This window comes from Xanthomonas hortorum pv. pelargonii (assembly GCF_024499015.1).
Taxonomy (GTDB): domain Bacteria; phylum Pseudomonadota; class Gammaproteobacteria; order Xanthomonadales; family Xanthomonadaceae; genus Xanthomonas; species Xanthomonas hortorum_B.
In genome coordinates this window covers 3450097-3507767 of record NZ_CP098604.1, presented here as the reverse complement: position 1 = coordinate 3507767, position 57671 = coordinate 3450097, and the positions used below count along the sequence as shown (strand labels likewise).

The window sequence follows — 57671 nt, the reverse complement described above, 5'->3', positions numbered from 1 at the left end:
ACTACATGTATTCCGACCACACCCAGACCGAGGCGTTTCGCGGCGGTTTCCATGGCGTGTACGGGCTGCTGTTCACCGATGGCGGTGCGCCCTCCAGCGCGCAACTGGACACCAGCTTTGTCGACGCCAGCCTGGGCCTGAGCGGTTATCTCGCCGATGCCGGGCGCGGCGCGGTGAGCGGCCGCGTCAGCGGCGTGTTGTCCGGCCAGCCCGCCGTGGTCGGCCTGCGCAGCGACCAGGCGCAGTACTGGGCCACGGCCAATGGCAGCGGCGACTACCAGCTTGCCGGCGTGCGCCCGGGACGCTATCGCATGACGCTCTACCAGAACGAACTGGAAGTGGCCCAACGCGATGTCGAAGTGTTTGCCAATGCGACGGCGCAAGCCGCGCTACAGGCAGTGGCATTGGCGGGCACGCCGAAGTGGCAGATCGGCGTTGCCGATGGCACGCCCGCCGGTTTCCGGTATGCAGACCTGTTACCGCGCGCGCATCCCTCCGACAAACGCATGAGCTGGGCACCGGTCACCTACACCGTTGGCTCCAGCAGTGTTAACAGCTTTCCGGCGGTGCAGTGGCGCAGCATCAACACGCCGAACCGCATCGACTTCACCCTGGCGGCCAATGAAGTGCGTGGCTATCGCCTGCGTATCTTCGTGCCACTGAGCCAGGTCAGCGCGCGTCCGCAGATCAGCGTCAATGCGCGCTGGAATGGACCGCTACCGGCCACACCCAACCAACCCAAGACGCGCGGCATCACCCGTGGCACCACGCGCGGCAACAACACGTTGTACGAGGTGGATATTCCGGCCTCGGCGCTGCAGGCCGGCAGCAACCGCATCGAGATCGGCGTCGCCTCCGGATCGCCGGACGATGGCTTCCTCAGCCCGGCGTTCGTGTTCGACAGCATCCAGCTGGTGGCGATGTAAGGCACCTGCCCCTGCCACCCACCGCGCACAGACACGTGCGGTGGGTGGCACAGCTCAGGAACGACGAGACACGACCTCTGAGCAGCGCATCGAATGCGCCTGGCCGCTGGTTGCAATCGGCCCATGCGATCCCTGCGCCAGAGTCCGTGGGAGCATGCCGCGCCCAACGGCTGGCTACGCGTCGGTCTGTTGATCGCCGCGCTTATTTGGCGGTGATCGCCCCACTCAGCGACACCGAACCCATCCCGCCCGTGACTTCGAAGCCGCCCTCCACCACCTGCAGATACAACGCGTTGCTGTAACGGCCATCGCCGCCACGCAACTCCTGCAGCTTGGTCAAGAACGCCTTGACGTCCGCATTGAGATTGCCCTTTGCCGGCAATGCATTGCTGTTGCCTGCGGTGCCGTGCGGGATGAAGGTGTACACGTAATAGCCTGCAGCGGAGTTATTGCCTTCCCACAGGTCATAGGTGACGCCGCCGGAGGTGATGGCATTGGCGGTAGTCAGCGTACCCAGCGGATAGGAATTGTTGGCGCCCCAGATCATCACTTCCAGCTGCGGGTCGCCCTTGCTGGCATCCTTGCGGAAGAACAGATCGTAGGCAAAGTCACCGGTCTGCCCACTGCCGCTGGTGGTGAACGCCACTGCGCCGCTCAGGCTGCCGATCTTGGACACCTGATGCGGAAAGTAGCTGTCGGTGGCCAGGTTCATCGTGTAGTGCCAACCGCGGCAAATGGCCGGATAGCCATACAACGTTCCGCTGGGCAGGTTGTAGGTCACGGTCATGCTCGGCGTGCTGCCCGAGCCGAATGTCGCCTTGATGTTGTTGTTCTTGTCGTTGAAATTATTGTTGTAGGCGTATTGCGTGCCATAGACCTTGGTCTCGCCGGTAGCGGCGCTGGCGCTGGATGCGACCAGCACCAAGGCCAACGCCACAGCGCGCGGCAACCGGTTGGAACCAGCAGACGTCAGCGAACGGAAACTGTCGTGCAACTGCATGGGGTGGACTCCGATGATGGATGGATAAACGTTCGTCCACCAGCGTGCAGCGCAACGCGCCGAGCGGTGAACGAACGACCATTATGCATCCGGCGCCATCGACACAGTTGCGCCACTGGCAACGGACACCCTCGCGCTGACGGGGCGAGGACGTGGCCATCCCTGCAGACCGATCACCGTGGCCCCATCCGATGCGCGACGCATGCATGCGTCGCGCACAAGACCACGTTATTGCAGCTTACTGTGCGTCGAGTGTGGCGCTGACCTTGGCCCAGCCATTGCCACGCACCACTTCAAAACCCGCTTCAACCGCATGCAGATACATGCTGTTGTTGTAGCGCCCATCCTTGGACCGGTTGGTCTGCAGCCAGGTGAGGAAGGGCTTGGCATCCACGTTGAGGCTGCCGCTGGTCTTGAGCGTGGGCTGGCCGGCAGTGCCGGTCGGGATGAAGGTGTAGACGTAGTAGCCGGCACCGGAGTTGAAGCCTTCCCACAGGTCGAAGGTGCGTCCACCGGCAGTGATCACATTACTCGCGGTCAGCGTGCCGATCGGCCAGGAGTTATGGTCGCCCCAGATCATCACTTCCAGCTGCGGGTTGCCCTTGGCGGTATCCCAACGGAAGAAGATGTCGTAGGCAAAATCGCCAGCCAGATTGGTGCCGCCCGCGCTGTAGGTGAACTTGAGCGGGATCTTGCTCAGCGAGGAAATCTGCTTCGGGAACAAGGTGTCGCTGGTCGGATTCCAGTCGTAATGCCAGCCGCGCACGATCGCCGGATAGCCGTAGAGGTTGTAGTCGGCGAAGTTGAAGGTCACGGTCAACTCCGGCGTGCTGCCGGTGCCAAAGGTGCCCTGGATGATGTTGTTGGGATCGTTGAAATTGTTCACCCACGCATAGTGGTTGCCGAAGATCTTGTAGGGCCCGGCCAGTGCCGCCGGCGCGAGCGCCACCAGACCGATTGCCAATGCTGCTTTCCACCAGCGCGATGCACGCCGCCGCGTGGTCGGCGCCTGCGCACCGGTGTAAGTGAGGGTGCTGGATTGGCTGTTGTGCATTTGACTCTCCGTGTGGGTTCCGCGCGGCAACGCCAGTACGGCGTTGTCCAAAGCCGCCTTGCAGCGGTGGCGTCGGACCCTAGCAGCGCCGTTGTGAGCGGAGCTATAGCAATTCCGGCAGCCATCGCTCGCCATGCACCATAACGGGTGCTATCTGGCACGCGAAGCGTGCGCGGGCCCTCAGTTTGTGTTCGTTATCGGCTGCCAGCAGGATGTATCAGTCAGGAGGCACACAACGCCACACCCAGGAATGGTGCAGAGCCGCATCACGCGTAGGCAGCGATTGCGCCACGCAAGCGATCGCTTGTGCATGCCTTGCGCGATGCATCTGTGGCTGCTGCCTGTCGTCACTGGCCGCTGCATCACGCCGATGAACGCGTCACCTTGCACCAGGACAGCGACGCGCCAGGCGATAGCCCTACGCGCCAAGGCCGTTTTGCGATAGCGTTCGCACTACAGACGACGCAACAGCCGAAGGGGGCGACGATGCGCATCGGAATCGTGGTGGACAGTGCCTGCGATCTGCCGCAGGACTTCATCCAACGCAACAACGTCATCGTGCTGCCGATCAGCGTACGCATTGGCGAGGCAGTGCTGGCCGATCACCGTGATGAAGAGGCCACGCTGAGCTTCCTGCACGCGCATGTGGCCGAGCGCGGTCACGAGGCGGAGACCACACCGTTTTCGGTCAACCAGATCCGCGATCTGTTCCTGCAGCGGCTGGTCATCGACTACGACCACGTGTTCTGCCTGACCATCTCCAAGCTGCGCAGCCAGATCTTCGATAACGCCATGCAGGCCAGCTTCGCGATCCTCAACGACTACAAGCCGATCCGCCAGGCGGCAGGTCATACCTCGCCGTTCGCACTGCGCGTGATCGATACGCTCAACCTGTTCGCCGGCCAGGGCATCACCGCGGTGGAGGCGGTGCGCCTGCGCGAACAGGGCCAGGGCGTGGCGGCGATTCGCGCCCGGCTCGAGCAGCTGGCCGAACACACTTACGGCTACATGATTCCGCGCGATCTCTATTACCTGCGCGCGCGTGCCCGCACCAAGGGCGATCGCAGCGTAGGCTTAATCAGCCGCACTGGGCAGCGCGCTGGATATCAAGCCGGTGCTGCGCGCGTATCGCGGCGTCACCGAACCGGTGGCCAAGTTGAAGGACTTCGAGCCATCCGCAGAGAAGCTGTTCGGCTTCACCGTGCGCAAGCTCCGCGAGGGCTTGATGACACCCACCGTATGCGTAGGCTACGGCGGCGAGCTGACCGAGTTGCACGCCCTGCCCGGCTACGCCGCCTTGCAGGCCGCCTGCCAGACCCACGGTGTGGAATTGTTCGAAAGCGTGATGAGCCTGACCGGCATGGTCAACGTAGGCAAGGGCGCACTGGCAGTGGCATTTGCGGCCGAGCCGCATACGTTTTCGGCCTGAAGCAGGCTCGGTCGATGGCTTTGCAGCCAAGCGGCAGCGCTATCGCTTTGCCACTGATTCGTCTACATCGTGCAATCAGCTCACAGCCACAGAGATGATGTTGAATCGTCGCGACGTTTAGATGCGGTCAAAAGCTCGGTGGGTCGAGTGCGCGGTGCCCTCGCCGCTCGCGGGACACGCCGTGAATCCATCCCTGGAGGCTCGGTGGCGGCATCCATGCCGCCACACGGTCCCGCAATCGGCGAGGACACCGCACCGGTGAATTTACAGGTTGCTTTGCTGAAAACCCTGCACACCGACCATCTCGACTGGTCCTTGTCCGCCCACCGTCGCGGGACCTTACGCGGCATGGATGCCGCGTAAGAGCCTACACGGACGTACTTGCGGCGTGTCCCGCGATGGTGGGCGGGCAAGGGCCCTGCGATCAAGCAGCAGATCAGTCGCTTTACACCTGATCTATCCGCACCATCCAACCACTCCAACGCAAACCATATTTCGAGTTGTAGCATCTTTCAAATACAGCCGGACTTTTAGATCAAAAGCTTAGCTGGTCGAGTGCGCGGTGCCCCCACCGCACCAGAGAGTTCGCTGGTTGCTTTGTTGAAAGCCATGCACACCGACCATCTTGACTGGTCCTTGTCCGCCCACCGTCGCGGGACCTTACGCGGCATGGATGCCGCGTAAGAGCCTACACGGACGTACTTGCGGCGTGTCCCGCGACGGTGGGCGGGCAAGGGCCCCACAGCCAAGCTACAGATCAGTCGCTTTACACTTGATCTATCCGCACCATCCAACCACTCCAGAACAACCGAGAGTTGGCGTCATAGCGTCGTATAGACGCAATCGAATGCTGAGGTCAAAAGCTTGGTTCCAAGTCGAAGTGGATCGCAGGGAGCTACATGCCTGCACACCTGTCGACGGAATACTCACCGCCGCTGCACTAACGTGCGAATGTCATCCACCAGAGTCTTCGCACATGCCCGTCAGCTATTCGATCAGCCTGCCCGACCCCAAGCTCGCCCGCGGCGGCGATGCGAGCGTGAGCTTCAGCGCCCATGGTGCCGAGGCCTTTGCCGAACAGCTGCAGGCCGCCCTGCGCGACCCGGCCTGGTTCGATCGCTGGCGCCAGCTGCAGGCCGACCCGGACGCGGTGGATCCCAGCCTCGGCGTGACCGATCCCTCGGCCACGGTCACCGGCAAGCAGGGCGACCTGCGGATCGATCTGGTCGCCACCACCAGCATCCCCGGCGACCTGCTCAAACAGCGCATGCAGGCGCTGGCCGGACATCACTGGGAACTGCGCGACGTGCGTTGAAGCTCGCTGCCGCCGCGCGTGAGGCGCGGCGGCAACTTCACTCAGGTCAGCACGTTGTCCGCCACCCGCCGCGGCCAACGCCACTTCAGATTTACCGCCAGCGTCCCGATCACGATCAATGCCAGGCCCAGCGATTGCACCAGCACCAGCGCGTGGCCGTAGAGCAGATAGTCCAGCAACAGCGTGACCAGCGGATAGACGAACGCCAGTACCGCAATCGTGGCCACGTGCAGATGGCGATAGGACGAATAGAACAGCACATACACGATACCGCTGTGGATCACGCCCAAGCCCACCAGCCACAGCCAATGCAGGCCTGGATGCAGCGCGGCGCCACTGGAAAACCCTGCCAGCAATAAGGTGCCGACCCAGCACTGCACGGTCACCACCGCCAGCGGCCGCTCGCGACTGATGCGGCGCGACATCAGCAACGACGCCCCGCACAGCAATGCCGCCAGCAAGGTGAGCGCGATCCCGATCAGATAACCGCGATCGGCCGCCTGCCAGAGCCGCGCCGGATCGGCCGAACAGGCCACACCGACGAAGGCTAGCAACGTCCAGCCCAGATCGACACGCCGCGTGCGCTCACCCTGCAGCAATGCGGCAAGGATCAACATCACGAACGGAAACACGTGGTAGACCATCGTCGCCACACCGATCGACGAGCGCGCCATGCCGGCGAACAACGCCACCCAGTTCAGCACCAGCAACACACCGCTGATGACCGCATCGCGCAACAGCGCACGCTCGCGCCATAGTCCGCGCAGCTGCCCACCGATCAAACCGCACACTGTCAGAAACAGCGCACCGAACAGGCAGCGGTAGAACACGGCAGTCACCGGATCCTGCCCGCTTTCGTGCACGAATACGCCCACCGACCCGATCAACACTTCGGCCACCAGCAATTGCCAGATTGCACGTCGCGCAGCGCCCGCCGAGGTCGCTTGAGCAGACAAGGACACGCTCATAGCGCAATCGTTCCCTGCAGATACTGCACAGCGCTGCCGCGCACGTACACATGCTGCGGCTCGACCCGGCAATCGAGTTCACCGCCGCGTGCCGATGCCTGCAGCGCACGCAGCTGCGTCTTGCCAAGCGTTTGTGCCCACAGCGGCGCCAACGCGGCATGGATCGACCCGGTCACCGGATCCTCGCTACCGCCATTGGCCGGCCAGAAGTAGCGCGAGACAAAGTCATGCCCAGTCCCTGGCGCGGTGACCGCTACATCGCGAGGCGCCAGCGCCAACATCCGGCTCAGATCGGGCGTCACCTCACGCACCTGCCCTTCATCGGCGTAGACGGCGATGTAGGCCTGCGCGTTTGCATAGACAGCCTGTGGCGCGATCGACAACGCCTCCAACAAGGCTTGCGGCATTACCGGCACCAGCGACGGCATCTGGTTGGGGAAGCGCAGCTCGAAGGTACGCTCGGCCACCCTGGCGACCTCGATCTCACCGACGGCAGGCGCGCGCAATCGCAACGGGAATGCAGCGCCTTGATGCATGGCAATCACCAACGCGCTGGCCAAGGTCGCATGCCCGCAGAAGCCGACTTCCTTGATCGGAGAAAACCAGCGGATGTCGAATACTCCGCTCTCGTCGCGCACGAAAAATGCGGTCTCCGACAAATTGTGTTCGCTGGCAATCGCCTGCATCAGCGACTCCGGCAGCCATTCCTGCAACGGCACGACAGCCGCAGGATTGCCCTTGAAACGCACCGTAGTGAACGAATCGACGATAAACACAGGAAGCAGCACGGCCAACCTCACAGAAGAGAACACACACCTGGCGCACTCACCGGGCACAGCCAGTCTGCAGCGCAGTACACGACCATGACAGATTCAGATAAGCTGCAAATTGACCAATACAGATAAAGGGCGCCCGCACATGCTCCTCTACGAATCGCTGGCCACCCAGCTGCGGCAGCAGATCGAAGGCGGCACCCTGCGTGCCGGCGAGCGCCTGCCCTCGATCCGGCAGTTGGCAGCCAATCACGGCATCAGCACGGCAACGGCAGTGCAGGCCTGCCTGCAACTCGAACGCGAAGGCCGCGTGCAGGCGCGGCCGCGCTCCGGCTACTTCGTGCGCACCACCGCCTCTGCCTTGCCTGTCGCAGCACCGGCAACGCGGCGGCGCAAACCCGGCATGGTCGACAACCCGGCCTTGCAGCGCGTGCTCGACACCCTGGCGCGCACAGACCTGGTGCCGTTGCACACCGCCACTCCCGCGCCAGCGTTGTTGCCGGCTGCGCAACTGGCGGCAGCACTCTCGCGTCAGTTGCGGCGCCAACGCACCGCCGCACTGGACTACGCACCGCCACAAGGCCACGCCGTCCTGCGCCGGCAGATCGCACAGCGCTACGCACATTGCGCAACCACCGTAGCTGCAGAAGAAGTGGTGATCACCGCCGGTGCGATGGAAGCGATCAGCCTGGCACTGCGCACGCTCACCGCACCGGGCGATGTGGTGCTGGTGGAAACGCCCACCTACCACGGCATCCTGCAGGCGGTGGCTGCGTTACGACTCAAGGTGCTGGAAGTCCCCAACCGCGCCGGCCACGGCATCGATGTCGCGCGCCTGGACGCACTGCTGCAACGCACGCCGGTACGCGCGGCGGTGCTGGTGCCCAACTTCAACAATCCCAACGGCAGCCTCACGCCCGACAAAGCCAAACGCGCGCTGCTCGACAGCTGCGCACGCCACGGCACCGTGGTGATCGAAGACGATATCTACGGCGAGCTGGATTGGTCGGGCCAGCGCCCACGCCCGCTACGCCACTTCGACACGCATGCCAACGTGATCACCTGCGGCTCGTTCTCCAAGGTACTGTCGCCCGGCCTGCGCGTGGGCTGGTTGGTCGGCGGCGACTGGACCGACGCTTTGGTGCGCGCCAAATATTTTTCCACCGTCGGCAGCGCCAGCCTGCCGCAATTGGCATTGGCCGATTATCTCGCGCAACACGATCTGGAACGGCATCTGCGCAAACTGCGCCGTACCCTGGCCGACAACGGGCAGCGGTTGCGCGATGCGATCGTGCGGCATTGGCCGGAAGGCACGCGGGTGGGCGACCCGGCCGGCGGACTCTCGCTGTGGCTGCAATTGCCCGATGGCGGCAGCGGCCAGGCATTGTTCGAAGCCGCATTGGCCGAAGGTATCGGCACCTCGCCGGGCCATCTGTACTCCAGCCGTGGCGACTACGCAGATCATCTACGCCTGACCTGCGGCCAGCCGTGGAGCGACACGCTGGAACGCGCGATGCGACGATTGGGCAGGCTTGCGGCGCAGGTGGCGCGGTAGCTTCGTTGTTAGCATCAACTTTCGAATTGGCGTTGGCGTCAGCTGTTGCTTTGGCGTCAGCTGTTGCTGTTGCTGTTGCTGTTGCTGTTGAACAACAACAACGATATCGCCAGCATCTACTTGACGCGAACTTTCAGATACGCAATGGCGAGCCCCTCTCCCCACGGGAGAGGGGTTGGGGTGAGGGTACGGTGCGAAGCCCTGGTGTCGTTCCAACTGCACGAGGCTTCGCCCGTACCCTCATCCGCCCCTTCGGGGCACCTTCTCCCGAGGGGAGAAGGGAAATCAGCTCGGCGCTTTATTCATGCCACCGGTCCAGGCAACACGGCAACGCAAGCAATGCAACGCACGCAACTGCGCGAGGTCTACTGCCACGCACACGCCACAAACTTAACAAACGCAACAAACGATCGGCTATTTCCACAATCGAGCAATCAAGCAATCACGAACGCAACGCCGCAGCATGATGCGCAATATGCTCGCCGATAAAACTCGAGATGAAGTAATAGCTATGGTCGTAACCAGGCTGCAGCCGCACCGTAACCGGATAACCAGCGGTCTTTGCGGCTTCCTCGAATAACGCAGTTTTCAACTGGTTTTCGAGAAATTCATCCGCGTCGCCCTGATCGATCAATAGCGGCAAACGCTCCTGCGTTTGTGCGATCAACGCAGTCGCGTCATAGGCTTTCCACGTATCACGATCCGGTCCCAGATACTGGCCGAATGCTTTCTCGCCCCACGGCACCTGGCTCGGTGCCACGATCGGCGAAAACGCCGACACGCTGCGATAGCGGCCCGGGTTCTTCAACGCGATGGTCAAGGCGCCGTGCCCGCCCATCGAGTGGCCGCTGATCGCACGCGCACCGGTAGTGGCGAAGGTCGCTTCGATCAACGCCGGCAATTCGTTCACCACATAGTCGTACATGCGATAGTGCGCCGCCCACGGCTGCTCGGTGGCATCGACGTAGAAACCGGCGCCCTTGCCGATGTCGTAGCCGTCCGCGTCGGCCACCTCGTCGCCACGCGGGCTGGTGTCGGGTGCGACAAGAATGACGCCATGCTCGGCCGCGTAACGCTGCGCGCCGGCCTTGCTGATGAAATTCTGTTCGGTGCAGGTCAGGCCGCTGAGCCAGTACAGCACCGGCAGCGGGCCATCGGCGGCCTGCGGTGGCAGATACACGCCCACCTGCATGCTGCAGTTCAAGCTCTGCGACTGGTGCCGGTAGACATCTTGCCAACCGCCGAAGCAGGCACGGTGTTCGATACGTTCCATGAGATTCCTTCGATAAAAACCTGCGGCCGGCATGGATGCCGGCCGCGGGGTTGGGCGATCAGTGCAGCAGGCCCTTATGGCGTGCCACATTGGCCGCCAATGCATCCATCAATCCCGGCGACAGGCAGTCGTACGGGGTCAAGCCGAGCTCGTTGAGGCGCGCGCGTACGCCGTCCATGTTATCCGGCGGCGTGCCGGTTTCGATGATGGAGGACACGAACGCCGCAAAGCCCGGCGGCGACCAGCCCGACTGCTGCGACAACTCGGTATGGATGAAGTCCAGACCATAAAACGCATGGTCCTTGTTCTCGATGCGGCCAATCATATGCACGCCGCAACCGGTACAGGCGTGGCGCTGGATCGCCGCGCTTTCGTCGACGATCTTGAGCTTCTCCGCATGCGCGGTGACCTTGACCTTGTCGCGCGAGACCACGGCAATCACCGAAAAGGTCGCACCTTCCGGCTTCCAGCATTTACTGCAGCCGCAGGCATGGTTATGCGCTGTCTGCGCACCCACTTCCACGGTCACCTTGTCGCTGGCGCAATGGCATTCAAGGGTTCCCCCCTGAAAGCTTTCTGCACCTCCACGCGCAACACCACTGTCTACCGAAGGATGAATCGAGACGCTGGTCATCATGCCCCTCCCGGAGTATCGGGTACCACGTGCGCGGAAGCGGCCGCGCGCCGATCCTGGCCGTACGGTCAGAAGTGAATCACGGTGCGGATCGACTTGCCTTCGTGCATCAGATGGAAGGCTTCGTTGATCTCTTCCAGCGGCATGGTGTGGGTAATGAACGGGTCGAGATCGATCTCGCCCTTCATCGATTGCTCCACCATGCCCGGCAATTGGGTGCGTCCCTTGACGCCGCCGAAGGCCGAGCCGCGCCACACGCGGCCGGTCACCAACTGGAACGGACGGGTGCTGATTTCCTGGCCTGCGCCAGCCACGCCGATGATGACGCTCTCGCCCCAGCCCTTGTGGCAACACTCCAGCGCCGACCGCATCACGTTGACGTTGCCGATGCACTCGAAACTGAAGTCGACGCCGCCATCGGTCAACTCGACGATGACCTCCTGGATCGGCTTGTCGTAGTCCTTGGGGTTGATGCAATCGGTGGCACCCATGCTGCGTGCCAGATCGAACTTGCCCGGGTTGGTATCGATGGCCAGGATGCGCCCGGCCTTGGCCTGCACCGCGCCCTGGATCACCGCAAGACCAATGCCGCCCAGGCCGAACACTGCCACGCTCTCACCCGGCTTGACCTTGGCAGTGTTGTGCACGGCACCAATACCGGTGGTGACGCCGCAACCGAGCAGGCAGACCTTTTCCAGCGGCGCTTCCGGGTTGACCACGGCCAGCGAAATCTCCGGCACCACGGTGTACTCGCTGAAGGTGCTGCAGCCCATGTAGTGATAGATCGGCTCGCCGTTGTACGAGAAGCGCGTGGTGCCGTCGGGCATCAAGCCCTTGCCCTGCGTGGCACGCACTGCCTGGCACAGATTGGTCTTGCCGGACAGGCAGAATTTGCACTTGCGGCATTCGGCGGTGTACAGCGGGATCACGTGATCGCCGACCTTGACGCTGGTGACGCCCTCGCCGATCTCTTCGACGATGCCGCCACCTTCGTGGCCCAGCACCGACGGGAAGATGCCTTCCGGGTCGTCGCCAGACAGCGTGAACGCATCGGTGTGGCAGACGCCGGTGTGGGTGATGCGGACCAGCACTTCGCCGGCCTTCGGCGGTGCGACGTCGATCTCGACGATTTCCAGCGGCTTGCCGGGTCCGAATGCAACTGCTGCACGGGATTTCATTGGATGACGCTCCTGACGATGAGATTCAAGGACGGGTGCGGCATGCGCCGACCCGGTGGGAGTTCATTTGAGGTAGGACCGGACCAGGCCAAGCAATTCCTGCACCCGCTCGGCGCGTTGCGCATCGGACGTTGCGGCGTGCCCGAAATCTTCCCGGATATGCGCTTCAAGCACCTGCGACATCAGCCCATTCACGGCCCCCCGGATCGCGGCGATCTGCTGCAAGACAGGCGCGCAGTCTGCGCCTGCCTGCAGCGCCCGCTCAAGTGCATCGCACTGTCCACGCAAGCGGCGCACGCGTGCTAGCGCCCGCTTTTTCTCTTGCGGCGAATGCGGCATAGCGGCCCCGATCCAAATACTGGGGGGCAGTATATGGATTCGGACGAAAAAAGCCATGGGCGTCGGGGGCGTTGTGTCGAAGATGCCGGCTGGCAACGTGATGTTCGATCAACGCAGATGCGCGCGAGAATGCCGCCAGCAGGGACTGTGGCGCGGCATGTGCACAGGCACGCACAGATCAAAAATTTGTGCCCTGCGCAGGAAATACGCGACCGCAATCAGCAAGGTGACCGCAGTGCAGCATGACGGCGGCTGATGTGTGCACGTGCAGCATCTAACGCTAACCCTCGTCCCCCTCCAGGCGCATGCTTTCCGACACCGGCAACTCGATGGTGCAGCGCACGCCATCCGGGCCCAGCACATAGGTGGTTTCGGCCTGCAGTTGATACGGCAGCGCGCGCTCGATCAGCTCGCGGCCGTACCCGGAGCCTTGTGGCGCTTCGCCGGGTGTTGGCATGGTCACGCCGGTTTCGCTCCATTCGATCCGCAGCCGCGTACCGTTACTGGTGCGCAGCAGGCGCCAACGCACCTGCAGCTGGCCGCCGGGTTGGGCGAGCGCGCCGTACTTGTTGGCATTGGTCGCCAGCTCATGCAGCGCCAGCGCAAACGTCTGCACGGTGCTGGAGCGCAGACGCACGCCGCTGGGGCCATCCAGCACCACCTGCTCACCCTGGCCTTGCGCATCGATCGCGCCCATCGCCGAGAGTTCGACATGGATCAACTCATCGAACAGGATGCGATCGCCGTCGTTCAAGCGCGAGAGCAATCCCTGCACGCGCGCCAGCGCGTCCAGCCGGTCGTTGTAGATCAGCGCCAGCTCGGCGATGGTCTTGCTGCTGCGCTGGGTGCGATTGAAGACCACACGCACGACGCCCATCAGGTTGCGCGTGCGGTGCTGCAGTTCGGCCAGCAACACCTGCTGGCGATCTTCCCACTCCCGGCGCCGGGTGACGTCCTGGCCGATCTTGAGATACCCCAGCGGCTCGATACCGCCATCGCGCAGCGGCCGGGTCGCCCCTTCGATGAAGACGCGGCGGCCGTCCTTGCATTGATGCCAGCGGACATTGGGGGCAACGCCGGTGTGGTGCGCCTGTTCGATCTCGCGCTGCGGCATCCCGGCCAGGCGATCTTCTGCAACGAAGGTCATGGCGATGTGTTGCCCCACCGCTTCTTCGGCGGTCCAGCCGAACACCGCTTCGGCACCAGGGGGCCATGTCTGGATGTAGCCGCTGGTGTCGGTGGTAAAGATCGCGTAGTCCAGCGCGTTTTCGAGAATCACTCGGTAACGCTCTTCGCTTTCGATCAGCGCGCCCTGTGCGCGTGCGCGCTCCAATGCCGCCCAGGTGCGCTCTGCGGTTTCTTCAACCAGCCGGATCTCGGCGGCCGTCCAATCGCGCGCAGTGCGCTGATTGACCACGAAGCTGGCAACCAGCTGGCCGCTCTTGATCAGCGGCGCCACGATCAGCGCACCGATGGCATTGCCCAGATAGGCCGCGCGCTGGTCATCGGGCAATGCCGCATCGATGGCAGTGTCGCGCACCACCCATGTCTGCGCGTCGGTCAGCCAGGGCATCGGCCAATCGCTCAGTGCGAAGCGCCGCGCATGACTGGTTTCGCCGGGTTGATGCCAATCGCGTTCGACCACGTACTGCTGCGTTTTGCGATCCACTTCAACGTAGTACGCGCGGCCGGCATGCAAGTGCTCGCCCAGCACGCACGCGGCTTTGCCCTGGATCGCGGCCGGGTCGCTCAGCGGCCGCAGCGCATCGGACAGCTTCAACAAGAAGGCATTGCGATCCTGCACCTCGCGCAACGCCGCTTCGGCCAGCTTGCGGTCGGTGATGTCGAGCACGAATTCGAAACCGGTTCCATCCGGTAGCCGCTTGGCGGCAAACAACGCCCAGCGATGCGAGCCGTCCTTGCGCAGATATTCGCGCTCATAGGGCGTGGTGCTGCCCTTGGCCTTCAGCTCTTGAAAGGCCTGCGCGGTCAACTCGCGCGCGGTCGCCGGGGTCAGGTTCTGCCAGTTGAGCGTACCGGCTTCAACATCTGCACGGCTGTAGCCGCTCATCTTCAAGAACGCATCGTTGGCATCGGTCAGGCGGCCATCCATATCGAAATATGTCGCGCCCACGGTTTCGATCGTCAGTGCGGTGCGGAAGCGCTCTTCACTGGCACGCAGCTGCTCCTGCGCACGTTTCTTGTCGGAGATATCGCGAAAATACACCGACATGCCGCCATCGCTGGTGGGATACAGACTGATGTCGACCCAATGCCCCAGCACCGGCGAGGCGACATCCAGGCGAACCATCTGCCGCGTTTGTGCGGCCTGCAAATGCGCGGTGTGCGTTGCAGAGCCGATCAACGCGGCGAACTCGTCCCAGATCACCTTGCCCAGCAATTGCGCACGCGAGCGCGCCCACAACGCCTCGGCCTTGCGATTGATATAGGTAAAGCGCCACTGCGCATCGACGCCATAGAACGCATCGGAAATGCTTTCCAGAATGTCGCGGTTACGCTCGGCTAGCATGCCCAGTTCCGCCTGCACCCGGCGCTGTCCGGTCACGTCCTGCACCACGGTCAATCCACCGGTCACCCTGCTGCCATCGCGCAATGCGACCGCAGTGACACGCAACCAACATTCGGCGGTTCCATCGAGGTGGCGGAAATCGATCGGCGCTGTGGTGTCTTCGCCGCGCAACGCGCGCGCACCGGGAAACTGCTGCGGTGGCACCGGGTTGCCTTGCTGGTCGATACCCTGCCACTCGTCTGCGCGCACGCTATCGCGCGAGGGAATGCGATCGGTCAACTGATCGCTCAGCTGCGGATTCTTGTAGGTGAAACGGCCTTGCGTATCGAACAGACCGACGCCGATCGGAATCTGATCGAGCACCAGCGCCAGCCGCGCCTCGCTATCGCGCAGGCGTTGTTCGGCCTGCTTGCGCGCGGTGATGTCGGCGGCGGTGCCGAACCATTCGGTGATATTTCGCTCCGCATCCAGTGCCGGCACGCCCTTGGTGGCGATCCAGGCCAGGCTGCCGTCCGCACGTCGTACCCGATGCTCGAAAATGATCGGTGTCTTTGCATGGATGCCGGCATCGATCTTTTGCCGCACCATTGCCCGATCGTCATCGGGAATGTAATCCATCAACCAGGCGCGATTGGGATTGACCGTATCGGCCACAAAGCCTTTACCGGTCAATGTGCGCATCTCGCCCCAATCCGGGCTCATCCGGTAATGCACTTCGGAACTTACCAGCGACAACGCGGCCAGCCGCGACTCGCTGGTCCGCAATGCCGCCTGAGCACGATTGCGTTCGACATAGTCGGCGGCTGTCCATGCAAGCAGTTCGAGCAACCTGAGTTCATGCTCTGCCGGCCGATACGGCATTGTGAATTGCGTACTGAGCAAACCGAGCAACACGCCGGCACGATTGAACAGGGGCGTGAACTGCGCAGCACGGATCCCACTGCACAGCGCGGCCTCGTAATCCGGCGTGCCCTTGAGTGGGGTGAACGTTTCGATGTCTTCGATCACCAGCTGCCGGCGCTCGCGGCGCACGGTATCGCAGGTCGCCTGAAAACCGTCCTTCAAGAACTGCTGCACGAACGGGCTGTGCTCGTCATGGCCGCGATAGACGCGCAGCTCCATGTCGTTGCTGTGCTCGTCGACCAGTTGCACGCAACCGCACTCGGTGCGCGCGAAGGTGCAGGCAAGCGCGGTGATGTCCTGCAGCGCTACACGCATGTCGACCTGCGCTGCAAGGCTGACCTGTAGCGCGTGCAGTTTGCGCATGCCGGCCAGCTCTTCCTGCATGCTTGCAGCGCTTTCGACACGTTCCACGTTGTCGATCTGCTCGCCAGGCGCACGTTTCATCGTGACTGGTTTCTCCCTGCGCGCATTATCCTATCTCTCGCCAAGGGTGAAGCGACACAATGCGTAATCGCGAGCGAAGAGGCTGTAGTAGCGTGCTCGACATCTGCCGTGCTGGTGCACGCGCAAGCCTGCGTCTTTGGATGCGCAGCCGACGCGACCGCAAGCTGGTGGTCACTGGCTTGCAGCGTTATCTGGCGAAACACCTGCAGTCTGCTGTACGGCAACGTCCGCTAGCGGCAAGCTACCTGCAGTACCTGCGCGCATCTGTCTCAGCCGTGACGCGGCGGCGGCTTGAATCCCTCCGCCTCCAGGCATTGCAGCAACGATGACGGTAGCGGTCCAGGCGGCGGCGCATCCGGCACCGGCAACGCGATGTCTTGCGCCGTAGCGCAGGCCTGCAGCGCTGCATCGAATTCGGGATCGTGCGGCGGCGGTGGGCCATGATGGCCGCGCTCAGGCGGCGGCGGTGGCAGCGGCGGCGCGCTACCTGGAGCGCCGCAGAGGCTGGCGCAGCCGCCCAGGCTCAGTGCGGCAAGCAGCGCAGCGGTGACGGCAAAGCTGGGGCGTGTTTGGACCATCGTCGATCTCCCTGGATGGATGCACACGTGTGCGTCGTGCATGCACGTGGCAGGGGCGGGCGACGCCCGCGCTTTCGTCCAGCAAAGCCTTGCATGTGCGTGTGCCGCGCATGTGTCGCGCGCGTGTCGCCATCCGCCAAGCGCAGGCGTGCGACGACATGCGCTGATCGTGCCGCTATCCCTGCTGCACAAACGCGCAAGCGCTAACGCGTCAGTTCTCGACGACGGCCGGTGCCACGCTGACGGCGGCGTCAACGGCATTTTCAGGCAGCGATGCCATCACCGCAGCGCGAAAGCGCGCAGCGAACGCGGCATCGTTGGCCTGATAGAAGGCACGCGCATTGGCCGATAACTGACCCAGCTGCGCCTGTGGCAACGCCAATGCGGTTTCCACCGCGTGCGCGATCCCCGCCGCATCGACGTAGTAATACGAGGCCAGACGCCGCTGGCGCACCTGCGCCACCGGAATCAGCACGCCGTGCTCGGGCCTGACCAATTCGTTCATCGGCTCGCCGTCGGTCGCCAATGTCACCGCGCCCACGCTCAGCGCTTCCATCAGGTAATGACCGAAGCCTTCGGCTTCTGACGGGCAGATATGGAACAGATGCGCGTTCTGCAGACGGCGCAGTTCGGCATCGTCGAGATAGCGGACCCGGTGATCGATGTTCGCTGCAACCACCGGCTTGCCGGCGGTGCGCGGGCTCTGCACCACGGTCAGCAGCGGCCACTCCGGATGCTGCTTCCAGGTCTCCAGCAGCACGCGGGTGCCCTTGGCGGTGCTGCGCCCGGCCAGATGGAAGAATGCACGCTGACGCAGCACCTGTGGGTCGTATCGATCCGGGCTGGTGAATCCGATGAAACGCGTGGTGCAGCCCAGATTGCGAAAGATCCGCTCGGCGTGGTGGGTCTTGCACAGCACCGCGTCGAAACGCGGCAACCGCGGCAGCCACTTGGGCAGCATCCACTCCGGATTGGGCACCAGCAGGTTGGCCTGGCCCAGCGGCAGGCAACGCGCATAGACGCGTTCGGAAAAGATCTGCACCGGCACCCGCCCGAACAGTGCGCGGCTGGCCCACAGACGGGTTTCGCGCAGGGTGTCGTGCACCCGCTGGCTGGTGAATCCCACTTCCTGTACCGGCACACCGCCAGCACGCAGGGTCTGCGCCATCAGCACCATGTCGCGGGTCAGGCCCACGCCGTTGTCGCGGCTGATCACCCGCATCATCGGAAACGCCTTGTCATGCGCGCACTCGCCATTGCAGCGGCACAGTGTCGATGTGATGGCTTCCTTGGCGATGTCCGGTTCTGTCATGTCGCGTCACACGTGTGCCAATGGATGACAAATTCAATCATTATGATGCGTGCTCCAGCCTTGCAACTGCGAGCACCATGTATCCGGTAGCCACCACCCTGCGCGGCCAAACATCCGCGCCACCGACGATGACCTCCATGGACCTACAACAACCCTGCGTTCTTGTGGTTGACGACGACCCGGACCTGCGCAAGCTGATCGGCGAGTTCCTGAGCGCCCACGGCTACCAGGTGGACGTTGCCGAAAACGTGGCGGAGATGCGCAAGAGCATCGCGCAGCGCCGCCCGGACCTCATCGTACTCGACGTGATGATGCCCGGAGAAGACGGGCTGAGCGCGGCCCGGGCCCTGGCCAGCGAGCGCGGTTCACCCGCGGTCATCATGCTCAGCGCGTTGGGCAACGACACCGACCGCATCATCGGCCTGGAAGTGGGCGCCGACGATTACCTGGCCAAACCCTGCAATCCACGCGAATTGCTGGCGCGGGTGCGCGCCCTGCTGCGCCGCAGCCAGGCCAGCAACGAGCAGGCCGACCACCGCGGCAACGTCTACGAGTTCGCCGGCTGGCGGCTGGATGTGGTGCGCCGCGACCTGCGCGACCCCACCGGCATCTTCATCAACCTCTCCGACGGCGAGTTCGCGCTGCTGCGCACCTTCGTCGAGCATCCGCAGCGGGTGCTGAGCCGCGACCAGCTGCTGGACTATGCGCGCGGCCGCGATACCGATGTCTACGACCGCGCCATCGACAGCCAGATCAGCCGGCTGCGCCGCAAGATCAACGAGCGCGTGCATACCGAGCTGATTCGCACCGTGCGTAACGAAGGCTACATGCTGCTGCCGGGCGTCTCGCGTCTGTGAGCAACCCGGCACGTCGCGGGCTGTCGATCTTTGCGCGGACCTTCGTGTTGCTGGCGGTGGCCCTGCTCACCGCCCAGGCGGTGGGCATCGCCCTGCTGGTGATGCGCACGCCGGTCTACGAGCCGCCGGTGCATCCGCCGGAGGTGGTGGCGCTGCTGTCCACGCGCATGCCGGCCGGTACCCAGACCTTGACGGTGCGCGAGTCCACGCAGTCCCCGGTGCCGCCGACCGGCCAGGTGCGCGATGCGTTCGCCGAAATGCTGCTGGCGCATTGGCTGGATGTGCCCGAGCAGCGCGTGCGCTTCTACCGCAGCGCCGACGATCGCCCGGGCCCGCGCGTCGGCATGTCGCGGCCGCCGCGCATGCCGGGCCAAGCGCAGGCGTCCGAGGCCAACGACGGCGATGGCAGCGCTGACGGCAATCGCCGCGATGCCTTGCAGAGATCGCCGCCGGCACCAGGCGACTGGCCGCGCGATCGCCACCCTGGCGCCTCGCCGTTCGGCAACGGACTGCGCCCGGACGACACCCCCGGCGCCTGGGAAAGCGAGCGCCTGACCCCGGGCATGCCACTGCTGGACGGCTTCACCGCCGCGCTGCAGCAGCCCGATGGCCGCTGGCGCACGGTGGAATCGCCGCCACGGCGGCTGTCGGCCGAGTTCAAGACCCACGTGGTGCTGCTGTTCCTGGCCGGCCTGCTGGCCAACGTGCCGCTGGCGTGGTGGTTCTCGCGTGCGCTGTCGGCGCCGATCAAGCGCTTTGCCGAAGCCGCCGACCGGCTGGGCCGCAACCCGGATGCCGCCGCACTGCAACGCAGCGGCCCGCCGGAGATCGTGCGCGCGGCCGACTCGTTCAATGCGATGCAGGCGCGCCTGAACCGCCTGATCAACGAGCGCACCCACATGGTGGCGGCGATCGCGCACGACTTGCGCACGCCGCTGGCGCGCCTGTCGTTCCGCCTGGACGGCCTGCAGCCACCGCTACGCGACAAGGCACTGGCCGACATCGACGAGATGAAGGCGATGATTTCCGCCGCGCTGGATTTCATCCAGAACGATCGCCACCGCGGCGAACGCGCGCCGCTGGATCTGCGCCTGCTGGTGGAAAGCGTGGTCGACAACGCCACCGACATCGGTGCCGACGCCGAGCTGTTGCCCGGTCCGGAAATCACCCTGGACGGCGACCCGCTGGCCTTGCGGCGCGCAGTGATGAACCTGCTGGAGAACGCGCTGAAATACGGGAAGCGTGCGCGCCTGCAACTGCAGCGTGACGGCGAAGACGGCGTGCTGTGGATCGACGACGACGGCCCCGGCATCGACCCGACCCAGCGCGAACAGTTGCTGTTGCCGTTCGTACGTGGCGAGTCCTCGCGCAACCGCGATACCGGCGGCATCGGGCTGGGCTTGTCAGTGGCGCACAGCATCGTGCTGGCGCATGGCGGCGATCTGCGCCTGGACAACCGTGCTGGCGGCGGTCTGCGGGTGACGGTGCGCCTGCCGTGCATGCCGGAACGGCGCTAAGCCTGGATCGGATCGAGGGTCTTTACCGGACCCGGACGCTCTGATTGCGAGTGCGGCAGCGCGCGCGTGATGCCATCGCCTGCGTGTCACGCTACCGAGATCGCCGCGACGGGAGGTCGCCGGAGCACCGCATGCGCGATGAGGCGGCAGCTAATGGCGCCTCATCGCACTCAGGTCAAGTCGGGCAGAACTGCAGCGGCGCGCCACATCGGCAACCCACCGCAGCCCTTCAACCCACGCTTACTCACTCAGTACGCAAACTCGCGGAACACCCGATCGATATCGCCGTTCCATGCACCGTGATACAGCGCCAGCTTGCGCTCGGCGGCGGTGACACCGCTTTCGGCGATCTCGGCGATCACATCCACAAAGCCGGTTTCGTCCTGATCGTCGGCATTCAAGCGCGCCCGCCGACGCAGGCCTTCGCGCGCGATCTTGACCGCTTCCACGGCCAAATCGCGCACCGTGCCGTGACGGAACGGCAGCCCGAGCGCATGCTTTGGCACACCATCGCGCAGCGCATGACGCTCGGTGGGGCTGAAGTCCTTGACCAGATCCCAGGCCGCATCCAGCGCGGTGTCGTCGTATAGCAGCCCCACCCAGAACGCCGACAGCGCGCACAGGCGGTCCCACGGGCCGGCATCGGCGCCGCGCATTTCCAGATACTTTTTCAAACGCACTTCCGGGAACGCGGTGGTCATGTGGTCCGACCAATCGCGCAGCGTCGGCAATGCACCCGGCAATGCCGGCAGCTTGCCTTGCATGAAATCGCGAAAGCTCTGCCCGCTGGCATCGACATACACACCGTCGCGGTAAGAAAAATACATCGGCACATCGAGCAGATAATCGACGTAGCGCTCGTAGCTGAAGCCGTCTTCGAATACGAAGTCCAGCATGCCGGTGCGATCGGCGTCGGTGTCGGTCCAGATGTGCGAGCGGTAGCTGAGGTACCCGTTGGGCTTGCCTTCGGTGAACGGCGAATCGGCGAACAATGCGGTGGCGATCGGCTGCAGCGCCAGCGACACGCGGAACTTCTTCACCATGTCCGCTTCGGTGGCGTAATCCAGATTGACCTGCACCGTGCAGGTGCGCGTCATCATGTCCAGGCCGAGCGAGCCGACCTTGGGCATGTAGTTCTTCATGATCTGGTAGCGACCCTTGGGCATCCACGGCATCTGGTCGCGGCGCCACTTCGGCTGGAAACCCATGCCCAGGAACCCCAACTGCAACTCGCCGGCAACCTGCGCCACTTCGTCCAGATGGGTGCCGGTTTCCACGCAGGTGTGATGCAGGGTCTCGACCGCTGCGCCGGAGAGTTCCAGCTGCCCGGCCGGCTCCAGCGTCACCGAGGCGCCGTCGCGCAGCAGCGCGATGGTGTGGCCGTTTTCCTGCACCGGCTCCCAGCCGAAGCGGGTCAAGCCGGTCAGCAGCGCCTGGATGCCGCGCGCGCCTTCAAAGGTGGGCGCGCGCAGGTCGTCGAGCTGGAAGCCGAACTTTTCGTGCTCGGTGCCGATCCGCCAGTCCGCGCTGGGCTTCTCGCCAGAGGCAAGCACCTGGACCAGCTCCGCGCGTTCGGTGATCGGCGTTTCGGCAACGTGGCTGGGACTCGACAAGGGCAGGCTCGCAGAGATGAAAGGGGAACGATGTGGGGATCCTCCCCAGCCACCGCAAGGCCCGCACTATAACCGCCCAACATGGAAGAATTGCCGCCATCGGCCGGGTCTTAGATTTCCATCCATGCTTACTGCATGCAGATGCAGGCGAACGCCCACCGTCGCGCTGGCATCACCTGCCGGGACTTCACGCACACAGCGACAAGCGCAGGCATGACCGGGGCTGGTCAAGGTCCGGCAGCGCCGCAGCCCTCAAGATGCCAGATGGCCATGCGAGGCCAGCATCCATGCGTGCAATAGCGCGGCAACCGCGGCGCTGTTCCAGCCAAAGACATGCGTACACGATCCTGTAGCATCGCCCGGCCATGACTGTTGCGCCCACACCCACCGACGCCCTGCTTGCGCAGATGGCCAGCCTGATGCACTGCGAGCGCGCCGAAGGCTTTGCCTGCGTGAGCGCGCGGCGCGCACACGGCGCGCGCTCGGTGGACCTGACCCAGGCGCAATTTGCGATTCTGCTGCAGGGCCGCAAACACGTGCGGACCGCAACCCAATCGCTGGAGTTCGTGCCGGGCGATCTGTTCCTGGTGACGCGCCATTGCCGGATCGATGTGATCAACACGCCCGACCCGCTAACCGGGCTCTACCTGAGCGCGGTGGTGCCACTCTGCGAAGAGGCGCTTGCTGCTGCGCGCGCGTTGTGGAACGAGCCGCTACCCGAGGCCGGCGACGACATCGCGCGGCTGCCGGCGATCGATTTCGGCCCGACGCTGCGGCAATGGCGCGATGCGCTGCAACACGGCCTGTATACCGAAGCACGCCTGGCGCTGGCCTCGCTGGTGATCAGCTTGTGCCGCCGTGGTCACGGCGGCCTGCTGTTGCCGCCCGCACCAAGTCTCGCCTCGCAGGTGCGCACGTTGATCACCGCGCAGCCACAGCGGGCTTGGCGCTCACGCGATGTCGAAGACAGCCTGGGCATCAGTGGTGCCACCTTGCGCCGGCATCTGGCCGCAGAACACTGCTCGCTGCGCGAGCTGATCACCGACGCGCGGCTCGCGCATGCGATGGCCCTGCTCTACACCACACGCTGGCCGCTCAAGACCGTGGCCGCGCGTGCAGGCTATCGCTCCACCCGCAGCTTCAGTCAGCGCTTCCAGCAGCGTTACGGGCTGGATCCGGCCAGCATCGGCAACAGCCGCTAGATCGCTGCAGCGAGCGCTTCGCGCAGCGCAATGAGCGAATCGCGCAAGTCGCTGCCGCCAGCATGGCGACATCGCGGCGGTTGCCGCCTGCCCTGGAGTTGCTCATGTCTGTTTCCTTACTGCGTTCGCTGGCGCCGCTATTGCTCGCCGCAAGCGCCACGCTGGCGCACGCCGCTGCGCCCGCGTCCACCCATGCACAGGTTCCCGGCTTTTACCTGCAGCGCATCGGCACGCTGCGCGTCACTGCGTTGTTCGACGGCAGCGTCGCATTGACGCGTCAACAGCTGTCCAATGTGGACACGGCAGAGCGCGATCGCCTGCTCGCGCAGGGCTACGTGCCCGAAGACGACAAGGGCCTGCAGACGGCAGTCAACGCCTATCTGATCCAGGACGGCAGCCACCTCAGCCTGGTCGATACCGGCACTGCCCAGTGCCTTGGCCCCGGCCTGGGCCAAGTGCTGACCAACCTGCGCGCCGCCGGCTACGACCCGGCCCAGGTCGACGATGTGCTGCTCACCCACGCGCATCCGGACCACCTGTGCGGCCTGCTCGGTGCGCAGGGCACCCCGGCATTTCCCAACGCCACGGTGTGGCTGTCCGACGCCGATGCCGCGTACTGGCTGGATCCCGCTTCGGAGGCCGGTGCCGCGCCGATGCTGCAGTTCGCCTTTCCGCTGGCGCGCGCGGCGGCAGCGCCCTATCAGGCCCAGGGTCGGCTGCGCCGTTTCCAGCCGGGCAAGACCGCATTGCCGGCCGGCATCACTGCCCTGGACAGCCAGGGCCACACGCCCGGCCACGTGTCGTATCGCTTTGACGGCGGCGCCGGCAACACGCTGCTGGTGTGGGGCGATGTGTTGCACTACCACGCGGTGCAGTTTGCCCAGCCGGATGCATCGTTCGAGGCCGACAGCAACCGCAGCAAGGCCATTGCCTCACGTCGCAGCATGCTGGCGCAGGCGGCCGACGGCCGTTGGTGGGTGGCCGGCGCGCATCTGCCGTTTCCGGGCCTGGGCCACGTGCGCCGCGAGGGCAACGCGTTCGCCTGGGTGCCGACCGAATTCGGCCCCGTGCCGGCGACGCCTTGAGCGATGGGGCACCCAGGCAAGGTCCCTGTCCCGCAGCGCAGCCCGGCGTCGCCCGGCCCCGATACCGATGCCGCAAATGAAAACGGCGAGCCCTGGCTCGCCGTTGTGGACTGCCCGCAGGGCCAGGCGTCATGGCGCCCGGCCCGGCTCACCCTCCGCTGCAGGCGGCGCGCCATCCAGGCCCAGCCAGCCGCCGACGATGCCGCGCAGTTCGTCCACGCCCTGGCGCGATTCGCCGGAGTAGGTCTGCACGGTCACGCTGTCGCCAAAGCGCGAGGTCACTTCTTTCTTGACCTTCTGCAGGGTCTGCATCTGCTGGCCACGGCCGAGCTTGTCGGCCTTGGTCAGCAACCCGTGCGCGGGCAGGCCGCGTTCGGCGGCATAGCCGAGCATCTGCAGGTCGTAATCCTTGAGCGGGTGGCGGATGTCCATCACCACCACCAACCCGCGCAAGGCTTCGCGGGTGCGGAAATAGCGGTCGATGAAGGCCTGCCAGTGCGCCTGCAGATCCTGCGGCACCTTGGCGTAGCCGTAACCGGGCAGATCCACCAGGCAGCGCTCGGGCTGGATCTGGAAGAACACCAACTGCTGGGTACGACCAGGGGTCTTGGACACACGGGCGAGCGCGTTCTGGCGGGTCAGCGCGTTGAGCGCGCTGGATTTTCCGGCGTTTGAGCGGCCGGCGAAGGCGACCTCGTAGCCGCCATCGTCCGGCAATTGCCGGGCGTTATGGGCGGACAGGTGGTAGCGGGCTTGTTCGATAAGGAGCGACATCCCCCTAGGATCGCACGTTCGGCGCCCGGCGGTTTTGCTGCACTGTTCGTTGACCCTGGCGCAAAGGCGTGTCGATAATCGAAGCACGCCTGCCACAGCCAGCATCAAACGCGCGCAGGTCGGGTCCATACGGAGCTTTAGCTGATGCGCCATGCTCGTGTGCTTGTCCTCGCCGCCCTCGCCGTGCCGGTTATTGCCGCCGTGGCGTTTGCGCAATCGGCGGTGACGCCGATCCCCGATCCGCCACCTGTGCGCGTTGCGCCGTTGGAGGTGGACCTGTCCAAGACCACCTGGGGCGATGCCAAGGCCGGCCAGACCAAGGCCGCTGCCTGCGCGGCCTGCCATGGCCCGGACGGCAACCCGGCCGTCGCCATCTACCCGCGCATCGCCGGCCAGACCGAGCGCTACGTGGCGCATCAAGTGGCCCTGATCGCCAGCGGCGAGCGCAATAGCGGCATGGCGGCGGTGATGGTGCCGTTCGTCAAGGACCTCTCTGCGCAGGACATGCGCGACCTGGGCGCCTACTTCGCCACCCAGAAGTCTGCCGCCGGGGTGGCCGACGATGCGGTGGTCAACGAGGGGCCGTACCAGGGCCTGAAGTTTTACGAGGTTGGCGAGAAGCTTTACCGCGGTGGCGACATCGCACGCGGCGTGCCGGCCTGCATGGCCTGCCATGGCCCGTCCGGCAGCGGCAATCCGGGCCCGGCGTATCCGCGCCTGGGCGGCCAGCATGCCGAGTACGTGGCACGGCGCCTGAAGGAATACCAGGCCGGCACCACCCAGGAGCGCAACCCGGCGCTGTTCAATATCATGGCGCAGGTAGCGCACCCGCTGACCGAGCAGGAGATCCAGGCACTGGCCAGCTACCTGCAAGGTCTGCACGACCGCGCCGACGATGCGGCCGCCGCGCAAGCACCCGCTGCCGGGACGCCCGCACGCTCATGAGTTGAACGCTACGGCTGCCACACCGCTTCACGACGCCGGTCCCGCGACCGGCGTCGTCGTTTCCCGTCCTCCCCATATCCCCACGGAGCCTGCATGAAGCTGTTTTCCCGTCTGTCCCTGCTGTTGTTGATCCTGCTGCCGCTGGCGGCCTGCGCCGCCGACAAGAACGCACCGCCGGTCGAAGGCGACGACTACATCGTGATCGACGGCGGCCAGCCGTACGCGCCGCTGGCCGGCAAGGTCGAAGTGACCGAGGTGTTCGGCTACACCTGCCCGCACTGCGCGCACTTCGAGCCAACCCTGGAGGCCTGGGTGGCCAAGCAGCCGTCCTATGTGCGCTTCACCCCGGTGCCGGCGGCATTCGGCGGGTTCTGGGATGCATTCGCGCGCGCCTACTTTGCCGCCGACATCCTGGGCGTGGCCAAGCGCAGCCATCGCGCCATGTTCGAGGCGATCCACGAAAAGCAGAGCGTGCCCTCGCAGAACGTGGCACCGGAAGAACTGGCGGCGTTCTACGCCGACTACGGCGTGCCGCAGCAGCGCTTCGTCGAGACCTACAAGAGCGCGGCGGTGGACGCCAAGCTTGATGCCGCGCGCGACTTCGCCAAGCGCAGCAAGCTCCCCGGCACCCCGGCCATCATCATCAACGGGCGCTATCTGATCGGCGCGCGCAATTACCCGGACATGCTGCGCGTGGCCGACTATCTGATCGCCCGCGAGCACGCTGCGCCTGCCAAGCGCTGAACCGCGTAACCGCCACCGACGGCCGCCCGTGGCATCATGCGCCCCGCGGCCGTCCGGCCCTTTTCTCGCCCCACGCTGGAGATCCAATCCGATGAAGACCCGCTTCGCCCTGACGCTGATGGCGCTGCTGCCGATCATGGTCGCCTGCAAGGCCCAGGACGGTTCGTCCGACACCGCACCTGCCGCTGCCACGCCGGCCGCTGACACCGCGACTGCTCCGGCTGCTGCCACGCCGGCCGCAGACCCCGCCGCACCGCCGGCCGTCGGCGAGAGCGCCAGCACACCGCCCGCCGCCGCGCCCAGCGCCGCCCCGCGTGCACCGAACGGCCCCGAGCCGGTCGCCGGCACCGACTATCTGGATATCGAAGGTGGCCAGCCGTACCAGCAGGCCGCCGGCAAGATCGAAGTGGCCGAGGTGTTCGGCTATGTCTGCCCTGCCTGCAATGCGTTCCAGCCGCTGATCGGGCCGTGGAAGGCCGGTTTGCCCTCGGACGTGCATTTCGTCTACGTGCCGGCGATGTTCGGTGGCCCGTGGGACGACTACGGCCGCGCCTTCTATGCCGCCGAAACGCTGGGCGTGCAGGAGAAGACCCACGAAGCGCTGTACAAGGCCATCCATACCGAGCAGACCCTCAAGGGCGAGCGCGGCAAGGACTCGGTGCAGGACATCGCCGCGTTCTACGCCAAGTACGGCGTGGACCAGAAGACCTTCATCGACACCATGAGCAGCTTCGGCGTGTCGGCCAAGACCAACCGCGCCAAGCAGTTCGCCACCCGCAGCAAGCTCACCGGCACCCCGTCGTTGATCGTCAACGGCAAGTACCTGGTCAAGGGCCAGAGCTTCCCGGACATGTTGCGCATTGCCGATCACCTGATCGCGCGCGAACGCGCCACGCTGGCCAAGTGACCCGAGCGATCGCCATCCAGTGAACGCTTCGGATTCGCGCACCCTGCGGGTGCTGACCGCCAATATCCAGGCCGGCTCCAGCACCCGCCGTTACAGCGATTACGTCACGCGCAGCTGGTCGCACGCGCTGCCGCTGGGCAGCAAGCGCACCAGCCTGGACAGCATCGCCAAGCTGGCCGGCGAACGCGACATCGTAGGCTTGCAGGAGGCGGACCCGGGCAGCCTGCGCTCGGGCTTCACCAACCAGACCCACTACCTGGCCGAGCGCGCCGGCTTCGATTACTGGAGCCACCAACCCAACCGCCGCATGGGCGGGGTGGCCTCCAGCGCGAATGGGCTGCTCAGCAAGCTGCAACCGCTGGAAGTACAGGACCACGCCCTGCCCGGCCGGATCGGCGGGCGCGGCATCCTGCTGGCCAAATTCGGCGAAGGTCGCGACGGCTTGGCGGTGGCAGTGGCACATCTGTCGCTGGGCGCCAATTCGCGCATGGCGCAACTGGCCTTCATCGCCGAGCTGTTGTCCGAGCATCCCAACGCGATGTTGATGGGCGATTTCAATTGCATGGCCGACCGGCCGGAGATGCAGGCGCTGTATCGGCATACGCGGTTGCAGCCACCGAGCTGCGAGGTGCACACCTTTCCGAGTTGGCGCCCGGATCGGGCGATCGACCATATTCTGGTCAGCGACAGTCTGACGATCGAACGCATCGAAGCGATTCCCGCCGCGTTTTCAGATCATCTGGCGGTTGGCATGGATATCCGCGTGCCGACCCAGTTGCTGCGTTGAATACCGCGAAAAGTGGCTACGGGTTCGCATAGGCGAACTCGACCGATGACACCCCCTCGACACCGCCTGTGCGATAACGCAGGCGGTTTTTCGTTGGGAGCACAGTCCGTGACACGCCTCTTATGAGTGCGCTGGTATGAGTGCGGTAGAGCCGCAACTGGCACCGGTGCGCACCTTGCGTCCGGTATTCGTGTTGGCGGCAACGGTGGTCTGTACGTTTGCGTTGCTGGTGTCGTTGTTTCCGTTGGATGCAGGCCGCGTGCTGCTGGATGCGCAGACCTGGGCCTCGCGCAATGTCGGCTGGTACTACCTGCTGGCGATGACGGTGTACCTGGTGTTCGTGCTCGGCGTGGCCTTGTCCAGCTACGGCAACATCAAGCTCGGCGCCGACCACGACGAACCGGAATTCAGCTATCTCTCCTGGGCGGGCATGCTGTTCGCCGCCGGCATCAGCATCACCTTGTTCTTCTTCTGCGTCTCCGAACCGCTCACCCATTATCTGCAACCGCCACAAAGCGGCACCGGCAGCGGCGAAGCCTCCGCACGTCAGGCGATGCAGTTGCTGTTCCTGCATTGGGGCCTGCATGGCTGGGGCGTGTTCGCGCTGGCGGCGATGGCACTGGCCTACTTCGCGTTCCGGCACAACTTGCCGTTGGCCTTGCGCTCGGCGCTGTATCCGCTGATCGGCAAGCGCATCAACGGGCCGATCGGTTACACCGTGGATGCGCTGGGCATCGTGGCCACCGTGTTCGGTATCGGTGCGGACATGGGCTTTGGCGTGCTGCATCTCAATGCCGGGCTGAGCACCTTGTTCGATGTGCCGCATACGCACTGGGTGCAGGTCGCGTTGATCGTGGCGATGATGGGCGCGGCCATTCTGGTGGCGGTGTCCGGCGTGGAAAAAGGCGTGCGCTGGATGTCGGACATCAACATGCTGCTGGCGATCGCGCTGCTGCTGTTCATGCTGTTTGCCGGCCCCACGCAATATCTGCTCAACGCGCTGATACAGAACCTGGGCGACTACCTGGGCAGTGTGGTCAACAAGAGTTTCGACGTGTATGCCTACGGCGGGCGCAGCGATTGGCTGGGCAACTGGACGGTGTTCTATTGGGCCTGGTGGATCGGCTGGGCACCGTTCGTGGGGCTGTTCATTGCGCGCATTTCGCGCGGGCGCACCATTCGCGAGTTCGTGCTCGGGGTGTTGCTGATCCCGCTCGGCTTCACGCTGGCGTGGCTGTCGATCTTCGGCAACAGCGCGCTGGATCAGTTGCTGCATCACGGCCAGGGCGCACTGGCGCAACAGGCCATCGATGCCCCGCAGACGGTGCTGTATTCGCTGCTGCAGGGCTACCCGTGGAGCCGCACGGTGATCACGGTGACGGTGGCGGTCAGCTTCGTGTTCTTCGTGACCTCTGCCGATTCCGGCACGGTGGTGTTGTCTACCTTGTCCTCGCATGGAGGCGAGCCGCACGACGATGGCCCGCGCTGGCTGCGCGTGTTCTGGGGCGTGCTCACCGCCGTGGTCACCGCTGGTCTCTTGCTTGCCGGCAGCATGGACGCATTGAAATCAGCGGTGGTGCTGGCCTCGCTGCCGTTCTCTGCCGTGCTGTTGCTGATGGCGTGGGGCTTGTCGCGCGCACTCAGCGAAGAATCGCAACGCAAACGCGCGCAGCTCTACAGCCCCAGTCCGTTGATCGGGCAATCGCGCAATCACCGCGGCTGGCGTCAGCGGCTGGGCCAGGCGATGCATTTCCCCGCGCGCGATGAGGTCTATCGCTTCATGCACGACCAGGTGCGGCCGGCGATCGAAGCGGTCACCACACAGCTGCAGGAAGAAGGCTGGCAGGTCAGCAGCCGGCTGGACGACGACGATATGGAAATCAGCGTCGATCACGGCGAGCAGCAAGGCTTCCGCTACCAGGTGGTGATGCGCGGCTACCTCACGCCCTCGTTCGCCGCGCAACGCCTGCGCAACCAACGCTATTACCGCGCCGAGGTGTATCTGTACGAAGGCAGCCAGGATTACGACCTGGTCGGTTACAGCCGCGAGCAGATCATCAACGACATCATCGATCAATACGAGCGCCATCTGCAGTTTCTGCATCTCACGCGCTGAGGTGCCGCCGCTGCCGCGTGCGCCCCACAGGAGGTTTGTCATGCCACGTTTTCCCGACCAGTTGCTGTATATCGGCGGCCGTTATGTTCCCGCCCGCGGCGGTCACACCTTCGAGGTCATCAACCCTGCCACCGGCGAAGTGCTGGCCAATGTGCACAACGCCGGCGCCGACGATCTGGACGCGGCGGTAGATAGCGCCAAGGCCGGCCAACAGCAATGGGCGGCACTGACCACGGTGGAACGCTCGCGCATCCTGCTGCGCGCGGTGGCGTTGCTGCGCGAGCGCAACGACGCACTGGCCGAACTGGAAACCCTCAACACCGGCAAGCCGCTGAGCGAAACCCGCAGCGTGGACATCGTCACCGGCGCAGATGTGCTGGAGTACTACGCAGGCGTGGCGCACGCGCTGCAGGGCGTGCAGGTACCGTTGCGCGAAGGCAGCTTCTTCTACACGCGCCACGAGCCACTTGGCGTGGTGGGCGCGATCGGCGCGTGGAATTACCCGATCCAGATTGCGCTGTGGAAGGCCGCACCTGCACTGGCGGCCGGCAACGCAATGATCTTCAAACCCAGCGAAGTGACGCCACTGACCGCACTCAAGCTGGCTGAAATTTTCACCGAAGCCGGCCTGCCCGATGGCGTGTTCAACGTGCTGCCCGGCGACGGGGCCAGTGTGGGCACCGCGCTCACCGAACATCCGCAGATCGAAAAGATCAGCTTCACCGGCGGCACCGCGACCGGACGCAAAGTGATGGCCAGCGCATCGAGTTCATCGTTGAAAGACGTGACCATGGAACTGGGCGGCAAGTCGCCGCTGATCGTCTGCGCCGATGCCGATCTGGATCTGGCTGCCGACATCGCCATGATGGCCAACTTCTACAGTTCCGGGCAGGTGTGCACCAATGGCACGCGCGTGTTCGTACCGCGCGCGCTGCGCAACGCCTTCGAAGCGCGGCTGCTGGCACGCGTGCAACGCATCCAGATCGGCGACCCGCTGGATGCGCGCACCACCTTCGGCCCGATGGTCAGCGCCGCGCATATGCAGCGCGTGCTGGACTACATCGAACAAGGCAAGGCCGAAGGCGCGCGCTTGCTGTGCGGTGGGCAGCGTCTGCGCGATGGTGCGCTGGCACAAGGCTGCTACATCGCACCGACCATCTTCAGCGATTGCACCGACGTGATGACCATCGTGCGCGAAGAAATCTTCGGGCCGGTCTTGAGCCTGCTCACCTACGACGACGAGGACGAAGCGATCACACGCGCAAACGCCACCACGTACGGCCTGGCCGCAGGCGTGGTGACGCCGGATCTTGCACGCGCGCATCGTCTGATTCATCGCCTGGAAGCGGGCATCTGCTGGATCAACACCTGGGGCGAATCGCCGGCACCGATGCCGGTTGGTGGCTACAAGCAATCCGGTGTGGGCCGCGAAAACGGGCTGGCCACCTTGCAGGCCTACACGCGTACCAAGTCTGTCCAGGTCGAACTGGAACGCTACGCGTCGGTGTTTTGAGCGGCTGACACCACCTGGCAGGCAGTCGCCGGCACCATCGGCGACATGCACAAGCCGCAGCGCGCGGGCAGTGCTGCCGTTTCGGGCACAGGCATCGATGCCCCACCGCGCAATCGTTTTGAAAGCCGCTTCAAGCCGGCGCCGCAACAGGAGAACACCATGCAACGCGAATACGACTACATCATCATCGGCGCCGGCTCGGCGGGCAACGTGCTGGCCGCGCGCCTGACCGAAGACCCGGGCGTCAGCGTGTTGCTGCTGGAGGCCGGCGGGCCCGATTATCGGCTGGATTTCCGCACCCAGATGCCGGCCGCACTCGCCTTCCCGCTGCAGGGACGCCGCTATAACTGGGCCTATGAAACCGAGCCGGAGCCGCATATGGACAACCGGCGCATGGAGTGCGGCCGCGGCAAAGGGCTGGGCGGGTCGTCGTTGATCAACGGCATGTGCTACATCCGCGGCAATGCCCTGGATTTCGACCACTGGGCCAAGCGGCCGGGCCTGGAAGACTGGAGTTACCGCGATGTATTGCCGTACTTCCGCAAGGCCGAGACGCGCGACATCGGCGCAAACGATTATCACGGCGGCGAAGGCCCGGTGAGCGTGGCCACGCCGAAGAACGACAACAACGTGCTGTTCCAGGCCATGGTCGATGCCGGCGTGCAGGCCGGGTACCCGCGTACCGACGACCTCAACGGCTATCAGCAGGAAGGCTTCGGGCCGATGGACCGCACGGTGACGCCGCAAGGGCGTCGCGCAAGCACGGCGCGCGGCTATCTGGACATGGCGCGTCCGCGCGATGGCTTGCACATCGTCACCCATGCCACCACCGATCGCATCCTGTTTGCCGGCAAGCGTGCGATCGGCGTGCATTATCTGGTCGGCAACAGCAGCGACGGCATCGACGCGCGTGCACGCCGCGAAGTATTGGTGTGCGCTGGCGCGATTGCATCGCCGCAGCTGTTGCAACGCTCAGGTGTCGGCGCGCCCGATCTATTGCGCGCACTCGATGTGCAACTGGTGCACGATCTGCCGGGCGTCGGCCAGAACTTGCAGGATCACCTGGAGGTTTACATCCAGTACGCCTGCACCAAGCCGGTGTCGTTGTATCCGGCATTGCAATGGTGGAACCAACCGGCGATCGGCGCGGAGTGGTTGTTCGCCGGCAGCGGCACCGGTGCCAGCAATCAGTTCGAAGCAGGCGGTTTCATTCGCACGCGCGAGGAATTCGACTGGCCCAACATTCAGTACCACTTCCTACCGGTGGCGATCAACTACAACGGAAGCAATGCGGTGAAGGAACACGGTTTCCAGGCGCATGTGGGCTCGATGCGCACGCCCAGCCGTGGACGCGTGCATGCCAAATCGCGCGACCCGCGCCAGCATCCGTCGATCCTGTTCAACTACCAATCCACCGATCAGGATTGGCAGGAATTTCGCGATGCGATCCGCATCACCCGCGAGATCATCGCCCAACCCGCACTCGACGCTTACCGCGGCCGCGAGATCAGCCCGAGCGCGGACTGCAAGACCGATGCCGAACTCGACGCCTTCGTGCGTGCGCGTGCAGAGACGGCCTACCATCCCTCCTGCTCCTGCGCGATGGGTACCGACGATATGGCGGTGGTCGATGGACAGGGCCGCGTGCACGGCATGGAAGGCCTGCGCGTGATCGATGCCTCGATCATGCCGCGCATCATCACCGGCAACCTCAACGCCACCACGATCATGATCGCCGAGAAGATCGCCGACCGCATGCGTGGCCGCACGCCATTGCCACGCAGTACGGCGGACTACTACGTGGCGGGCGATGCGCCTGTGCGTGGGTGATCTGCATTTAGGGCCTGTTAACACTAATGGCCCGAGCGATTAAACTATTGGGCATGGAGATCACGCCAGCACAATTTTCTCTGATCGAACACTGCCTGCCGGCGCAGCGCGGCAATGTCAGCATGACCAACCTGCAAGTGGTCAACGCCATCCTTTACGTTGCCGAGCATGGCTGCAAATGGCGCGGCCTACCCAAGCGCTTTGGCAACTGGCATACGGTCTACACACGCATGAACCGTTGGGCCAAGGCGGGTGTGCTGGACCGGATGTTCGCCCAATTGCAGAAGTCCCAGATCGTGCGCATCAAGATCGAAGCAGTCTCGCTGGACTCCACCAGCGTCAAGGTCCATCCCGATGGCACGGGTGCATTAAAAAAAACGGCCCGCAGGCCGTCGGCAAGTCTCGCGGTGGATGGAACACCAAGATTCATATGGTTGCCGCAGATGCTCGAACAGCCATCACCTTTGGATTGACGCCTGGCAACGTGCATGACGCACCTGCAGGCCGCGCGTTGCTTGAACACCTGGGGCCAGTGGAGCGGCCGATTCATTTGTTGATGGACCGTGCTTACGAAGGCAACGAAACCCGCCAGTTGGCGCTCGATCTTGGCTTCGTGCCGGTGGTCCCGCCGAAATCCAATCGGGTCGAGCCTTGGGAATACAACCGGGAGATGTACAAGCGGCGTAACGAAGTGGAGAGACTGTTCCGTCGCTTGAAAGGCTACCGCCGGATTTTCTCGCGCTTCGAGAAGCTGGATGTCATGTTCCTTGGATTCCTCAGCTTCGTCCTAGTCGTTGATGGGCTTCGGATGTGTTAACAGGCCCTAGTAAAGGCCGCGATTCAACCTGCTCGCAAGGTGAACTGGTAACTGCGGCGGCCGTGAACCTGGGTAGTCGAGGGCGCGGTGCCCTCACCGCTCGCGGGACACGCCGCAAGTACGTCCATGTAGGCTCGGTGGCGGCATCCATGCCGCCACACGGTCCCGCAATCGGTGAGGACACCGCACCAGAAAGTTGGTCGGTAGTTTGATGAAGGCCTACCTGTTGATCGCGTTGCGTTTTGCGTTGCGAAGCTGATCGGCCGCGGCGTTATCCAAACAACACACCATGCCTTGCTTGCAACCATGCGCACCGACCATCTCGACTGGTCCTTGCCCGCCCACCATCGCGGGACCTTACGCGGCATGGATGCCGCGTAAGAGCCTACACGGACGTACTTGCGGCGTGTCCCGCGATGGTGGGCGGGCAAGGGCCCCACAGCCAAGCCGCAGATCACCCGCTCTCCGCTTTACGACCGACCCGACCTGATGGACTAAAACTTCAAATCCACACGTGCATACCAGAAGCGCCCACCGGGAATGTCGTAAGTGGACGCGTCATAGCCATTGAGTGAGCACGACAGGCAGAGCGGCGGATCCTTGTCGAACACGTTGTTCAAGCCAGCCGTCAGTTGCAGACCCTTGAGCCAATCGACGCGATAACCCACCTGCGCATCGTGATAGGTGATCGCATCTAGCCGATTGGTGCCCACGGCAGGATCGGAACACACCGCAAATTCCACCGCATCGCCGCATTGCTCGGTGAGTTTGGAAATGTGGCGCGCCGTCCATGATGCCGTCCAATTGCCCAACGACCAATCCAACACCGCGTTGCTGGTCCACTCGGGAATCGCGCTATCCACCACCTCGATGCCTGGACCTTGCGGCTGCCGTTGCCCTACTGCACCGAGCGCCTCGTAACGGCCCACGAAGGTGTTCTGCCACGACAACTTGAAGCGGCCCAAGCCGGTTTCCGGCAGCGTCCAGAACAGATCCACATCCCAACCGTCGGTCTTGATCGAACCCAGATTGGTCAACCGATTATTGAACGCATTGATGCCCCCGGTGGATGCACGCGTGATGCCGTTGCAGTACAGCGCATCCAACGTATCCACGCACAGATCCAGCTGCGTCTGCGCATTGATCGCCTGAATCGCCCCATCCACATGATGGCGATAGAACGTCATCTCCAGATCGAGGCGATCCGACCAACTGGCATTGCTCGCAAAGCCCGGGCTAAACACGAAGCCGGCACTGAAACTGCGCGAGCGCTCAGGATCCAACTGCTCGTTGCCCCCCGTGGTGACCGAGATCTGCTGATTGGCCTGTTGATAGCCCACCGGCGCACCGAGCGTAGCGCAGTTGGCAGCACTGCCGCGCGGCGCGGTGCCGCCCAACCCGATCGAACATGGATCGGACAACTGCAGGTCGGCGCGCGCCGCCGAACCGAACAACTCACCGATGGTCGGCGCACGGAAGCCTTCTGCATAACTGGTGCGCAGCACCAACTCGTCGGTGACTTGCCAGCGCAGGCCGTATTTTGGCGTGAACTCGCCGCCAAAGGTGGAGTAATCCGAATAGCGGCCGGCAATATTCAAATCGAGTTTGTCGCCCAACGACGAATTGGCGAAGATCGGGACGTTGAGTTCGAGATAGGCTTCATTGACGTCGTAACTGCCCGAGGTCGGCAGCGATGGCACACCGTTGTAGCGGCCGGCCACGGTGAGCGGATCGGGCTGATACGAACCCTCGTACTTGCGGTACTCGTAGCCGGTGGCGAACGACACCGCACCGCCGGGCAACTGGAACAACTCGCTGCTGAGGTTGGCGGTGAACAGGCTCAATTCGTTCTGGCTGCGGTCGCGCACCACCGGCTGGATCCAGCGCAACATCTCTGGCGTGATGCTGCCGGCGCCGCTGAAGATATCCAATGGCACGCAGCCGGCCACTGCCGCACACGCGGCCGGGTCGCCCAACCCCAGATTGATGTTGAACAGGTTGTAGCTGCCGTAGTTGGTCTGCTCGGCCTTGTTCTTGCTGTACATGCCGTTGACGTCCCAGAACCACGTGCGCGCCGCGCCTTCGAAGGTGCCCACCAGACCGGTGCCGAAGTATTGCGTATCGACCTGCTGCTCGAACCGACGCGCCCCGCCTTCCACCGGGCGGCGGCCGATCTGGATCAGGTTGGTAGCCGAGTTCAACTCAAAGCCGAATGGATTGAACGGATTCAGCGCCGAAATCACGATGTTGTCGGCCAGCGGATTGCCGGTGCCTGCATCGGGGCCGAGAAAGATCGGCTCGGGTGCGGCCTGGTTGGTCGACTCGCGCCTATTGCCCAACGCTTTGACATACCACTGCACATCGTCGTTGAAGTAATAGCGAAACTGCGCAAATACACCCTTGCGCTCGGACGGTGTCAGCAACAGATTCTGCTCGGCAAAGTTGTAGCGGTCTGCGGTGCCGAAACAGTGGTAATCGTCGCTGCGTGTACACCCCGCACTGCCATCGTATTGCGGCGTGCCGACACCGGCATTGGGCGTGAGGTTCTGACGCACACCGGTGTTGGGGTCGACGAACTGGAAGCGCCCATCTGGCGTTGCCGAGCTGGCGAAGGTCAGCCCGGTGCCCGGAATCGGAAAGCGGGCCTGCGCGCGGTCGCGTGCATAGATCGGGTCCTGCTTGACGTAGCTGGCACCCAGAAACAGGCTGAAATCCTCGCCGCTGGTGCCCCAGGCCAGGTCCATACCCTGATTGGCGCCATCGCCCTTGCCGTACTGCCCGTAGTTGAGCGTGACCTGCGCACCGTCGAAGCTGCGCCGGGTGATGATGTTGACCACGCCGGCAATCGCATCCGAACCGTACAGCGACGAAGCGCCGTCTTCGAGCACCTCGATGCGCTCCACGATCGCCAGCGGAATGGTGTTGAGATCGGTCGACGACCCCACGCCGGAGGCCGAAGATTCGTTGACCCAGCGAATGCCATCCACCAGCACCAGCACGCGCTTGGACCCGAGATGGCGCAGATCCACCTGCGCCGAGCCCGCACCCACACCACCGCCGTCCGGCGGAAAGCCGAAGTTGCCGGACGAATTGAACTTGGCATTGAGCGCCGAGCCGGACGCGGTGAGTTCCTGCAGCACCTCGCCGATCGAGGTCAGGCCGGTGCGTTCGATGTCGGCGCGATTGAGCGTCTGGATCGGCACCTGGCCCTGCAATTCGGCGGTCTTGATGCGCGTGCCGGTGACCTGCACGCTGTCGAGCGTGCGCGTACTCGGGGCGGCCTCGGGCTGTTGCGCCCAGGCGAGTGTGGGAATCAGACACAACGACAACTGCACGGCCAGGCATGACCGATGAGGGGCAATCAGACGCTTCATCCGTTCTCTCTCCAGAAGGATTTCAAGTATCCGCACGCCCCCGTGCCCTGCGGTCCGCCCCAACTTTTAAACGAAACCTTAACGCGCCGCAAGCTGGCAGTGCAGCACTGCGCAGCAGGCCGCAGTGGTTGCCATGGCGTAACACCTGAACGCGAGCGTGCAATTGCGCGTGCCCTCACGCGCTACGCCTGCACGCCGAGATCTGCGCGTTCGCAGCGCTGCAACGCGCATTCACTCAAGCGCTCATGCGTGCTTCGGTATCATCGCGCAATGACTTATGCCCCCCGTCTCGCCACTGTTTTCGTCGGCCTGCTGTGCCTTGGCAGCACTGCGCTGCATGCCCAAAGCCTGGACCCGCAACTCACCGCCATGCGCGATGCCATCGCCGCTGCAGAGCGCGGTCAATCCGACGCCGGTCAACTCAGTGCTTTGAGTCGCCATCCGCTGTATGGCTGGCTGGAATTCGCCACGCTCAAGCGCAGCATCGACAGCGTTTCCAATGCGCAGGCGCAGGGGTTTCTGCAGCGCTATGCGGGCCAACCGGTGGCGGAGAGCTTCCGTAGCACTTGGCTGCCGGCCGTAGCGCGTCGCCAGGACTGGACCACGCTGCTGGCCAATTGGAAATCCACCGACAACCTCGGCCTGCGCTGCGCACAGCTCACTGCGCGTCAGGCCACCGGCAAGGCCGATGCACAATGGAGCCGCGATGCGCTCACGCTATGGCGCAACGGCAAGGCGCTGCCGGATGCCTGCGATCCGGTCGTTGCCGGGCTGGAGTCGCGCGGGGATCTCACCCCGGCATTGCGCTGGGAACGCGTGGAAGCGGCGGCCGATGCACAACTGCCTGCGGTGATGCGCACCGCCGCACGCGGCCTGCCGGTGGCCGATCTGGCGTTAGCCACCGATTACGCCGCGTTTCTGGACAAGGTGCACCCGCGTGCACTGGGTTGGCCCAAGACCGAACGCAGCCGTGGCATCGCTGTCGATGGGCTGGCCAAGTTGGCCAAGAGCGACCCGGACGCGGCCGAGCAACAGCTGCCGCAACTGGCTACCGCACTCGGCTTTAGCGAGGCGCAGCGCGGCCAGGTGCTGTACCAGATCGCGCTGTGGACAGTGGCCTCGTACTTGCCGGATTCGGCGCGCCGCCTCAACGCAGTGCCCGATGCCTCGTACGACGAACGCCTGCACGAATGGCGCGCGCGTGAGGCGATGTCGCGTGGCGACTGGCCGGCTGCATTGGCGGCGATCCGCAAGATGTCCGCCACCCAGCGCAGCGACTCGCGCTGGCAGTATTTCGAAGCGCGCCTGGCCGAGAAGACCGGCGCTGCCGCGGCCGCACAGCCGCTGTATCGTGCGGCCGCGCAATCGCCGACCTTCCACGGCTTTCTGGCCGCCGATCGTCTGCAGCAGCCCTATCGGCTGTGTCCGTGGGAGCCCAAGGACAATCCGCAGGCCAAGGCCGCGGTTGCGCGTGACCCGGCATTGATCCGCGCGATTGCGTTGTTCCAGATCGACCGCCCCGGTTGGGCGGTGGCCGAGTGGAACGATGCCGCCACCCGCTTCGACGACACCCAACGCCGTCTGGCCGTGAAAGTGGCCAGCGAGAACGGCTGGTTCGATCGCGCGGTGTTCGCGCTCGGCAAGCAGCCGGACGAACAACGGCTGTATGCATTGCGCTTTCCGCTGCATCACGACGACAGCATCCGCCGCGAAGCCGCCAAGAACGCGATCGATCCGGCCTGGGTGGCAGCAGAAATTCGTGCCGAAAGCATTTTCAATCCACGCGCCCGCTCGCCTGCCAACGCAATGGGCCTGATGCAGGTATTGCCGGGCACCGGCGCCGCCGTGGCAAAGGGCATCGCCTTGCCCGGTTACGCAGGTGCCACCAGCCTGTACGAGCCGGACACCAACATCGCCATCGGCACCGCCTATTTGCGTCAGTTGCTCAACACCTACGGCCTGCCCTACCTCACCATCGCCGCCTACAACGCCGGCCCCGGGCCGACCGGGCGCTGGCAATCGCAACGGCCCAACTTCGAGCCGGACTTCTGGATAGAGACCATCAGCTACAAGGAAACCCGCGAGTACGTGGCGCGTGTGTTGGCCTTCAGCGTGATCTACGACTGGCAACTCAACGGCGACATGCTGCCGTTGAGCGACCGGCTGATGGGCAAACTGGTGGACAAGCGCTTGAAGCCGGTGTGCACGCCGGGCCAGACCGCCAACAACGCGGCGCAGGATTGAGCTCCAGTTAGCCGACGAGCACGGCTGCCGTACGAGGTAGTCGTGCTTGGGTCTTTGCGCTGCGGCCAAGGTGCAAATCAGACAATCTTCGCTGACGACTGTTGTATCAACATCCTCTAACGCTTCAAGGCAACCGAGGGTCGTTGCATAAGTTAGGTGCAGTCAAAAGCTTAGTCCGTCGAGCGCGCGGTGCCCTCGCCGCTCGCGGGACACGCCGTGAATCCGTCCCTGGAGGCTCGGTGGCGGCATCCATGCCGCCACACGGTCCCGCAATCGGCGAGGACACCGCACCAGGAAGTTTGCAGGTTGCTTTGTTAAAAGCCCGCTTATTCCTCTGCTTGTTTTGGAAGCTGATTGGGCGCGCCATTACCTAGATGACACACGTCATGCACTGCTTGCATCTCGCACACCGACCATCTCAACTTGTCCTTGCCCGCCCACCGTCGCGGGACCTTACGCGGCATGGATGCCGCGTAAGAGCCTACATGGACGTACTTGCGGCGTGTCCCGCGATGGTGGGCGGGCAAGGGCCCTGCAACCAAACCGCAGATCAGCCGCTCTCTGCTTGACGACTGAACTATCCGCCCTGACAAATCGTCGCCAGACGCAGAGATTTTGCATGTTGGCGCCCCTTGGCTATCCCCGAACTCTGGCCAGAAATCCGTCAGCACTCGATGCGTGGTGTTTCGACTCGCGCACCGCATCGGGCATCATATGGCGATGAAGATCTATCTCGTTGGCGGCGCAGTCCGCGATGCCCTGCTTGGTCAGCCTGCTGGCGACCGCGACTGGGTCGTGGTCGGTGCCGATCAGGCGCAGATGGAAAGCCTGGGCTTCAAACCGGTGGGGAAGGATTTCCCGGTATTCCTGCATCCGCGTAGCGGTGAGGAATATGCGTTGGCGCGTACCGAGCGCAAGTCCGGGCGCGGCTATCGTGGCTTCGTGGTGGATGCCGACCCGTCGGTGACGCTCGAAGAAGACCTGCTGCGCCGCGACTTCACCATCAATGCGATCGCACGCGACGAAGACACTGGCGAGCTATTCGATCCCTACGGCGGCGCGCGCGATCTGCAAGCGCGCGTGCTGCGTCATGTAGGCCCGGCGTTCGTCGAAGATCCCGTGCGCGTCTTGCGCGCAGCGCGCTTCATGGCGCGACTGGCACCGTTGGGTTTCACTATCGCGCCAGAGACCGCTGCATTGATGCGCGAGATGGCCGCCAGCGGCGAACTCGACAGCCTGGTGCCCGAACGCGTGTGGCAGGAGTTGCGTCGCGTACTGGCAAGCGCGCAGCCCTCCGCATTTTTGCGCGCCCTGCACGACACCGACGCACTGCGCGTCATCCTGCCGGAAATCGACGCGCTGTACGGCGTACCGCAACGCGCCGAGTTTCATCCTGAAGTGGATACCGGCATCCACCAGGAAATGGTCAGCGACATGGCCGCGCGGCTAGCGCCGGGCGATGCGCTGGTGGGCTTTGCCGCGCTCACCCACGATCTGGGCAAAGCACTCACACCACCCGACGAATGGCCACGCCACATCATGCACGAGCAACGCGGCGTCGCCCCGCTGCAAGCACTGTGCGAACGCCTCAAGGTGCCGCAGGACTATCGCCAGCTTGCCGTCACCGCCTGCCGCGAACACTTGAACGTGCATCGCCTGCCCGAACTGCGCGACCGCACCGTGCACGAACTGCTGATGCGCTGCGATGCCTTCCGCCGCCCCGAGCGCGTCGCACAGCTCGCCCTGGTCTGCGAAGCCGACAAGCGTGGCCGACTGGGCAGCGAAAACGCAGCCTATCCGCAGGGCGAAGAACTCAAGCGCTTGCATGCCGCTGCGCTCGCAATCAACGCACGCGACCTGGCTGCAGAAGGTTTGCAAGGCCCGCAGATTGGTGAGGCATTGGCGAAGGCACGGATTGCCGCGATTGCGGCTGTACGCGTTTTAAAGCGCTTGGAGTGAGAAGCAGTCGCTTATTGAGGGGAGCGGCGCTGTGCCGGCGGATCGGTGAGCTAGGCCAGCATCAGTCGTGAAAGCCACGTCGCGCCCAGGTGCGCTCCTACGCGGCTGATTGCACCGCGTGAGACGCATGAATCGCCAGGCGCAACGCTCTGCGCGACGCGAAGAAGCGCAGTATTTGCAGGAAGCACACCGGGCGCGCAGTGGCATGAGCATCGATGCCGGCCACGCGCCCGTGCGCACCTCCCCCACACCGTGCGCTCTACAGCTTGAAATTCAGACTCAACATGAAAGAACGGCCGTTCTTGTAGATGTAGTACGGCTGGTTCTTGTTGCCGATGTAGCTGAAGTAGGTTTCGTCCAGCAGATTGGTGGCTTCCAGCGCCACGCGCAGGCGCTCGGTGGCCTGGTATCCGAACGATGCATCCACCTGGGTGAAGGCATCGGTCATCTGCTGGCCGTTGAGCCGGCCGATCTGGGTGAAGTACTCCGAGCGCCAGCCCAGATTCACCCGCGCGCTCCATTTGCCCTGCTCGTAGTACGGGCTGATGTTGTAGGCGTTGCGCGAGTTGTACGGCAGGCTGTAATCGCCGTCGGTCTTGGAATCGGAATAGGTGTAGTTGGCCACCACGCCGAATCCATTGCCGAAGTTGTGCTGCAGGTTGAGCGCCACGCCACGCACCTTGGCATCGCCGGCATTGGTCGGCACGGAGGTCTGATACGTGCTTGAACCACCGGTGGCGTTGTTGAAGAACACCCGGTCTTCCACCGTGGTCAGGATGTAGTTGGAGATATCGCGTGAGAAGAATTCGCTGCTGAGTAGGCTGCTGTCGGAGAAATACCACTCCAGCGATGCGCCCAGATTGGTCGACTCGTACGGGCTCAGACCAGGATTGCCGGTGGATGCGGTGAGCGTGGTGTCGTCGGTGGCCACGTACGGGGTCATGTTGGTGTAGCGCGGCCGCGCGATCACCTTGGAGGCGGCAAAGCGCACCATCAAATCGTCGCGCAGGTCGTAGGCGATATTGAAGGCCGGCAGCCACTTGCCATAACTGTTGAGGAAGTTGACCGGCGTGTAGCCGCCGCCCGGCGCATAGCTAAAACCGTCGGTGGAATCGCGCGTATGCACATACCGTACGCCGATGTTGCCGCGATAGCGCTCGCCAGAAAAATTGGCTTGCAGGAACCACGCACGGTTCTGCTCTTCGATGCTGTAGTTGCCGGCGTAGCTGATCGGCAGCCCGTCATCGCCTTCCAGCCCGCTGATGTACTGGCTGATCGCGCCGCTGTTGATCGTCGACCACTGCTGCATATCGGCACTGGTGGATATGCCATCCAGATAGCCCGACGGCGTGATGCCCGGCGAGAATGCAGCGAGCGTGCTGCCATCGTTCGGCGTCCAAGTACGGCTGTACGCCGATTGCCCGGTGGCGTGATTGGTGAGCTTGATGCCGGTCAGAATCTGCGTGAATGGCCCCCACTCCACTGCATGATCGAAGTCCAGCTGCAGATAGCGCTCTTTGTCGTACTGCGGGCTGTGGCTGGCCGATGCATTGTTGAGTTGCATCGCCGCCGCGTTGGTGGGGTCGGTGCTGTAGTCCATCGCAGTACGACGCCCGTCGATGTTGTAGCTGTAGCCGGCAAGATTGCGGAACTGGATGCCGTAGATGCGCTCGGCACCACCTTGCGAGCTGGTGTAGCCAACCTGGCTCGACGCATTCCAGCCATCGCCATGCCAGTCGGCACGCAAGTGGATGCTGCCAGTGGTGACATCGCTGTTGCGCAGATAACCATCCAGGAACGTGGTGGATTGATCGCCGAACGTACCCGAGGTGGCCACGCCGTTTTCGAAGCCCAGCGCCTGCGCATCGCCCGGGTTGGAGCCCCAGTAGCCGTAGCGGCTCTGGTTGTAGTTGTCGAAACTTTCCTTGACGTACAAACCGGTCAGATTGAGCTCGAAGTCGGCATCCGGCTTCCATTGCAATGCGGCGCTGACACCATCGCGCTTGCGCGTCTGCTGAAACAAGGCCGTGTTGATCGAGGTCGGAAACACACCGGTGTTATTGCCCACCACACCCGGCGGAAACCCTGCGCCTTCCACGTTGTCGTAGCCGAAAATTTCCACACCATCGCGGCGCAACACGCGCTGCGAATGCATCACCGAGGTGAGCACACCCAGGGTTTCATCCTGGTTTTTCCAGCTGTACAACGCCGATACGTTCGGCTTGGGGTCTTCGGAGCGATCGTTATAGCCGTAGCTCACCGTGCCGGTCAGCGTATTGCGCTCGAGATCCAGCGGTTTGCGCGTGTGCACGATCACGGTGCCGCCGATGGAGCCTTCGTCGATACGCGCTTCCGGGGTCTTGTAGACCTCCATCAAGCCGACCACTTCCGGCGCCAGGGTGCTGTAGTTGAACGAGCGGCTATCCGGATCGTTGGGGTCGCCGCCCCAACTGGTGGAGGCAATGGTCTGGCCATTGAGCAGCACGCGATTGAGCGCAGGATCGGTGCCGAGGATGCTGACTTTTTCGCCTTCGCCGAATTGCCGGTCCACGGTGATGCCGGAGAGCCGCGACAGCGATTCGGCGACGTTGGTATCGGGAAATTTACCGATGTCTTCGGCGCTGATCGCATCGACGATCGCATCGGCATTGCGCTTGACGTTGAGCGCCTTGCCGAGACTGGCCTGATAGCCCACCACCTTGATTTCATCCAAGGTGGAGACCGATGGATTGGTTTGCGCGGGTGCCTGTTGCTGGGCGGGTGCAGGCTGTTCCTGCGCGAATGCGGGAAGTGCCGCAGTGCTGGCAAAAGCCGCGCCACCCAACAGCAAACCACGGACCGCTGCGCTCAGTGGCGAACGACGCGGTGCACGCGCATGACACAGGAAATGACCGGACAACTCGAACACACGGGGATACACCATTGCGTGGACCTCTAGGCTGATACGTCGCAACCGGTGAGTTGCGCAAGAACGCGCGATGCGCGTGCCATGCCCGCACTCCGTCCCCTGTGCCGGATGCGAGCAGCGTCCCGCACTGCCTCGTGGCGTGCGGGTCAAGGCGCCAGACCGATGCATCATCGGCGGCAACGTCTGCATGAATTCGGAGTGTGCTCCTGTTCGTTGACAACGTTATCAACGAAGGTGCCTCCCGCAAGCCGCGCTGTCAACTCAACGACACAAACAGCTTGATTTATGTGTAATTCGTCGAATTCAACGCAGATAACGGAATGACGGCGTGATCGTCATCGCATTCTCTTCGTGGTCCGTGCAGACCACTGCGCATGGAGACCTGATGGCATAAGGCTGCGCACGCAGATGTTGCGATGCAAAGTGTTTTGCATGCTTGGATGTGCTGCGCGTTTGTGCGGGATGTTCGCTACTAAGGCATTCCAATTACGCTTGAAGAATTGTTGCGAGCACATGCACATGTAGATGCAGCAACACCGATGAAGCAAATCTCGTAAGTTGCATCAAGTACCGCACGACTTCATACGCAAACTTCTTTGAGTTACAACAGCGGCCAATGCAGCCCACAAGGCGCTCACCAACAAGCGATTACTTCGACGGCGCGCAGCCCTGCGTACGCAACCAGCGTGCTGCCGCCTCGGTCGCTTCGATCTGCGGGTCGAGCAAGACATCCGGTTGTAGCCGGCCATCGATGCGATGCCCGTTGCGATCCTGCGTAGAGCTGGCGGCAATCGCAAGGACACCGCCGCCAGGCAGTTCCACCGAGCGATTACCGGTGGTCTGGCCGGCGCTTGGCTGACCGAAGCTGCGCGTGTTCGCACGGCCACGGAAGGAGATCGCAACCATCTCACCCGCACTTGCGGTCCTTGGACCGATCAAGACGGCGACCGGGCGATTTGTTTGCAGGCCGTCGGGCGAGCTAGTCGAGCGCGGCGTTGACCGTGCCCGCCATGGCGATTGCTTGCCTGCTGCATCGACAAAGCTACCGAGCGCTACATTGCCCAGTAGCGCATGCAGCCCGTTGATCATTGGCCACATCGTGCCGCCCGTGTTGTGGCGTAAATCGACAAGCCAGCCACAACTGGCCTGCACGGCGACTTGATCCAGCGCCGTCGCGAGCGATGTCTCGTAAGCACTGCTGACTTGTCTGGAGGATGCCATCAGGCCGGGGACGTCGATGTAGGCAATGCCGGATGACAGCAGACGCGCCTGCATGGCGGGCGGCTCGCGCTGTGCGACAGCTTCCACGTTACGTCGCCTGGAAGGACGCATCAGGAAACTATGGCCGTCATCGAGCTGGGCGACCAATGCATCAATGGCGACATAGGCGTCCACCTCGCGCATGTTTGCGGCCTGTGCACGCAGCTGCGGCTCACGCGTGGTCCAGTCGATGCGGGCGCTGTGCAGCGCGTGCTCCCGGATCGCGGGGATGGCGATATCCAGGATCGCGCTGGCCGATGCGGCATCGGCCAGCGGCTTTGCAGTCAGCCGCAACTGGCTTACGTCCAGCGCTCCATCGCCTCGCAGCACAACACCGATAAACACCTTCTGCGCATCCATCGGTACCTGCAGCGCAATGGAGCGGCTTGCGCGCGTCGTACCGCCGACCGGATCGATCTGTGAGCTTTCGAACGCCAGGCGTTTGCCATGCGCGTCATCGGCGCGCATCCATAGCGTGGCACCCTGCGATGCGTTTGAGGTTGCCAATACACCGGACAACAACAACGACTGGCCGCGCAAAAACAGCGTCCAATTGTGCGGAGGCAGCACCGAACGGTGCAGTACGCGCGGCAACTGCGGTCAGACGCAATTGCGCACCTTCACCAGACTGCACGTCGCCTTGCACCGCAGTCAGTTGGTAATCAGTACCACCGGCAGCCGCGTACCAGTTTGGAATCGCTGCCATCGCATGCACACTGCACAACAGACTCAGCATCAGCCACCATCGCATCCGTGCGTTTTTCATCCGTCAATCGTCGCAACCTGAGGTCAGACGCAACTTTAGCAGCCATTGCATGTGCTGTAAGGCCGTATGCGAGCTGCGACATCCAACCCGCGAACGTGGCGACTAGGGGCAACGTGGCTGTAGATCGCGCGCAACAACCGCGGTAGTCGGACAGCACATACCGCGTCGCGCGGTCGTCGATCCCGCTTGGCTAGCGTATTCGGCCTGACCGATCCGCCTACCCGCGCTGCCCGGCCACCCAGGTCGCCAACACCTGCACATCCGCATCCACCAGCACCAGATCGGCTTGATAGCCCGGCGCGATCCGACCGAGGCGATCGCCCAGGCCGATGCACTGCGCGGGATACGTGGACGCCATGCGCGCGGCTTCGGCCAGGTCCACGCCCAGCCATTGCACGCTGTTGCGCACTGCCGTTGCCATGTCCAGCGCGGAGCCGGCCAGTGCGCCGTCGGCATTGCGCACCACACCGTCCACGGCGGTGATGGTCTCGCCATACAGATCGAAGCTGGGGCTGTCGGCACCGACCATCGGCATGGCGTCGGTGACCAGCAACAGCTTGCCGCGCGGCTTGGCCGCCAACGCGACGCGCAGGCTGGCAGGGTGCACGTGCACGCCGTCGACGATGACGCCGCACCACACGTTGGGGTCTTCCAACGCGGCGCCCACAGCACTGGGTTCGCGCCCGGCCAGTTGCGACATCGCGTTGTACAGATGGGTGAAGCCGCTGACGCCGGCGGCAATGCCGGCGTGCGCCTGCTCGTACGTCGCTGCGGTGTGGCCGGCGAACACGATTGCGCCGCCGGCGACGAAGGCGCGGATGTCGTCCAACGGCACGCGCTCGGGTGCGAGCGTTATCAGGGTGACGCCGTTGTCCAGCGAGGTGTCGACCGCAATCTCGTGCGCGTCCGGCAGGCGGAACTTGTGCGCGTCGTGCGTGCCCTTGCGGGCCGGGCTCAGGTATGGGCCTTCCAGATGGATGCCGAGCACACCGGGCACGCCTTGCGCGATCGCCTGACGCGTGGCTTCGATCGCCTCGGCCATCACCTCGGCGGTGTCGCTGATCAGCGTGGGCAACATGCCGGTGGTGCCGAAGCGGCGATGCGCCGCAGCGATCGTGGCCAGTGCCTGCGGGTCGCGCGCGTTGTTGAACAACACGCCGCCGCCGCCGTTGACCTGGATGTCGATAAAGCCCGGCAACAAGGTGGCGCCACCCAGATCCACACGTGTGTGCGCCTGCGCAACACGCGCATCGTCGGCCGCCACGACCGCCTGTATCTGCGTGCCCGCCAGCAAGACAACCAGCCCATCCTGCAGGCCGTCGTCGGTGAGCACGCGTGCATTGCACAACGCTTGAATCGGGGAAGCATCCATGTTCAAACCGTTTCCGTAACCTTGTTCAAATGCGGCGGCAAATCGGGATTGTGGCCACGCTGGAGTGCGAGCGCATTGATCGCGCGATAGAAACTTTGCACGGTCAGCAGCGGTGCGCTGGCCGGATGTGCGGCATCGGCCAGCGGCAGGTCGCCATCGGGCGCGGCCAGCCACACCTGTGCGCCACGCGCGCGGAACTCGGCGGCGAGTGCACGCGTACCGGCACCGGTTTCGTCCGGCTGGGCAAACACCAGCACCGGGAAGCCCGGCCCCACCAGCGCCATCGGGCCGTGTTTGACCTCGGCCGAGCTATACGCTTCGGCGTGCAGGCCGCAGGTTTCCTTGAACTTCAGGGCCGCTTCCTGCGCCGCGCCCAGGCCCAGGCCGCGACCGAGCACGAACAGGTTGTGTGCGGGCACCAGGCCGGCAGTGAGTGCGGACCAGTCGGCCTGCCAGGCGTTGCGCAACTGCTGCGGCAATGCATCCAGCGCGGCCAACAATGCGGCGTCGTTCTTCCACACCGCGCCCAGGTGCAGCACAGCGGCCAGCGAAGCCAGATAGCTCTTGGTGGCGGCCACGCTCTTTTCCGGGCCTGCGCCCAGCGGAATCACCACCTCGGCCAACTGCGCCAGCGGCGAATCTTCCACGTTGACCAGGGCGACCACGCGCGCGCCGGCAGCCTTTGCGGCCTCGGCATTACGCAGCAGGTCCGGGCTCTTGCCCGATTGCGAAATCACGATGTACAGCGCGCCGCGCAATTGCAGCGGCGCTGCATAAACCGAACCCACCGACGGTGATGCCGAGGCAGTGACGATGCCAAGCTGGGTTTCGAACAGGTACTTGGCGTAGGTCGCTGCGTGATCGGAGCTGCCGCGCGCGCAGGTCACCACGAACGGCGGCGGTGTGTCGCGCAGCGATTGCGCAAGTGCGGCGATGGTGTCGGCGTTGCGGGCGAACTGTGCGGCGACCACGTCGGCGGTCTGCGCCGCCTCGCGGAACATCAAGGTATCGGTTTCGAGGGGAAGGCTCATCGGGCTCAGACGGATTCGGTGGGAGAGGATTTGGCGGCCGGCGGTTGCGCCGGTGCAGTGGAACCGCGCACGACCAGTTGCGGCACGAAGCCGCGGTTTTGCAATTGCGCGGGCTGGTCGTCGTAGGCATCGCTGCGCAGCTGGCTGATCAACAGGCGTGCGGCATGCCGCGCGATGTCGTCGGTGGCCTGCTTGGCGGTGGTCAATGCCGGCCAAGACTGGCGCGAAAACGGGCTGTCTTCGAAGCCGGCGATCGAGAGTTGATACGGCACGTTCATGCCGGTGGATTTGGCCGCTGCCAGCACGCCGGCGGCGATTTCGTCGTTGCTGCCGAAGATGGCGGTGGGCGGTTCGCGCAGCGACAACAGCCGGCGTGCGCCACGGAAGCCATCGTCAAAGGTGTAGTCGCCGGGAATCACCAGATGCTTGTCCAGCGTGATGCCGTAATCCTTCAGCGCGGCCTCGTAGCCGGCGTAGCGCTCGCCGCTGGAGCGATGCTGCGGGCCGCCCCACAAAAAGCCGATGCGTTGATGGCCGAGCTGGACCAGATGTTCGGTGATCTCATACGCCGCAGCGCGGTCGTCGATGTACACACACGGGCCATCGCCGGGGTCATCGGTAGCGGCGATGATGCGCACGCTCTTGATACCGCGCGCGGCCAGCCCGGCCATTAGCTCGGGGCGCTCTGACATCGGTGCGGTCAGCACCACGCCGGCCAGACGCGAGCGTTGCACCCATTCGGCCAATTCTTCGGCAAGCAACGGCGAGGTGGAATCACAGGGATGGATCTGCAGACCGAAGCCGGTTTCGCGGCACGCGGCGAGCACGCCATTTTGAATGGCGATGATGTGATACGGGTTGGGGTTGTCGTAGACCAGACCGATCACGAACGGCGTACCGCTGCGCAGATTGCGTGCGGACGGATCGGGTTCGTAATCGAGATCGGCGATGGCGCGCAGCACGCGCGCGCGCGTGGCCTGCATCACCGATGGCTCGTTGTTGATCACGCGCGACACGGTCTTCAACGAGACCTTGGCGCGCTCGGCGACATCTTTGATGGTGGGCCTGCGCATGGAGGTACCTTGTTCGTCGGAACGCATCATGCTGGCGCGTTCACTTGGCCTGGGCCGGCAGGCCCACGCGATGACCGCGCAGCGAATAGAACAGGATGTACAGATAGCACGGCACCATCAGCGCAGCGAACACGACCTGGAAGTCGTAGTGCTGTTTGAGAATGGCGAACAGCTGCGGAATGATCGCGCCACCGGCAATGCCCATGACCAGCAGTGCCGAACCGATTTCGGTAAAGCGACCGAGCCCGCGAATGGCCAGCGGGAAGATCGCCGGCCACATCATCGCGTTGGCAAAGCCCAGCGCGGCAACGAAGCCCACCGACACATAGCCGTGGGTGAGCAATGCACCGAGCGAGAACAGCACACCCAGCACCGCCGACACGCTCAGGTAGCGTGCCTGCGAGATCACGCGCGGAATCAGCACCAGGCCGGCGATATAGCCCACCAGCATCGCACCCAGCGTGTAGGAGGTGAACAGTTTGGTGCTGTCCAACGGCAGATTGAAGCCGTGACCGTAGGTGCCGATCGCATCGCCGGCCATCACTTCCACGCCCACGTACACGAACAGGCACAACACGCCCAGCCACAGATGCGGAAACTGGAAGATGCTGGATTTCTGCACGCCGGCCGCGCCGGGCGTTGCATTGGCCTCGGAGGCCTTGAGTTCTGGCAACGGCGAGAACAATACGCCGATGGCCAACAGCAACAGTACGCCGGACATCACCAGGTACGGTGCGTGAATCTTGGCGGCGAACGCAGTGAGCAAGGTTTCCTTGGTCGCGGCATTGGCACTGGCCACCTGCTCGGACAGATCGCCGATGCCGTGCAACACCAGCGAGCCGATCAGGATCGGCGCCAGGATGCCGGCAATCTTGTTGCAGATGCCCATCAGCGCGATACGCCGGGCCGCGCTCTCGATCGGGCCGAGGATGCTGATGTACGGGTTGATCGCCGTCTGCAGCAGCGCCAGGCCGCTACCGATCACGAACAGGCCGGCCAACGCACCCGGATACCAGCGCTGGGTGGCGAACTGGCCAAAGCCGGCCGCGCCCACCGCCATCACCACCAGGCTCAGCGCCAGGCCTTTCTTCATGCCGGTGCGTTTGAGTATCCACGACGCCGGTAGCGCCAGGAAGAAATACGACAGGTAGAACACCATCAGCACCAGAAACGCGTTGACCTCGTTGAGGTCGAACGCCAAGCGCACGAAGGTGATCAGCGGCCCGTTGATCCAGGTGAAAAAGCCGATGATGAAAAACAGCACGCCGACGATGGCGATCGAGACAACGGGATTTGCGGGCCTGGCAGTAGTCATGGATCGGCTGGCTCTGAGGTTGTCGTTGGGGGACGCCGGCTGGAATCAGCGGCGCAGTTCGGCGACGAAATCGTAGAAGTCGTTGTGGCAATAGGTGTCGGTCAATTCGATTGCGCTGCCATCGCGGGCATAGCCCACGCGCACCACATGCAGGATCGCCTCGCCGGTCTTCATGCGCAGATGTTCGGCCAGGCGCGCGGGCAGATTGATCGCGCGGAAATACTGCAACGCGCGCACCACCGGCGTGCCTTGCGCATCCAGATAGCTGTAGAGCGAATCGCCGATCTGCTGCGGGTCGGCGACGATGCGTTGCGGCAGCACCGCGTGCTCGTAGGCCATGACGCGGTCGTCGGCGCTGCGCAGACGCGTCAGCGAGGCCACTGCCGCATCCGGCGACAGACCGAGCCGCAGGATTTCTTCGCCATGCGCCGGGCGCAGGCGCCGCTCCAGCCAGCGCGTGCCCGGCTCGTAACCCTTGATGCGCAGCGTCTCGCTGAAACTGGTCAGGCCGCTGAGCTGATGCTGGATCTGCGCGGTGACGAAGGTGCCGGCGCCCTGACGGCGCGAGACCAGGCCTTGTTCGACCAGCACGTCCACCGCCTGGCGCAGGGTCACCCGCGAAATCTGCAGACGCTCGCACAGCTGGCGCTCGGCCGGCAGCGCCTCGCCGGCCTTCCACTCACCGCCGCGGATGGCGTCGGTGAGCTTGCCGGCCAGTTGCAGGTACAACGGGGTCGGCGCGGACGCGTCCAACGCCAGATCGTCCACCCGGGGATCGGTGTCGTTCCGGGGTGCCGCCTTGGGTTTGGCCATTGCTTGTCCTCCGGACCGACTTGGATTCGTTAGGTCCAATATAGTACCAATTTGGCTGCGGCGCATCTGTGCGGTGCCGATCCCGGCGACAGCTCGCACTGACCTGCGAATCGCAAGGTTCCGCGCGTCACGCGGCGGCCGGCGCTGGCAGGACCTGGCGGCGACAACCTGCAAGCATCGGCAGCCATACCATCACTTGACGCGCCGTGGCCTCACAACCGCAGGTACCAGCGCCGCTGGTCCATCCACCAGCCCACGCCCCAGCACAGCAGCGTGTAACTCAGCGCGCAGAGCAGCGAGCCGAGCGGCCCCGGCGCGATGGTCTGGAAGACGCGGATACCTGCCCAGGCGTACAGGTCCTGGCCGGAGCTGCCGGCCGGGAGCAGGCGCAGCACCACCACGAACAATTCGGAGAACAGATAGATCGCCAGCGGGTTGCGCCCCAGCACGGTGAAAAACCGCTGCCGCCGATCCAGCCGCGCAGCTCCAGCAGGTAGACCAGCACGCCCAGGGCCAGCAGATCCAGGCCCACGGTGCAGGCGACGAATGACCCGCTCCAGAGCTTTTTCGACAGCGGCCAGGCGGGGTTCCAGAGCAGCGCGAGCAGCACCAAGCCCACGCCGGCCAGCAACAGCGTGCGCGTGGCCGCAGCGGTCTTGCCGCGGCGCTGCAGGAAGCGCCCGGTCAGATAGCCGGCCAGCACGTTGACCGTGGCCGGCAGCGTGCCGAGCAGACCTTCCGGGTCGAAGCCGTTGTCTTTGCGATACAGGTGCGCGCGCCCGTACAGCCACAGATCCAGCCGGGTGCCGGCGTTGCCGGTCTTGCTCAACTCGGCGCCGGGCTGGCCGAAGACGTACAACACCGCCCAGTAGCCCAGCAGCAGCGCCACGCAGGCCGGCGCGATGCCGCGTGGCGGCAGATAGCGCACCAGCAACGCGGCAAGCAGATAGCACAAGCCGATGCGCTGCAGCACGCCGGTCAAGCGGAGTTGATCGATCGCGGTAAATGCCCATCCCCCACCGGGCTGCAGATGGAAGAATGGAAACCAGTACATCAGCACGCCGCATAGAAAAATCAGCGCAGCGCGCTTGCCCACGCGACCGAGAAACGGCCGATGCGGCGTGTCTGTCGCCAGCGCGAAGCTCATCGCGCTGCCCACTGCGAACAGGAACGAAGGAAACACCAGATCGGCAAGCGTGAAGCCGAACCAGGCCGCATGGGTCAGCTGCGCATACGCCTGCGCACCCGGCCCGGCGGTGTTGACCAGGATCATCAGGAAGATGGTCAGGCCGCGGAAGACGTCCAGCGATAGAAAGCGTTCGCGCTTTGGTGTTGGTGTTGGCGATGCAGTGATCGCTGCAGCAGCGGGTGTTTGTTCGCTCATTGCAGTTCCTTGCTACGGTACTGCAGGTGGGTACGAGGTGGGCGTTTGATGCCGATAGCTTGCGTGATTGCATCGCCGCTGCAACGGTCATGCATGCAGACGAAGCGCAAGACGGATCCGCTCATTGGGCGTCGCCTTGCACAGTTCCGTGCGTGGTGCCGTGCATGGCGCCGTGCGCAATTCCTTGCACCTCGCCTTGCAACTCGCCTTGCAGAGCACTCTGCACATCGTCTTGCGCATCCACCTGTGCCAGCAATGTACGCAGCGAGGTCAGTGGGTCGCGTGGTGGCTGACGCTTCGGCACGCTGCCCTGCTCCGCCCATTGGCGCTCCCACGCTGCAAGCTTTGTGTTGAAGGCCGCTTCGTCGAACGGCGTGCCCGCCTTGCGCGCAGCCCGGTAGGCGCTCAGAAAGCGCGTCCAGCGCTGCAGATAGAACTCCGCGTACATGCCTTGCCACGCCTTGGACGCGTAATCGGCAAGATTGCCGTCGCCGCCCCAGACGCTGACCTGCGCACGCGCGTTGCCGACATACACGCGACGCAATGCGGCATCGTCGCCCGCGGCAGCGGCCGCCTGGCCGGTCCAGTCGGCGAGGGTTTCGTGTTGGCCGCCGACCAGTGCATCGAGTCCTTGCACCAATCGCGTCGTGCGCGCCAACAGCGCATCGCCGCGTGCGAAGTCGCCGGCGCCGTACGCCTGCACCACCGCCTGCAGTTGGCGGTCGGCGTGCAGGCTGAGGTAATGCCGCGCGTCTTCGATCAGGTCGTAGCGGTACAGCGGCGCGTCGGCGTAACGGTCGGCTTGCTGCAGTAGCGCGTCGATGGCGCGGCGCAGGCGTTGCGGATCGCCGGGGCGGTCGTCGAAGCCCACAATGTCTGCAGTCGGTCGCTTGAATAGCAGATACGCGCCGGCACGCTTGTTCCACCAGCGCGGCGACCAATAGCGGGTCTGGTAGATGCCCGCTTCCAGATCCGACCAGGCCTGCAGCAATGCCGCATCGCTACGACCGTAGCGGGCGCGCGTGTACTGCGTGAGCCACTGCGACCAGGACTGCTGCGGGCCTTCCCAGGCCAGCGCGTAGAGGTACTCGTAGACCACCGAGTTGCTGTGCAAGCCTTCGGGAAACACGCCGAAACCGCGCAGATTGCGTTTGTCCGGGTCGGCCAGCAAGGCCTGCAGATCCTGCCGATAAAATGCAAAGTCGCCGTACAGCGGATTGCTGGCGCCGTAGTTGTGCACGTAGCCGTAGATCCATTGTTTGTTGTCGAAGGCTTGCGAGGCCTTCCATGTGCCCGGATAGCGGTCATTACCGATGTCCAGCACCATCAGCCGCGCGTCGGGTACCTTGCCCAGAAACGCGGCGATCGCCTGCGGTTGCCAGAAGTCGCGGTCGGCACCGAACAACCAGCCCTGCATCACCCACGTGGCCTGCGGATTCACTTGTGCGATGGAGCGATACAAGGCCTGACCGTATTCGGCCAGGCGCGCATCGCGTTGCGCTGGCGGCACTGCCTTGGCGCGCGCAGCATCGGAATTGGCGATGCTGTCGCCGTACTTTGCCGCGGCCACGTCGCTGCCATCGTCGGCCACTGGCGGCAGCATTTCGTTGTAGGCATCGGCCAGATAGAACTCGCCTGCGCCGTAGGTTTGCGTGTACAGCTCCAGGAATCGGCGCGCAACCTTGGCGAAAAACGGATCGCGCGGATCCAGCCAGTAGGTTTCGTGAAAACCCTCCCAGGCGCGCATGCGGTAGATGCGCGCGTTCGGATGTGCCTGCGCGAATGCCTTGGGTACGTAGCCGGCAAATGCCGGCAGCACCGGTTGCATGCCGAGCTCGCGCATGCGCTTCAGGATCTGCGTCTGCAGCACGCGCTTGCTGTCGATCCACTGTTGCGGCAACGGCGCGCGATAACCTTCGATATTGCCCATGCGCTGCCACGGGGTGAACGCCGGGCCGGAGAAATACTCCGCCAACGCAGCATCGCCCACATCGAACTCGCGCCACAGCGCTTGCCAGATTGCTTCCTGGCCTTCCATCGCCAGCGGCATATCGATGCCGTGCAACGCCATCCAGTCGATCTCGCGCTGCCAGCGCGGCCAGTCCCAGAACGGCGTTGTGTAGCCGTAGGTGCAGGTGTTGAGATAGGCGCGATGGGCAAACGGCGTGCGCACCTGGCCGCTGCTGTAGGCCGGCCATTGCGCCGGCAGCGCCACGCGGTCGCCTTCCCAGCTCATCGAGGCCGCACCGGCCTGGCCCAGATAGGCGTAGGCGCCACGCGCCAATGCCACTTGCGAGGAACCGGCAATGCGCACCGTGTCGCCACCGGCATCGATGCGATACCAGTCCGCACCGTTGCCGCGTGGCGCCATCGTCATCTCGAACTGTGCGGCACGTGTGCCGATCAAACGTTGCACCACCGCCTGTGCGGGCGGTGCGGCCAGCACGCTGACTGGAATGGCGAGCAACGCGCTCAGCACTGCACCAGCGAACAGGCGCGTATGCGACGAGGGTGAAAACGATAAAGCGATCATGGCGAGTTCCGATAATGCACGGTAACAACGTCGTGGAATCCAAACGGCTGATCAGCGTCGACCTGCATGATCACCGCCAGCGTGCGCACACCGGTTGCGGGCGCAAGCGTCAGTTTGATCGGCGCGCCGGCTGCCGCTTGCGTCACTGCGCGACCATCCAGAAATACCTGCGCCGGGCCGCTGAGGCGGCCCAGATCGAGCACGCCGCCGTGGGTCTGCACGCCTTGCCACGGCGTGAACTGGGTGCGGTACAGCACGTAGCCGGCGCGTTCGGGTGCGGTTTCCAGCGTGCCGGGTAGCGTGTTGCTCCAGCTGTTGTTGTCATTGGGGCGGCGCGACAGATCCGGTGCCGGTGGCTGCGCGAAGGCGGCAGTGTGGCGCCAGCTTTCGACCACCATCACCGGCGCGGCCACTGCCACAGCCGCTGGTAGCGGCACCGCCGTGCAGGCGATCTCGGCCACCGCATCTTGCAGTGCTGATGCACGCGCCTGCAGGCGTAGTACGCCGGCACCGCGGCCTGCCTGCACGATGGCCTGCGCCAGCCCGTTGAACAGGGCCACTTGCGTGGCCTGATCGGGTGCGTGCGCATTCGGGTCGCCATTGCCCACGCCCAGCAGCCGGCCGCCGCTGATCTGCAGTGTCAGCGTTGCAGTGCAATCGGGCACGTGGCGGCCTTGCGCATCCACCGCTTCCAGCGTCACCGGCTGCGCGTCGCGGCCAT

General features: G+C 64.2%; 40 protein-coding genes and 4 pseudogenes (2 of these 44 only partly in view). 19 read left to right on the top strand and 25 right to left on the bottom strand.

What is annotated here, in order from left to right:
* Positions 1 to 926: the 3' portion of a rhamnogalacturonan lyase B N-terminal domain-containing protein gene (locus NDY25_RS15240; protein ID WP_168958232.1), read on the top strand. Its footprint begins 682 nt before the window's first position; 926 of the gene's 1608 nt are visible here — the last part of the coding sequence; the start codon falls outside the window, past its left edge; it ends in the stop codon at positions 924 to 926.
* Between the two features lie 202 nt (positions 927 to 1128).
* Here the strand turns inward: NDY25_RS15240 and NDY25_RS15235 are convergent, their stop codons facing one another.
* Together NDY25_RS15235 and NDY25_RS15230 are read right to left on the bottom strand one after the other, a co-directional pair.
* The gene (locus tag NDY25_RS15235) at positions 1129 to 1926 is read right to left on the bottom strand and encodes a GH12 family glycosyl hydrolase domain-containing protein (RefSeq protein WP_425510758.1); all 798 of its coding nucleotides are present in this window, start codon (positions 1924 to 1926) and stop codon (positions 1129 to 1131) included.
* 238 nt (positions 1927 to 2164) lie between these two features.
* Positions 2165 to 2980, bottom strand: a complete 816-nt coding sequence (locus tag NDY25_RS15230) for a GH12 family glycosyl hydrolase domain-containing protein (RefSeq protein ID WP_168958231.1) — start codon at positions 2978 to 2980, stop codon at positions 2165 to 2167.
* 486 nt (positions 2981 to 3466) lie between these two features.
* Between NDY25_RS15230 and NDY25_RS15225 the strand changes: the two are divergent.
* Positions 3467 to 4409, top strand: a pseudogene (locus NDY25_RS15225) (DegV family protein).
* 976 nt (positions 4410 to 5385) lie between these two features.
* Positions 5386 to 5724 (top strand): hypothetical protein, encoded by a 339-nt coding sequence (locus NDY25_RS15220; protein ID WP_023905094.1) that lies wholly within the window; start codon positions 5386 to 5388, stop codon positions 5722 to 5724.
* A 41-nt stretch (positions 5725 to 5765) separates the two neighbouring features.
* Here the strand turns inward: NDY25_RS15220 and NDY25_RS15215 are convergent, their stop codons facing one another.
* Positions 5766 to 6692, bottom strand: coding sequence for a DMT family transporter (locus NDY25_RS15215; protein WP_168958229.1), 927 nt, complete (start codon positions 6690 to 6692; stop codon positions 5766 to 5768).
* Entirely contained in the window at positions 6689 to 7480 is a 792-nt protein-coding gene (locus tag NDY25_RS15210; protein WP_256627549.1) for a PhzF family phenazine biosynthesis protein, read from the bottom strand. The genes NDY25_RS15215 and NDY25_RS15210 overlap by 4 nt, the downstream gene beginning before the upstream one ends.
* A gap of 130 nt (positions 7481 to 7610) precedes the next feature.
* Here NDY25_RS15210 and NDY25_RS15205 point away from each other — a divergent pair, with 130 nt between their 5' ends.
* Positions 7611 to 9020: an aminotransferase-like domain-containing protein gene (locus NDY25_RS15205; protein WP_168958227.1), complete on the top strand. Its 1410-nt coding sequence runs from the start codon at positions 7611 to 7613 to the stop codon at positions 9018 to 9020.
* Positions 9021 to 9462: 442 nt separating this feature from the next.
* Here the strand turns inward: NDY25_RS15205 and fghA are convergent, their stop codons facing one another.
* From fghA to NDY25_RS15170, 7 genes are all read right to left on the bottom strand, one after another.
* Complete coding sequence (gene fghA / locus NDY25_RS15200) at positions 9463 to 10293, bottom strand: S-formylglutathione hydrolase (RefSeq protein ID WP_168958226.1); 831 nt, start codon at positions 10291 to 10293, stop codon at positions 9463 to 9465.
* Between the two features lie 58 nt (positions 10294 to 10351).
* Positions 10352 to 10927, bottom strand: coding sequence for an S-(hydroxymethyl)glutathione synthase (gfa, locus tag NDY25_RS15195; protein WP_168958225.1), 576 nt, complete (start codon positions 10925 to 10927; stop codon positions 10352 to 10354).
* Positions 10928 to 10995: 68 nt separating this feature from the next.
* Positions 10996 to 12105: an S-(hydroxymethyl)glutathione dehydrogenase/class III alcohol dehydrogenase gene (locus NDY25_RS15190; protein WP_006451640.1), complete on the bottom strand. Its 1110-nt coding sequence runs from the start codon at positions 12103 to 12105 to the stop codon at positions 10996 to 10998.
* Between the two features lie 63 nt (positions 12106 to 12168).
* Complete coding sequence (locus NDY25_RS15185) at positions 12169 to 12444, bottom strand: metal/formaldehyde-sensitive transcriptional repressor (RefSeq protein WP_023905100.1); 276 nt, start codon at positions 12442 to 12444, stop codon at positions 12169 to 12171.
* 280 nt (positions 12445 to 12724) lie between these two features.
* A complete protein-coding gene (locus NDY25_RS15180) occupies positions 12725 to 16321 on the bottom strand; it encodes a PAS domain-containing sensor histidine kinase (RefSeq protein ID WP_168958224.1) in 3597 nt (1198 codons plus the stop codon).
* Positions 16322 to 16590: 269 nt separating this feature from the next.
* Entirely contained in the window at positions 16591 to 16899 is a 309-nt protein-coding gene (locus NDY25_RS15175) for a hypothetical protein (protein WP_168958223.1), read from the bottom strand.
* Positions 16900 to 17110: 211 nt separating this feature from the next.
* Positions 17111 to 18211, bottom strand: a complete 1101-nt coding sequence (locus NDY25_RS15170; RefSeq protein ID WP_168958222.1) for a glycosyltransferase — start codon at positions 18209 to 18211, stop codon at positions 17111 to 17113.
* A gap of 137 nt (positions 18212 to 18348) precedes the next feature.
* Between NDY25_RS15170 and NDY25_RS15165 the strand changes: the two genes are divergently transcribed.
* The 3 genes and pseudogenes from NDY25_RS15165 to NDY25_RS15160 form a co-directional block, all read left to right on the top strand.
* Entirely contained in the window at positions 18349 to 19068 is a 720-nt protein-coding gene (locus NDY25_RS15165) for a response regulator (RefSeq protein ID WP_095575415.1), read from the top strand.
* A pseudogene (locus tag NDY25_RS23195) lies at positions 19065 to 19425 on the top strand (two-component sensor histidine kinase); the annotation flags it as partial. The gene NDY25_RS15165 and the pseudogene NDY25_RS23195, both read left to right, overlap by 4 nt.
* An 80-nt stretch (positions 19426 to 19505) precedes the next feature.
* Positions 19506 to 20585, top strand: a pseudogene (locus tag NDY25_RS15160) (ATP-binding protein); the annotation flags it as partial.
* A 248-nt stretch (positions 20586 to 20833) separates the two neighbouring features.
* On the opposite strand, the gene NDY25_RS15155 reads toward NDY25_RS15160, so the two are convergent.
* Positions 20834 to 22198, bottom strand: coding sequence for a glutamate--cysteine ligase (locus NDY25_RS15155; protein WP_168958220.1), 1365 nt, complete (start codon positions 22196 to 22198; stop codon positions 20834 to 20836).
* Between the two features lie 365 nt (positions 22199 to 22563).
* On the opposite strand from NDY25_RS15155, the gene NDY25_RS15150 reads away from it, so the two are divergent.
* Together NDY25_RS15150 and NDY25_RS15145 are read left to right on the top strand one after the other, a co-directional pair.
* On the top strand, positions 22564 to 23400 hold the full coding sequence (locus NDY25_RS15150; RefSeq protein WP_168958219.1) for a helix-turn-helix transcriptional regulator: 837 nt from the start codon (positions 22564 to 22566) through the stop codon (positions 23398 to 23400).
* A 104-nt stretch (positions 23401 to 23504) separates the two neighbouring features.
* On the top strand, positions 23505 to 24485 hold the full coding sequence (locus tag NDY25_RS15145; protein ID WP_168958218.1) for an MBL fold metallo-hydrolase: 981 nt from the start codon (positions 23505 to 23507) through the stop codon (positions 24483 to 24485).
* A gap of 129 nt (positions 24486 to 24614) precedes the next feature.
* Here the strand turns inward: NDY25_RS15145 and yihA are convergent, their stop codons facing one another.
* Positions 24615 to 25259 carry a ribosome biogenesis GTP-binding protein YihA/YsxC gene (yihA, locus tag NDY25_RS15140; RefSeq protein WP_256627548.1) on the bottom strand — a complete coding sequence of 215 codons (645 nt, stop codon included), beginning with the start codon at positions 25257 to 25259 and terminating at the stop codon, positions 24615 to 24617.
* A gap of 144 nt (positions 25260 to 25403) precedes the next feature.
* On the opposite strand from yihA, the gene NDY25_RS15135 reads away from it, so the two are divergent.
* The 8 genes from NDY25_RS15135 to NDY25_RS15100 all read left to right on the top strand — a co-directional run bounded on the left by NDY25_RS15135 (position 25404) and on the right by NDY25_RS15100 (position 34918).
* Positions 25404 to 26204: a c-type cytochrome gene (locus NDY25_RS15135; protein WP_168958217.1), complete on the top strand. Its 801-nt coding sequence runs from the start codon at positions 25404 to 25406 to the stop codon at positions 26202 to 26204.
* Between the two features lie 93 nt (positions 26205 to 26297).
* A complete protein-coding gene (locus tag NDY25_RS15130; RefSeq protein WP_055824932.1) occupies positions 26298 to 26948 on the top strand; it encodes a thiol:disulfide interchange protein DsbA/DsbL in 651 nt (216 codons plus the stop codon).
* A 91-nt stretch (positions 26949 to 27039) separates the two neighbouring features.
* Complete coding sequence (locus NDY25_RS15125; protein WP_168958216.1) at positions 27040 to 27855, top strand: thiol:disulfide interchange protein DsbA/DsbL; 816 nt, start codon at positions 27040 to 27042, stop codon at positions 27853 to 27855.
* Between the two features lie 49 nt (positions 27856 to 27904).
* Positions 27905 to 28642 (top strand): endonuclease/exonuclease/phosphatase family protein, encoded by a 738-nt coding sequence (locus NDY25_RS15120; RefSeq protein WP_043889741.1) that lies wholly within the window; start codon positions 27905 to 27907, stop codon positions 28640 to 28642.
* Positions 28643 to 28778: 136 nt separating this feature from the next.
* Complete coding sequence (betT, locus tag NDY25_RS15115; RefSeq protein ID WP_168958215.1) at positions 28779 to 30758, top strand: choline BCCT transporter BetT; 1980 nt, start codon at positions 28779 to 28781, stop codon at positions 30756 to 30758.
* 40 nt (positions 30759 to 30798) lie between these two features.
* A complete protein-coding gene (gene betB, locus NDY25_RS15110) occupies positions 30799 to 32271 on the top strand; it encodes a betaine-aldehyde dehydrogenase (RefSeq protein WP_168958214.1) in 1473 nt (490 codons plus the stop codon).
* Positions 32272 to 32430: 159 nt separating this feature from the next.
* Complete coding sequence (betA, locus tag NDY25_RS15105; protein ID WP_168958285.1) at positions 32431 to 34101, top strand: choline dehydrogenase; 1671 nt, start codon at positions 32431 to 32433, stop codon at positions 34099 to 34101.
* Between the two features lie 53 nt (positions 34102 to 34154).
* Positions 34155 to 34918 (top strand): IS5 family transposase gene (locus NDY25_RS15100; RefSeq protein WP_095574585.1). Its coding sequence is split into 2 segments (ribosomal slippage): positions 34155 to 34470 and positions 34470 to 34918, totalling 765 coding nucleotides; the frame shifts between segments, so codons are not numbered across the junction.
* Between the two features lie 494 nt (positions 34919 to 35412).
* Here NDY25_RS15100 and NDY25_RS15095 read toward each other — a convergent pair.
* A complete protein-coding gene (locus tag NDY25_RS15095; protein ID WP_168959451.1) occupies positions 35413 to 38292 on the bottom strand; it encodes a TonB-dependent receptor in 2880 nt (959 codons plus the stop codon).
* Positions 38293 to 38562: 270 nt separating this feature from the next.
* Here NDY25_RS15095 and NDY25_RS15090 point away from each other — a divergent pair, with 270 nt between their 5' ends.
* Together NDY25_RS15090 and NDY25_RS15085 are read left to right on the top strand one after the other, a co-directional pair.
* A complete protein-coding gene (locus NDY25_RS15090) occupies positions 38563 to 40536 on the top strand; it encodes a transglycosylase SLT domain-containing protein (RefSeq protein ID WP_168959450.1) in 1974 nt (657 codons plus the stop codon).
* Positions 40537 to 41256: 720 nt separating this feature from the next.
* Positions 41257 to 42495 carry a multifunctional CCA addition/repair protein gene (locus NDY25_RS15085; RefSeq protein WP_168959449.1) on the top strand — a complete coding sequence of 413 codons (1239 nt, stop codon included), beginning with the start codon at positions 41257 to 41259 and terminating at the stop codon, positions 42493 to 42495.
* 259 nt (positions 42496 to 42754) lie between these two features.
* Here the strand turns inward: NDY25_RS15085 and NDY25_RS15080 are convergent, their stop codons facing one another.
* The 11 genes and pseudogenes from NDY25_RS15080 to galA all read right to left on the bottom strand — a co-directional run.
* Entirely contained in the window at positions 42755 to 45418 is a 2664-nt protein-coding gene (locus NDY25_RS15080) for a TonB-dependent receptor (protein WP_233366595.1), read from the bottom strand.
* A gap of 633 nt (positions 45419 to 46051) precedes the next feature.
* A complete protein-coding gene (locus NDY25_RS15075) occupies positions 46052 to 47131 on the bottom strand; it encodes a S41 family peptidase (RefSeq protein WP_256627547.1) in 1080 nt (359 codons plus the stop codon).
* Positions 47118 to 47429: a hypothetical protein gene (locus tag NDY25_RS15070; RefSeq protein ID WP_256627546.1), complete on the bottom strand. Its 312-nt coding sequence runs from the start codon at positions 47427 to 47429 to the stop codon at positions 47118 to 47120. Before NDY25_RS15070 ends, NDY25_RS15075 begins: the two co-directional genes overlap by 14 nt.
* 217 nt (positions 47430 to 47646) lie before the next feature.
* Positions 47647 to 48801 (bottom strand): N-acetylglucosamine-6-phosphate deacetylase, encoded by a 1155-nt coding sequence (gene nagA / locus NDY25_RS15065; RefSeq protein WP_168959448.1) that lies wholly within the window; start codon positions 48799 to 48801, stop codon positions 47647 to 47649.
* Positions 48802 to 48803: 2 nt separating this feature from the next.
* On the bottom strand, positions 48804 to 49832 hold the full coding sequence (locus NDY25_RS15060) for an SIS domain-containing protein (RefSeq protein ID WP_168959447.1): 1029 nt from the start codon (positions 49830 to 49832) through the stop codon (positions 48804 to 48806).
* Positions 49833 to 49837: 5 nt separating this feature from the next.
* Positions 49838 to 50905, bottom strand: coding sequence for a LacI family DNA-binding transcriptional regulator (locus NDY25_RS15055; RefSeq protein WP_043889880.1), 1068 nt, complete (start codon positions 50903 to 50905; stop codon positions 49838 to 49840).
* A gap of 40 nt (positions 50906 to 50945) precedes the next feature.
* Entirely contained in the window at positions 50946 to 52220 is a 1275-nt protein-coding gene (locus tag NDY25_RS15050) for a sugar MFS transporter (protein ID WP_168959446.1), read from the bottom strand.
* Between the two features lie 45 nt (positions 52221 to 52265).
* Positions 52266 to 52988, bottom strand: a complete 723-nt coding sequence (locus NDY25_RS15045; protein ID WP_172839323.1) for a GntR family transcriptional regulator — start codon at positions 52986 to 52988, stop codon at positions 52266 to 52268.
* A 257-nt stretch (positions 52989 to 53245) separates the two neighbouring features.
* Positions 53246 to 54417: pseudogene (locus NDY25_RS15040) on the bottom strand (acyltransferase family protein).
* A gap of 121 nt (positions 54418 to 54538) precedes the next feature.
* Positions 54539 to 56950 (bottom strand): alpha-N-acetylglucosaminidase, encoded by a 2412-nt coding sequence (locus tag NDY25_RS15035; RefSeq protein ID WP_168959444.1) that lies wholly within the window; start codon positions 56948 to 56950, stop codon positions 54539 to 54541.
* On the bottom strand, positions 56947 to 57671 hold the end of the coding sequence (gene galA, locus NDY25_RS15030; protein ID WP_256627545.1) for a beta-galactosidase GalA. 2170 nt of this gene lie beyond the right edge of the window; only the last 725 of its 2895 coding nucleotides appear in the window; the start codon falls outside the window, past its right edge; it ends in the stop codon at positions 56947 to 56949. The genes NDY25_RS15035 and galA overlap by 4 nt, the downstream gene beginning before the upstream one ends.

Excerpts from the sequence above, each read along its gene's own strand:
- NDY25_RS15235 (WP_425510758.1), bottom strand. The coding sequence starts at position 1,926 with ATGCAGTTGCACGACAGTTTCCGTTCGCTGACGTCTGCTGGTTCCAAC.
- NDY25_RS15230 (WP_168958231.1), bottom strand. The coding sequence starts at position 2,980 with ATGCACAACAGCCAATCCAGCACCCTCACTTACACCGGTGCGCAGGCG.
- NDY25_RS15220 (WP_023905094.1), top strand. The coding sequence starts at position 5,386 with ATGCCCGTCAGCTATTCGATCAGCCTGCCCGACCCCAAGCTCGCCCGC.
- NDY25_RS15215 (WP_168958229.1), bottom strand. The coding sequence starts at position 6,692 with ATGAGCGTGTCCTTGTCTGCTCAAGCGACCTCGGCGGGCGCTGCGCGA.
- NDY25_RS15205 (WP_168958227.1), top strand. The coding sequence starts at position 7,611 with ATGCTCCTCTACGAATCGCTGGCCACCCAGCTGCGGCAGCAGATCGAA.
- fghA (WP_168958226.1), bottom strand. The coding sequence starts at position 10,293 with ATGGAACGTATCGAACACCGTGCCTGCTTCGGCGGTTGGCAAGATGTC.
- gfa (WP_168958225.1), bottom strand. The coding sequence starts at position 10,927 with ATGACCAGCGTCTCGATTCATCCTTCGGTAGACAGTGGTGTTGCGCGT.
- NDY25_RS15190 (WP_006451640.1), bottom strand. The coding sequence starts at position 12,105 with ATGAAATCCCGTGCAGCAGTTGCATTCGGACCCGGCAAGCCGCTGGAA.
- NDY25_RS15185 (WP_023905100.1), bottom strand. The coding sequence starts at position 12,444 with ATGCCGCATTCGCCGCAAGAGAAAAAGCGGGCGCTAGCACGCGTGCGC.
- NDY25_RS15180 (WP_168958224.1), bottom strand. The coding sequence starts at position 16,321 with ATGAAACGTGCGCCTGGCGAGCAGATCGACAACGTGGAACGTGTCGAA.
- NDY25_RS15175 (WP_168958223.1), bottom strand. The coding sequence starts at position 16,899 with ATGGTCCAAACACGCCCCAGCTTTGCCGTCACCGCTGCGCTGCTTGCC.
- NDY25_RS15170 (WP_168958222.1), bottom strand. The coding sequence starts at position 18,211 with ATGACAGAACCGGACATCGCCAAGGAAGCCATCACATCGACACTGTGC.
- NDY25_RS15165 (WP_095575415.1), top strand. The coding sequence starts at position 18,349 with ATGGACCTACAACAACCCTGCGTTCTTGTGGTTGACGACGACCCGGAC.
- NDY25_RS15150 (WP_168958219.1), top strand. The coding sequence starts at position 22,564 with ATGACTGTTGCGCCCACACCCACCGACGCCCTGCTTGCGCAGATGGCC.
- NDY25_RS15145 (WP_168958218.1), top strand. The coding sequence starts at position 23,505 with ATGTCTGTTTCCTTACTGCGTTCGCTGGCGCCGCTATTGCTCGCCGCA.
- yihA (WP_256627548.1), bottom strand. The coding sequence starts at position 25,259 with ATGTCGCTCCTTATCGAACAAGCCCGCTACCACCTGTCCGCCCATAAC.
- NDY25_RS15135 (WP_168958217.1), top strand. The coding sequence starts at position 25,404 with ATGCGCCATGCTCGTGTGCTTGTCCTCGCCGCCCTCGCCGTGCCGGTT.
- NDY25_RS15130 (WP_055824932.1), top strand. The coding sequence starts at position 26,298 with ATGAAGCTGTTTTCCCGTCTGTCCCTGCTGTTGTTGATCCTGCTGCCG.
- NDY25_RS15125 (WP_168958216.1), top strand. The coding sequence starts at position 27,040 with ATGAAGACCCGCTTCGCCCTGACGCTGATGGCGCTGCTGCCGATCATG.
- betT (WP_168958215.1), top strand. The coding sequence starts at position 28,779 with ATGAGTGCGGTAGAGCCGCAACTGGCACCGGTGCGCACCTTGCGTCCG.
- betB (WP_168958214.1), top strand. The coding sequence starts at position 30,799 with ATGCCACGTTTTCCCGACCAGTTGCTGTATATCGGCGGCCGTTATGTT.
- betA (WP_168958285.1), top strand. The coding sequence starts at position 32,431 with ATGCAACGCGAATACGACTACATCATCATCGGCGCCGGCTCGGCGGGC.
- NDY25_RS15095 (WP_168959451.1), bottom strand. The coding sequence starts at position 38,292 with ATGAAGCGTCTGATTGCCCCTCATCGGTCATGCCTGGCCGTGCAGTTG.
- NDY25_RS15090 (WP_168959450.1), top strand. The coding sequence starts at position 38,563 with ATGACTTATGCCCCCCGTCTCGCCACTGTTTTCGTCGGCCTGCTGTGC.
- NDY25_RS15085 (WP_168959449.1), top strand. The coding sequence starts at position 41,257 with ATGAAGATCTATCTCGTTGGCGGCGCAGTCCGCGATGCCCTGCTTGGT.
- NDY25_RS15080 (WP_233366595.1), bottom strand. The coding sequence starts at position 45,418 with ATGGTGTATCCCCGTGTGTTCGAGTTGTCCGGTCATTTCCTGTGTCAT.
- NDY25_RS15075 (WP_256627547.1), bottom strand. The coding sequence starts at position 47,131 with ATGCGCGCCGATGACGCGCATGGCAAACGCCTGGCGTTCGAAAGCTCA.
- NDY25_RS15070 (WP_256627546.1), bottom strand. The coding sequence starts at position 47,429 with ATGAAAAACGCACGGATGCGATGGTGGCTGATGCTGAGTCTGTTGTGC.
- nagA (WP_168959448.1), bottom strand. The coding sequence starts at position 48,801 with ATGGATGCTTCCCCGATTCAAGCGTTGTGCAATGCACGCGTGCTCACC.
- NDY25_RS15060 (WP_168959447.1), bottom strand. The coding sequence starts at position 49,832 with ATGAGCCTTCCCCTCGAAACCGATACCTTGATGTTCCGCGAGGCGGCG.
- NDY25_RS15055 (WP_043889880.1), bottom strand. The coding sequence starts at position 50,905 with ATGCGCAGGCCCACCATCAAAGATGTCGCCGAGCGCGCCAAGGTCTCG.
- NDY25_RS15050 (WP_168959446.1), bottom strand. The coding sequence starts at position 52,220 with ATGACTACTGCCAGGCCCGCAAATCCCGTTGTCTCGATCGCCATCGTC.
- NDY25_RS15035 (WP_168959444.1), bottom strand. The coding sequence starts at position 56,950 with ATGATCGCTTTATCGTTTTCACCCTCGTCGCATACGCGCCTGTTCGCT.